The organism is Flavobacterium sp. GW821-FHT11G01 (assembly GCF_058808175.1).
The window spans coordinates 57672-115342 of the sequence record NZ_JBXARK010000009.1; the positions used below are offsets into that span (position 1 = coordinate 57672).

The following is a 57671-nucleotide window of genomic DNA, read 5'->3' on the forward strand; positions in this document are numbered from 1 at the left end:
TTTCACACCTACACGTACGTAGTCATGTGCGGCATCAAAACCATCATCACTCATCAAATCGATGATTTTCTTTTTGGCTGTATCAGAAACTTTTATCATTGTATATGGTATTTATTTTTTCTTTCATTTTTAATACAAATTCAAATAGTAATGAAATTATTACATTTTTAAAGTACTGTGTTTCAATGTTCAAATGAAATTGTCTGCAAAGATACGACTTAAAAACCTTTTTCCATAACGGTTCACATTATTATAACAAATGTTAAAATAGATAGAAGTTATTTTGTTTTAGAAAATTCTATTTTACGATAAACAAAATCCATTTTCCTTTGAGAATTTTAAAAGAAAAAGAAGTTTTTATTTTTCAAGTTGTCAATAATCTGTAATTTAAGTTAAAATACCGTATTTATACGTATTTTAAATAGTGAATTAGTGGTATTTTTGCACAAAATTAGGGGTAATTATGAAAAAACATTATAAAAATGGGTGGGTAAAAGCACTTTTTGCAGTATTATTTGTTTTTGGATTAGGTGCTACATTTTATATTTTTAGTAAAGAACCAAATCTTGAATTGTCTAAAAATATAACAGATAAAAAACAAAATACAATACTATTAGGCGGGCGAGAACTTGCCCAGAAAGATATATTAGATTCTTTAAATACTTTAAAACTGGCTTATGATGTTGTAATTTTAGAGAATACTTCATTATCGCAGCAATTAGAAATTGAGAAAAGGAATGTTGAAAATCTGATGGAAATCATCAAGGCATCAAAAGATCCTTCGGAACAACAAATTGTGCTATACCGTAAACAATTTTCTGATTTGAAAATTTCATTAAATTCTAATATACTGGAAGTTAAAAAGCTGAAATCTCAAAATAAGAATTTATTGACTGAAATTGAAAGCCAAAATGTAGTTATGTACAAACAAAAGGCTGAAAATGACACTTTAGTTTCTAAACAAAAAAAATTAGAATCGACTTTGAATGATGCCTCAAAATTAACTATGAGTAATTTTAAGGTAGTAGGACTTCGTGAGAAAAAATCCGGAAAAGAATTAGAAACAGATAAAGCTAAAAGTGCTCAAAAACTTAAAGTAAGTTTTACTATCAATGGAAATTCGATTGCAAAAACCGGAAAAAGAATTTTTTATGTTCAGGTTTTAGATCAAAAGAATAAAGTTTTAGGCGAAGATAAATTGATTGAATTCGGAAATGATAAAGCTTTGGTTTACAGTTTTATTGTAGCAGTTGATTTTCAGGGAAAGCCTGCAAATGTTTATGGAATTTTGAATTCTGATGAAAGTCATTTTCCAAAAGGAACTTATTTTGTCAATTTCTTCGACAAACAGGAAATTTTTGGAAACACTTCGATTACGCTGGAATAAGGCTGTAATTTTTTAAAATGAAGTTTTAAAATAGAAATTTCTAGCATAAGGAAATTGGATTTCCTAGCTTTGTTTTCCTATTAGAAATTTACTTTCATGAAACTTTACCCAATAGAATCCGGAAATTTTAAATTAGACGGAGGCGCTATGTTTGGCGTTGTTCCTAAAACAATTTGGAACAAAACCAATCCGGCAGACGACAATAATTTAATTGATATTGCGGCGCGTTGTTTGCTTATTGAAGATCAAAATCGCCTTATTTTGATCGATACCGGTATGGGAGATAAACAATCGGAGAAATTTTTTGGCTATTACTCACTTTGGGGATCACATTCGATTGATAAATCATTGGCAAAATATGGTTTTCACCGAGATGATATTACAGATGTTTTTATGACGCATTTGCACTTTGATCATTGTGGAGGAAGTGTGCAATGGAACGCTGATAAAACGGGATATGAACCGGCGTTTAAAAATGCTAAATATTGGACGAATGAAAATCATTGGGAATGGGCAACGAAACCAAATCCTCGTGAAAAAGCTTCTTTTTTATCTGAGAACATTTTGCCGATGCAGGAAAGTGGGCAACTGAATTTTATAAAACGTCCTGAGGCTGATTTTGGATTTTCTGAAGAAATGAATTTTGGAATTTACTACGTTGATGGTCATACTGAAAAACAAATGATTCCGTATATTCAATATAAGGATAAAACAATTGTTTTTTGTGCTGATTTATTAGCTACAGCGGGACATATTCCACTTCCGTATGTTATGGGTTACGATACCCGACCTTTATTGACCATGCCTGAAAAGTCAAAATTACTAAACGCTGCAGCCGATCAAAATTATTATTTATTTTTGGAGCATGATGCTCATAATCAAATTATAACGGTTGAACACACTGAAAAAGGAGTTCGATTAAAAGAAGTTTTTACCTGCGAAGAGATTCTTTAAAATACACTTTAAATCATAAAAAAATCCCGTTTTCAACTGAATGAAAACGGGATTTTTTTATTTAACTAATTGTGATTATTCAACAATTATCTTTTTAACAGAAGCTGCATCCTGATTAATTAAATATAAATAGTATACTCCTTTCGGTAATTCGGATAAATCTATTCTATTATTTGTATTACCTGAATCTACTCTAAATGATTTAACTAATTGTCCTATTGTATTGTAAACGGTTACTTTATCTAAAGAGATATTGTTGATGTTTACTTCTCCTTTTGTTGGATTTGGATATACAACCGCTTTGTTAAAAACAGAATCGTCGATACCTAAAGTACAAGTTGCAGAATAAACAGTAGTTTCTTCTTTAATTTTAGACCAATTGGCATTTGAATATGCCGGGTCATCAACTTTGATACAACCAAGTGTTTTATTACCTAAGAAGCTTGTATATATCGCAGTTTCTGATTTTTTACCCGTTTGTGATGGTAAAATAAAGTTTTTATTGTTACCATTTTGAACATTCAACGACGTTAGAGGATTGAATTCTAAGAAAACAAGTTCTAATAGTGGGTTGTGAGATAAATCGACATTTGTCAATTGATTCCACGATGCTTGTAACCTTTTCAGTTGAACATTTTTGCTAAGATCCAAAACAGTTAGTGCATTATTATTGCAATATAAATTTTCCAGTTTTGTATTTGTGGAAAGATTTAAGGAAGCAATATTATTTTGCCCGCAAACTAAATAAGTCAAATCTGGTGCATTTGAAACATTTAATTGTGTCAATTTATTTTGCCCACAATCAATCATAGTCAATGCTGTATTTGATGTTAAGTCAAAATTAGTTAATAAATTATCAGAAACATTGACAAAAAGAAGTGCTTTATTTTGAGAAATATCCAGATTAGTGATTTGGTTTTCTGCTACACTTAAATTTAAAAGCTTAGTATTCTTAGTGACATCCAAACTCGTTAAATGATTATTGTATAAATCTAGTTTCATAAGAGATGTATTTTTACTTACATCTATTGCTTTTAAGTTATTAGAAGAAAGATCTAAATAAGTTAAGGCAGTAAAATTTTCGATTCCTGATATATCCGAAATATTAGCACCCGAAAGATCCAGATATGTAATACTGCTAATATCGGCGGTGGTTATTTTTCCGTTAAGGCCATCTTTATCAATTCCCAAATCAATCAACTTTTGTTCAAAACTACTGTCATTAAGTATTGTATAGTTCGTACAATCTACATTGTAATTTGCTGTACTGTCTTTAAAACTTGTCCAGGTTTGGTTTGAGTAAACCTGATCATCAACCTGAATACAACTTAAATCTAAATTTTTAGTAAAGTTAGAATTGTTCTTAAAGTTTTTATTATTTCCGTTTTTCAGATTTAGTGATACTAACCTATTACTGCTACAATCAAGCACAGTTAAATTTTTGTTTTGTGAAATATCCAAATTTGATAATTGATTTCCGCTGCAGTTAACAGTTTGTAAACTTGTGAAACCTTTAATTCCTGTTAAGTCTTTAATATTGCTGGCTAATAGATTTAAAGAAGTTACACTTAAAATACTGCTATTCAAAATAGTTCCGTTTTTACCATCTTTATCGATTTGTAAATCAATTAATTTGTCTTCAAAAGCCGGATCTGGTATTGCGGTAATCTGAGCACAGTCTATAGTAGAATAAGATGCTATAGTATCTTTGAACCCAGACCATTTTTCATTAGAATAAATGGCATTGTCAACAACAATACACGTTAGCAAAGGGTTTTTCGAAAAGTTAATAACATATGATTCCAATTGCATTGAGCCATTGTTTCCATTTTTTAAATTTACGTTGGTGAGGAGTGGATTTTCGGAGCAAAGAATAGTAGACAAAGCAGTATTTTTAGAAACATCCAGGCTTGTTATTTGGTTTCTTTCACACCATAATAGTCGTAATAATTTATTATTTGAAACATCAATATCTGTTAGTTGATTGGATGAACAAGTAAAATATTGTAAACTAAGATTCTTTGAAACATCGATGGCTTTTAAACTATTATTAGAAATGACTAAGTTTTCAAGAGCCACATTTTTAGAAAGATTAATCTCTGTTAGATTATTATAATTGGCAAGAAGATCTTTTAAGGCCAAATTTTTGGAAACATCTAAGCGAGTCAATTTGTTTGACATTACGTTTAAAGAGTCTAATGCCTTGAAATTCTCTATTCCGGTTAAATCGCTAATATTAGCACCATAAAGATTTAGTGCTGTAACCGAACTAATATTTGAAGTCAAAACTTTTCCGTCAGCAGTTCCGGAATCAATTCCTAATGCGATTAATTTATTTTCAAAATTACTATCAGGGATTTGAGTATAATAAGGACAATTAGTGTTGTAACTTGCATTTTGGTCTTTTTTATTAGCCCATTTTGTATTAAAATAATCACTATCATCAACTTGAATACAGTTTAGATTTGGATTGTCTATAAGATTTAAATAGGCAAATTTAACATTGTTTGCATTCTTCAAATTTAGACTCGTTAATTGATTAGAATTAGAATATAAACCAACTAAGGCAGTATTTACGCTAACATCCAAAGTGGTTAGCTGATTTTTTGAACAATTTAAAAATTCTAAAGCTTTATTTTTGCTTATATCCAAATTTGTTAATTGATTAGATTGACAATATAGCTCTGTTAGAGTCGTGATTTTAGAAACATCCAATTGGGTTAATTTATTTTCGCGACAATCCAGCAGCTTTAAAGCTGTATTCTTACTTACATCTAAACTGGTCAATTGGCTAGTATTACAGCCCAAAAATGTTAACGCAGTATTTGAACTTACATCCAAAACAGTATATTTGTTTGAACCAGAATCTAATTTTGTTAACGCTGTATTCTTACTTACATCTAACGATGTTAATTGATTTGAATAACAGCTCAAATTAAGTAAAGCAATATTATTACTTACGTCTAAAGAGGTTATTTTATTGTTGTTACAGTCTAGAGTAGTCAGAGCGGTATTTTTACTTACATTTAGTGTTGTTAATGAATTTTGACCACAATACAAATCAGTTAATGATACAAAGTCTTGTATTCCTGTTAAATCTGAAATATTACTTTTGGTAAGGTCTAAAAACTTTACAGTGCTAATATTAGATGTAACAACTTTTCCATTTAATCCATCACTGTCAATTCCTAAATTAATTAGTTTTTGTTCAAAATTTGAATCTGGAATTAAAGTGTAATTAATATTATTTCCGGGTACATACAAGGCTGAAATTTCTTGCGGTGTTAATACGCGATTCCAAATGGCAATATCATCTATAGAACCTTCAAAATAATTGTTTGCATTGTTTTTTCCGATGTTACAAATACCTCCAAATCCTTTTGTAAACAAATTAACGGTTCCGGTTAGTTCAAGAACATTGTTTATATACAGTGAAAAAACGTTGGTGTCATCATCAAAAGTCATCGCAAAAAAGGTCCATTCATTATTAAAATAATTTTTTTGAGATGAAAAAGTCTGAGAATCAAAATTTACATCTAAATTTCCTTTGCGATAAAAGGTTATTTTAAAAGAATCTGCATCAGCTCCGTAACTTGCAAGACAAAAATCAAAAGCGCTTGAGCTCACAGGATCACTTGCTTTAAACCAACCAGTCATAGTTCGTGTGTTAGTAGCTTGTGGATTATTTGCCAAATAGATGCTCATACCACTATTTAGTCCGTTAAAAGAATAAGCAGCATTGCTATTCCCGAATCTGTCAGTAGTTAAAGTAAGATTTTGTGGATTTCCATTAACTCCGTTTCCACTTTGGTCATTTGCATTTCCATTAAAAGGATAATATACAATCAAACCATTTGTTGGTACTGGCTCATTTCCTGGAGGCACTGTAACTGTTATGTTGACTGAAGCTCTCATTATACTTTCGCACCCATTGATTGTTTGTGAAATATAATATGTACCCGTTTGTATTACAGTCGATAAATTTAAAGCAGTTCCGCCAACAGGCACACTAAACCATTTAAGGTTAAGTCCGACAGCTTTTAAGTCTGCAACTGTAGTAATATTATTGAATGTTTGTGAGCTGGCAGTTGGAGGTGGTGTATTATTTGCAGTAATAGTTGTAGTGTTCGTAACAATACATCCGTTAGCGTCTTTTGTGTTAATTGTGTAAGTTCCTGCCGATAAACCCGTAAACACATTTGAACTTTGGTAAGTAAAATTCGGGGTAATTGCATATTGGTATGGGAGCGTTCCTCCATTTGCTGTAGCGGTCAAACTTCCATTATTATTGTTACACGCATTTGTACTTGTTGTTATTAAGTTAAGAATTGTTGGCTGCGTAATAACAAAACTTTTTGTAATGGATAATGAAGAGGCATCTGTTACAGTACAAGTATAATTTCCGGCTAATAATCCCGTAATGGTTGCTGTAGTTGCACCATTAGACCAAAGATAAGTATATGGAGCGGTACCGCCTGAAACTGCTGTTACCGAAGCTGAACCATTTTTATCACCAAAACAGTTTATATTAACTTGAGACCCTTGTATTATAAGCGAAGATGGGCACACAACTGTTATTGGTACGTTATTATTAACATTTGTACCATCACCTAATTGCCCATCAGCATTATCTCCGAAAGTCCACATAACGCCATCAGAACTCACAGCAGCTGTGTAATACCAACCTGCGTGTACGTCTTGCCAATTTTTTGAAACTCCTATTTGTATTGGCACAAGGCTGTTTAAGGATGTGCCATTTCCTAATTCGTTATGATAATTATATCCCCAGCTCCATAAAGAGCCATCTGTTTTTATGGCAATTGTATGATCGCCCGCCGCTCCTAAACTTTTCCAATCTGTAGACGTTCCTATTTTTATCGGAACATAGCTATCCGTAGTTGTACCGTTTCCTAACTCTCCATATTTATTTTTCCCCCAGGCCCATAGTGACCCGTCTGTTTTTATAGCAAGTGTATGACTACCTCCTCCACATATACTTTTCCAGTCAGTTGCTGTTCCTATTTTTTTTGGAGAATAACTTTTCGAAATAGTACCATCTCCCAATTGTCCAGTATCATTTCCTCCCCACGTCCATAAAGTACCATCTGTTTTTAAGGCAATAGTATGATAATAACCTACTGTTATCGATTTCCAATCTGTAGCTGTTCCAATCTGCTTAGGAATGTTGCTACCTGAACTGGTACCGTTTCCTAATTCTCCAAAATAATTATCTCCCCAAGCCCATAAAGTTCCATCGTTCTTTAAGGCAACTGTGTATTGATTTCCTGCTGCCACTGTCTGCCAATTAGTATCGGTTCCTATTCGTATAGGAATGCTTTTATTTGTAGAAGTACCATCTCCCAATTGCCCTTCCTTGTTGCTTCCCCAAGCCCACAAAGAACCATCGTTTTTTAGAGCAACAGTATGATTAGTTCCGGTAACTACTATTTTCCAATCAGTAGCTGTTCCGATTTTTTTTGGCGTATTGTTACTTATAATAGTGCCATCTCCTAATTGTCCACTTTTGTTTTCTCCCCAGCTCCATAAACTATTATCTGTTTGTATGGCTACAGTATAACTATATCCAGCAGTCACCGTTTTCCAGCATTGGGCATTTATTTGTAAACAGGAAAATATTAAAAGTAAGAGTAAAGTTTTTTTCATATGCTAAGATTTGGATTGTTTGAATGTGTGGTTTTGATTGAAATTTATTTTTGTTTTACAGATTTTGTAAAAAGGTAAAATCGTTGTTTTCCTTAGGTTTAGGACTTTAAGTATCAGTTTGCTGTAATGTTGTTTGCTGAAATTTGCTAAAAGCAACTAATATTTCATATATTTAGTTATGATTCGGTCGCGCAATTGTATGAATTATAATTGTTATTTCTTTACGAGAAACCGTAAATCGGTATTTGTTTTTGAAAAAAGGGATAGTTATTTAAAAAAAACTCTAACTAAAAAATCCCGTTTTCATTCAGTTGAAAACGGGATTTTTTGTTTAACTAGTTGCAATATTATAGTTTTAATTAGTTTTAAACTTCCAAACCTGACCAATAGTTTCTCCTCCTTTATTATCTCTTACTACAACTCTCCAGAAATATTGTTTTGTAGGTTCAACTGCAACAGTAACAGAACGATCTGATTTGTTGTCCTGCACTTTTTCTGTAGGGGGATTAACCGTACCAAAATATACGTCGTAAGTAAGAGCATCAGAAAGGTCAACATCTGATGAAGTAAAATTTAAATTTGCTGTCGTAGTGCTTAAAACACTGTTTATAGCTGGTGAATTTAAAGAAGGTGCAAATGGCAAATGATTAACCACAGCAACACCGGCTGTATAAAATTTATAAGTTGCCGTGTAAGCACTTGCTAAACCTTTAGCATCTGTTGCTTTTACTCTCCAGTAATAAGCCGTGTTTTTATCTAAAGTAGCTGTATTTGTCAGGTTAGAGGTTCCATCAAGAGTTGATACAATTTGAGTAAACCCATTATCCTTTGCAACCTGAATCTGATAAACCACTGCATCTTTTTCGGGGTCATTAGATTGATTCCATTGAAAAACGACTGTATTGTCTAAACACAATTTATTATCCGCGGGACTCGATAATGCAGGTACACTGGGTGCAGTGTTTACAGGTACAGGTGTCGGGTCCGGTTCATCTCCGCCACCACTGCCGCATGCTGCAAATATTAAACCGATGATTGGTAGGTATATAAAATTTTTCATCTTTATTTTTTTATGATTTTAATATATTCTGGAGTTTCTAAATAGATCTTGGCTGCATAAATTCCTGAAGGTTGATTTCCAAGATTTAATTTTGCAGTTCCATTTTCGATAACATACGCTTTGCGAGAAACTAATTGACCACCAAAATTGTACAGTTCAATTGTAATTTCGTTTTTGTTGGTTGGAATTTCAATCTCAAAAATTCCAGTAGTTGGATTAGGATAAGCAGAAAGAACTGTTCCTAAAATCTCTGTTGTTTTGATTTTTTTAGCATAAATTCCTTCACAAGCTTTTGCAGTTGCAACTTCAAGTAATCCACCTTCACTAAGTTCTACAGAGAAATTAGAATCTGTTGTTTGGAACTGTTCGGTTCCGTCAACAAAAACAGTAAACGGTGCAGTTCCTTCCGTAATTTCTACATCTACTTTTTTAGAAGTTATACTAGATTTTCCAGTTATTGTTGCACCTTTTGCAATAGTCACAGTAAAGTTTTGTTCGAAAATCACATCAGGAATTGTAATCTTGATTTTGTAAATTCCAGGAGCTAACGCAGCCACTTTTAAACTGTTATTTGTAAAAGTATAAGACTTATCATTTACCATAGCATTATAGGCAAATGCTGTTTTTGCTACAATGCTTATTTCTCCGTTGTTTTCACCCAGACAAGATTCGCCTTTAGTTTCAATAGCAAAATTGTTGGCAGGTAAAGTTAATTCTCCAGTACATTCTGTATTATACGTTGCTATAGCGTCTTTTGAACTTGACCAGCTTGTGTTTGCATTAACAACATCATCAACCAGAATGCAAGTCAATTTAGGGTTTGATGTCAGTTTCAACGAATTACCTGATATTATCAAATTATTACCGTTTTTAAGATTTAGACTCGTTAATTGATTTGAACTTATATTTATTGAATATAAATTCGGATTCTGAGAAAAATCAAAAGAAGTTAATTTGTTACTAGATATATCTACAGTTTTTAAAGCTTTATTTGAGCTAAGATTTATTTCTGTTAAAGTTGTGTTGGTAATAATTAGATAAAGCAATGCTTTATTTTTTGAAAGATCAATGTTTGTAATAAGATTATTAGAAGCATAGAATGTTTCCAATTTTAAATTTTGAGAAACATTAATGTTCGTAAGCTTATTTTCATTTATTCCAACATAAGTAAGCATTAAATTTTTTGAAAGATCTATTTCACTCAAATTATTTGTACGACAGTGCAAATGATTTAAGGCTGTGTTTTTAGAAAGATCAAGAGTGGTTAATTTATTGTTTGAACAATCTAAAAGTGTCAATTTTGTATTTTGTGTCAGATCCAGTTTAGTAAGGTCATTGCTGTAGCAATTTAAGACTTGTAATTCAGCAAAATCCTGAATTCCGGTTAAGTCACTAATTTTAGGAGACGCTTCAGAAACACTAAGAGAAGTTAATTTGGAGATACTAGAAGTTAAAACTTTTCCGTTTTCACCATCTTTATCAATACCATTTTTGATCAAAAGTTTTTCAAAATTGATATCTGGAATTAAAGTATACTGTACGTTTGCAGGACATGCTGTTGTAGAGTATGTTGCTGAAGCATCTTTTGCAATCCAGTTTTGATCAGAGAAAGCAGCGTCATCTACCTCAATACAAAGTAAATTTGGATTTTTTGTGAAATTTCCAAAAATTACTCTTTGCATATTTACGTTATTTCCGTTCTTTAAATTCAAGTTGTAAAGATTGTTGCTGGCACAATCAAATTCTTTTAAGGCAACGTTTTTTGAAACATCCAAATTGGTAAGTTTATTAAAACTTGCACTCAAGATAGTTAACTGGGTGTTTTTAGAAAGATCTAAAGCAGTTAAGTTATTGAAACTGCAATTTAAATCGCTTAAAGTCAAAAGTGTAATAAGATTTAATTCACTCAATTGGTTTTCGCTGCAATTTAGTTTTGTAAGCAATCTGTTTTTATTAACAATAACTGTTTTTAATTGGTTTTTACTAAAATCTAACGTTGTTAATGAAGTAAAATCTTCAATTCCTGTTAAGTCTGAAATTGAACTATTTGATACATTTAGGGTGGTTAATCCAGAAATACTTGCAGTAAGAACTTTTCCATTTTTACCATCTTTATCAATGCCAAGATCCATTAATTTAGCTTCAAAATTTGGATCTGGAATTAATGTGTAAGGAACAATAACAGGACAAGCTACAGATGAAAAAGTTGCTGTTACATCTTTTTTTGATGCCCAATTCTGCTTAGAATACGCAACATCATCAACCTGAATACAGGTTAAGTTTGGATTATAGGTAAGTTGTACTCCTCCATTATTACTTATTAATTTTGTATTATTTCCGTTTTTAAGATTAACATTTAATAGTTTGTTAGTACTTGCCAGTAGCTCCGTTAAATTTATATTTTGCGAAACGTCTAAACTTGTTAATTGATTGCCTGCACAAAGTAATTTTGTTAGAGCTATGTTTTTAGTTACATCTAGAGACACTAATACATTATTGTTAAGATACAATAAGGTAAGTTTTGTGTTTTTAGACACATCTAAAGTTGTTAATCTGTTTCCTTGACCGATTAAATTAAGCAGTTCTGTGCTTTTTGAAACATCTAAACTAGTTATGTTATTAAAGTCAAAACCTACAGAGGTTAAAGCAATATTTTTAGATAGATCTAAAGTTGTTAATTGATTTGAACTAACATCTAAAGTTTTCAATAACAAATTTTTAGAAAGATCAATAGTTTTTAATTGATTATTACTGCAACTTAAGGTCGTTAAGTTTGTGTTTTTGGAAAGGTCTAGTGTAGTTAACTTATTATTATTTGTAGATAATTGTGCTAAAGCTTTAAAATCTTCTATCCCCGTTAGATCTAAAATAGAGCTTCCGTCCAGACCTAAACTAGTTCTTGTAGCAATACTTGAAGTTAAAACTTTTCCGTTTTCACCATCAGTATCAATTCCTAAAGCAATTAATCTTTTCTCAAAATTAAGATCAGGAATTATTGTAAAGGCTCTACAATCAACATTAAAACTTGTTGTTGCATCTTTAGTTACTGCCCAATTGTTAGTTGCAGCTACATCAGCAACTTTAATACAATTCAGGGTTGCATTATTTGAAGCGTTTAAAGTAGTTATATTAATATTTTTAGAAAGATCTAAACTACTTAATAGGTTACCTGAAACATTTAAATTTGTTAAAGAGGTAAAAGCTTCAATTCCGGTTAAATCCGTAATAGAACTTCCTGATACGTCTAATGAAGGTAATGTTTTGATATTTGAAGTGGTTACAAATCCATTTTTTCCATCAGTATCAATTCCTAATGCCACTAATTTTTCTTCAAATTTAGGATCTGCAATGGCAGTTGTCAAAGCACAATCTATTGTAGAAAAATAAGCAGTGCTGTTTTTTTCGGCAGACCAATTCGTATTTGCATAAGCAATGTCATCCACCTGAATACAATTAAGGGAAGGATTATTTCTAAATGAAATATGGTTACTTGTAAGCAAAGTATTTTTGCCATTTTTTAAATTTAAGCTAACTAAATTGTTTCCTTCAGCATAAAAATATGCTAATGCCACATTTTTAGATACATCTAATTTTGTCAGGTTATTTGTGGTGACAATTAATTGACTTAACAGTAAGTTTTTAGAGACATCAATGCTGGTTAGTTTGTTGCTTGAACAAAATAAATAATTTAATGCTGTATTTTTTGAAGTATCTAAAGTTGTTAATAAATTTCTTCCAAGTTCTAAACTTCTCAAGCTCACATTTTTTGATAAGTCAAGAGTTGTTAATTTATTATAAGAAACGTCCAAAACTTCCAAAGCTGTATTTTTTGAAAGATCAATCGATGTTAAATTGTTAGAAGTAAGGTAGATATATATTAAACTCGTATTTTGAGTTAAGTCGAAATCGCCTAATTTGTTGTTTATAAAACTTATTGAAGATAGGGCTGTATTCTTCGTTATGTCAATTGCTGTCAATTGATTAGAACCCAGATACAATTGTGTTAAAGCAATGTTTTTAGATGGATCGATTGAAGTTAATTTATTACTTCTTGCATCCAATGTAACCAAAAGTGTATTTTGAGATACATCTAAACTCGTTATTTGATTGTAAGAACAATTTAATTCTTTTAACATCAGGTTTTTTGAAACGTCTAGTTTGGTTAACTTTCCAGTTGAAACACCAAGAGGGGCAGAACCATTACAAGCTAGTGTTTTTAAACTTTTAAAATCCTGAATTCCTGTTAAATCTGTAATATCAAGATTGGAAACATCTAATGCTGTCACATTTTCAATGCTTTCAGTATTAACTTTTCCATTTTTTCCATCCTTATCAATATTAAGAGCAATTAATTTATCTTCAAATTTTGAATCTGGAATTAACGTATAAGAATTACAATCTAAATTAAAACTTGTTGTAGCATCTTTAGTAGTATTCCAAGTGGCAGCAACAGCTAGATCTGCTACCTGAATACAAGTTAATGTAGGATTGTTAGACGTGTTTAAAGTTGTCAATGCACTATTTTTAGAAAGATCTGCTTTTTTCAATAAATTGCCAGAAGCATTTAAAGTTTTTAAAGAAATAAATCCTTGAATACCACTTAAATTGACAATAGAACTATTTGAAAGATCTAATGAAGTTAATGCTGCGATACTGGAATTTAACACTAAACCATTTTTGGTATCAGTATCAATTCCCATGGCAATTAATTTGTCCTCAAAGGCAGGATCTGAAATTTGTGTAGCCAATGCGCAATCAAAAGTTGAGAAAAAAGTTTCAGGATCTTTTTGAATTGTCCAATTTGCATTTGAATAAGCAACATCATCAACTACGATACAAGAAAGTTTTGGATTTCCGGTAAGGATTATGTTGCCACTTTTCATTAAAGTGTTATTGCCATTTTTAAGATTCAAACTCACTAATTCATTTGAGGCGCATCCAAAATTTTTCAATTCCGTATGCTTAGACAGATCAAGAGTTGTTATTTTGTTTAAGTTACAAATAAAGTCAGTTAATTTGGTGTTTTTAGAAATGTCAATAGTCGTTAATTGATTTGAAAAAAAATACAAAGAACGTAAATTGGGACTATTTGAAACATCCAGAGAAGTTAATTGATTACTATAGCAGTTGAAATTATATAAATTAATGTTTTTAGAAACATCAATAGATTTTAATTGATTTGAACTACAATCTAATATAGATAATTTGATATTATTAGAAACATCAATAGATTTTAATTGATTCGAATAACAGCTTAAAGAAGATAAGTTAATGTTTTTTGAAACATCAAGAGTTGTCAATTTAAGAGAATTTACTTCTAAGTAGGTTAAAGCAGTATTTTTAGAAACATCAATTGCTGAAAAATTCAGATTGTTTGAACATCTTAAATAAGTTAAGGCTACGTTTTGAGATAAATCAACAGAAGGCACTGCCGTACTAGTAAATTCTAACTTCTGTAAGAGAATATTTTTTGTAACATCGATTGCTTTAATTTGATTGTAGTTAAAAATTAAAGTAGTTAAATTTACATTTTTAGAAAGGTCAATATCTTTCATGGTATTGACACTGAAATCTAAAGTAGCTAAGGAAATGTTTTTAGAAAGATCTAAACTGGTTAGTAAATTTGACGAACAATCCAGTGTTTTTAGATTTAAATTTTTAGAAACATCTAGTGATGTCAATTTTCCATTTCCACCTGAGTTTGAAACTGAGGTACCCTTACAAATAAGTGTTTCTAAGGCTTCAAAGTCTTGGATTCCTGTTAAATTAGAAACTAGCTGAGGGTTTATATTTAAGGATTTAACGGTTTTGATATTTAAAGTAGAAACTTTACCGTCAGTTGGTCCAGAATCAAGACCTAATGTAATTAAAGCTTTTTCAAACTCCACATCTGGAATTAGCGTATACTGTTCTGTTCCCTGAACATACACTTGAACATCATCAATTAAAACATCAAAAGCAGCACTATCAAAACTAAAAGTCGAAAATGATAAATCGTAAGATAGATCCTGATCTGCAGTAAAAACAGTTTCTTTTTGAGTCCATAAATTATTCGTAGCAAAAGCACTGCTTGATAAAGTATTTGCGCTGCCTGTTTTCGAAATATTTAATGAAATTGGGTGATCTCCACTAAAATTAGCACTAACATATTTATACTTATATTTCACAGTATAAGTTACACCAGCTTTCATTGGTACCTGAGCAATGATTTTTGGCGAAGCTGTCTTATACGATAATTTTGCGCTAAACTGTCCTGAAGCAAAATCACCGCTTGAGACAACAGAATTTGCAATAGTCCAATTTTGGGGTATGCCGGCAGTCCAGTTCTCAAATCCAGAATTCGGAACTAAGTTAATTTGCGCATAAATCGAAAAATTTGCCAGTAACATCAACAAGAGTAGTTTTGTTTTCATAGAATAAGTTTATGATTCGGTCGCGCAAGTGTACAAGTTTTAAACCAACTTTCCTTACGGGAACACGTAAAGAGGCTATTTTTTCTTAATAATTTAATCTACGACGTCTCAGAAACACTGTAGTCTTACATTAATAATTGTTTTCGTAGGAAATAATTTAATCTTTGCAGTAAAGAGCTTTTCTATATGTTTTACATTTTCTTAAATCATAACTAAAAAATCATAACACAGTGTTAACTGTTAGTTTTTTGTAACAAAAAATCATAATTTAGACCCATCTTTAACTTTTATTATAATTATATATATGAGTCATATAAAACCAAATAGTTTATCTGCTTTTGCATTACTTGTTTTAGCAGGTTGTAGTGTAACCTTACAAGCACAAGTTTCAACTCCTAAAACAGCGATTACTGCTCCTTTAGCTATTGTTAAAAAAGCTCCGGTTACAGAAAATGAATTAAAAAGATGGAGTCATCTTGATTTGGTAAAAGATACCATTGCAGGAATGAGTGTAGATAAGGCTTACGCCGAATTATTACAAGGAAAAACAGGCGTAAAAGTAATTGTTGGTATTGTTGATTCTGGTGTTGATATTGAGCACGAAGATCTGAAAGGAATGATCTGGACCAATTCTAAAGAAATTCCAGGAAACGGAATCGACGACGATAAAAATGGTTTTATTGATGACATTCACGGATGGAATTTCCTTGGCGATGCCGTACATGAAAATCTTGAAATGACGCGTGTTGTTAAAAAAGGCGACGATGGTTCTCCAGAATATAAAAATGCTTTAGCACAATATAACGAAAAATACGACAAAGCTTTAAAAGACAAACAACAAGTAGACTTTTTGTTGGACGTTCACAATACTATTAAAAAGGAATTAAACAAAACAACCTATAAAATTGAAGATTTAAGCACGATTACTTCTACAGATCAAAAAGTAGCAAGAAGCAAAATGATCATGACTCAAATTTTTACCAATGCAGGTCCAACGTTTGATCCTGAAGCAGAATTGGAAGATTATAAAAAACAAGTTTACGATCAGTTGAATTATAATTTAAATAAAGAATTTGACGGAAGAAAAATCGTAGGCGATAATCCTGAAGACATTAAAAATGATCATTACGGAAATAATGTTGTTTTTGGTCCGGATAAAGAAGAAGCACTTCACGGAACTCACGTAGCCGGAATTATTGCACAAGTTCGTGGTAATAATTTAGGTGGAGACGGTATTGCTAATAACGTTGAAATTTTGACAGTAAGAGCCGTGCCAGACGGAGATGAGTATGATAAAGATATTGCACTAGCCATTCGTTATGCCGTAGATAATGGTGCAAAAGTAATTAACGGAAGTTTCGGAAAAAGCTTTTCTCCACACAAACAATGGGTTTACGAGGCTTTAAAATATGCAAAGAAAAAAGATGTTTTAATTGTGCATGCAGCTGGTAATGATGGTTATAATATTGATGAAACAAAAAATATCAATTATCCAAATGATTCTGAAGACAATGTAAAAGAGTTTACAGATAATGTAATTACAATTGGTGCGATTAATAAAACGTATGGAGAAAATGTAGTAGCTCCATTTTCGAACTTCGGAAAAATCAATGTAGACGTTTTTGCTCCGGGTGAAGAAATTTATGCAACAGTTCCAAATAATAAATACAAATACTTGCAGGGAACATCAATGGCATCACCAAATGCTGCCGGAGTTGCTGCCTTAATTCGTTCTTATTACCCAAAATTGAAAGCAAATCAGGTAAAACAAATTTTGATGGATTCTGGAGTTGCGCTTCCGCCAAGTGTAGTTTTGGGCGAAAATCCAAATCCAGATGCAGAACCAGTAGCAGTTTCATCAGCAGAATCATCAAAAACAGCTAAAATGGTGAATGCTTATAATGCGCTATTAATGGCTGAAAAAATGTCGAAGAAATAAAAAATATAAAACACTAATCACGATGGAAGAGTGGCAACTCTTCCATTTTTATTAAAACAATGATGCGAAAAATTATACTATTATCCTTTTTGAGTTTTGGTTTAAACTCAGCATTTGCACAAAACGCTCCATATTGGCAACAACATGTTGATTACAAAATGGAGGTTTCTATGGATGTCAAAAATTATCAGTACAAGGGAAAACAAGAATTGGTGTACACCAATAATTCTCCTGATACTTTAAGAAAAGTATTTTACCATTTATACCCAAATGCTTTTCAGCCAGGAAGCGAAATGGACGCACGTTTGCATTCGATAAAAGATCCTGATGCAAGAATGGTAAACAAAATTAAAGATGCTGACGGTAAAGAAGTAAAACAAAGCCGAATCGAAACTTTAAAACCAAACGAAACTGGTTTTTTAAAAATTACCAATTTTAAACAAGATGGTGTAACTGCTCAAACAAGAACGTCGTCAACTATTTTAGAAGTGACTTTGGCTAAGCCAATTTTACCAAATTCTAAAACAACTTTTACCTTAGATTTTGAAGGACAAGTTCCGGTTCAAATTCGTCGTTCTGGAAGAAATAATAAAGAAGGTGTCGAATTATCGATGTCACAATGGTATCCAAAATTAGCCGAATTTGATTTTGAAGGATGGCATGCAGATCCATATATCGCGAGAGAATTTCATGGTGTTTGGGGAGATTTTGATGTGAAAATTACAATTGACAAAGAATACACAATTGGTGGTTCTGGATATTTACAGGATAAAAATACAATTGGTCATGGTTATGAAGATGCTGGTGTAACTGTGGTTTATCCAAAAAAAGCAAAAACCTTGACCTGGCATTTTATTGCGCCAAATGTGCATGATTTTACATGGGCGGCTGATAAAGAATATACACACGATATTGTAAAAGGACCAAATGATGTTGATTTGCATTTCTTCTACAAAAATGATCCAAAAACAACAGGAAACTGGAAACAATTGGAGCCTTTAATGGTGAAAGTAATGGATTATTACAACCACAAAGTAGGAGCTTATCCATACAAACAATATTCATTTATTCAGGGTGGAGACGGTGGAATGGAGTACGCAATGTGTACTTTGATGCTAGGAAGTGGTACACTTGAAGGAATTTTAGGAACTGCAACACACGAATTAGGACACTCTTGGTTCCAACATATTTTGGCTTCAAATGAGTCAAAACACCCATGGATGGATGAAGGTTTTACAACTTACATCGAAGATTCTGCTCTAAATGAAATTGCGGCTAAAAAAGAAGAAAATCCATTTAAAGGAAATTATGCAGCTTATTATAGTTTAGTAAATTCTGGCAAAGAGCAATCGCAATCTACGCATGGTGATCGTTATGACGAAAACAGACCATACAGTATTTCATCTTACGTAAAAGGAAGTATCTTTTTATCGCAATTGGAATATGTTATTGGAAAAGAAAATACGGATGCGACTTTAAAAAGATATTACAACGATTTTAAATTCAAACATCCTTCTCCAAATGATATCAAAAGAACGGCGGAAAGAGTTTCTGGAGCTGAATTGGATTGGTATTTAATTGACTGGACAGAAACGACAAATACTATCGATTACGGAATTAAAGACGTAGCTGATAATGCAGGAAAAACAACTGTAACATTAGAAAGAATCGGAAGAATGCCAATGCCAATCGACCTAAAAGTGGATTATACTGATGGAACTTCTGAGACTTTCTATATTCCATTGAGAATGATGAATTTCATCAAACCAAATCCAAATCCGAATGTAAAAAGAACTGTTTTGGAGGATTGGGCATGGGCAATGTCAAACTATAGTTTCACAATTGATAAAAACAAAACAGCAATCAAAAAAATCACAATTGATCCAAGCGGATTAATGGCCGATGTAAAAGCTGCAAATAATGTTTTTGAAGTGAAATAATCAAAAACATACTTATATAAAAAGCCCTTAAAAATAATTTTTAAGGGCTTTTTCTTTTTTTTTATTTATCTAATGAACGAAGATTATATCGTTTTAACTTCAGTAACAACCTCAGATTTTGTTTTCTTAAAAGGAAATAATTTCCAATAACTGGCAGATCTCCAAAGCCATTCAACTGGGCCATAATTGTATTTTGAAAGCCACCACTTACTAATGAATAATTGAAGAATAAAGACAAAAATGGCTAAGAAAAAATAAAACCAATAAGGTAAAGTATTATAGATTTTAAAGCCAATTCCAGAGAATAGAAAAACAGCAATAATGTTTTGCATCATATAATTGGTCAATGTCATTTTACCGCTAACCCTAAAATAGTTGAAAATTGTTTTCAACTTTCCATTAGTATACAATAAACAAATTCCAGAAGAAATACAGAACATTGTATTTATTATAATCCAAAAAACAGGATGGAAATAAGGGAAAGTTACTTTCTGCTTAATTGCAATTTCAAATAGAATACCGGAAATTATGGCCAGAATCAACGTTGTTAAAAAAGTTTTTTTTAATAGTTTTTTAAACTCAGGCAAACGATTAAAAAAGTTAATTTTTTGAGCATAGAAACCTAAAAGCATAAGTGTAAACATCACGACATGTACTGTAACAGCATAAACAAGATTAATCATTTCCTGATAATAAGTTCCCAGCAAATTAAATTGGAATACATCTAGCCAGTTATCAGAGTAAAATAATTTTAAGTATTTAGCAGTAGATTGTACATCTGGTAATGTTTGTTTTATCGAATTGATATAAGCAGTAAGAAACGGAATAGTTAAAAGAAGTATTCCGCATGTTATTAGAATTGTTTTGGATGAACTTTTGTAAAAGAATAAAAGTAATAAGCCTAAAAAAGCGTAGTCTTTTAAGATATCGCCTAACCAAAAGGCAGAATTTATAAAAGCAAAAATAAATAGGAGAAACATTCTCCAACAAAAAAAGTAAACAGGATTTTTTCCTTTTTCTGCTACATTATTAATAAGTACCGCAAATCCATATCCAAATAAAATACTTAATAAGGTCCAGGATTTGGCTGAAAAAAAATACACATTAAAATAGCTGATAATCTCAGAAAAAAGACCTTTTTTTAGAATAAAACGTTCTAATCCAATATATCTAAAATCAACATAATTTCCTATTGCCACTCCCAACAAAGCCCAGCCTCTTAAAATATCAACAATAGCTGTTCGCTTATCTTCCTGAATGGGCTGAAATGAATTTGTCATAGATTTGAATTGGTTTTGGGTTCAAAAGCAATTCAAATGTAAGAAAATAATAATAAAATAATAATGATTGTATGGGAATGAAATGACGAAAAAAAACTCGTTTAAAATTCATTTCTGAAAATTAAACGAGCCTTTACTTTTTTATTTTTTTAAGTCTATCCCAAATGCTCCAGCATATCTTTTGTCATTGTTTCAAGATCAAAAGTATGTTTCCAGTTCCAGTCTTCTCTGGCTTCAGTATCATCGATACTTGCCGGCCAGCTGTCTGCAATTTTTTGGCGGAAATCAGGATTGTAAGTAATCTCAAATTCCGGAATATGTTTCTTAATTTCATTAGCAATTTCAGTTGGCGTAAAACTCATTGCAGCCAAATTATATGAAGAATGTATTTTGATTTGCTCAACAGGTGCTTTCATAATATTGATAGTCGCATCGATCGCATCATCCATATACATCATTGGCATTTTGGTTTCCGACGATAAAAAGCACTCATATTTTTTGTCGGCAATAGCCTTATAGAAAATATCAACAGCATAATCTGTAGTTCCGCCACCCGGAGGCGTAGACCAACTGATTAAACCAGGATAACGTATGCTTCGAACATCGACACCATAAATATTATGGTAATATTCGCACCATCTTTCTCCGGCTTGTTTACTAATTCCGTAAACGGTCGAAGGTTCCATCACGGTATATTGTGGTGTATTTTCTTTTGGAGTTGTTGGTCCAAAAACCGCAATACTGGATGGCCAGAATATCTTTTTTATTTTTTTTGCTTTCGCTAAATTTAATACGTGGAATAATGAATTCATATTCAAATCCCAGGCAAATGCAGGATTTTTTTCGGCTGTGGCAGATAAAAGTGCCGCCATCAAATAAATATCAGTAATTTTATGTACCTCTACAAGATGTTCGATTTGGTTAAAATCTAAAGCATTGACCACTTCAAAAGGCCCGGAATTAACAACATCAGTATTTAATTTTCGAATGTCAGAAGCAATTACATTTTCTGTTCCGTATAACTTACGCAATTTCTGGGTTAATTCTGTCCCAATTTGACCGCAAGCGCCAATGATCAAGATTTTTGGATTCATTTGTGTTTTTTTAGAGACACAAATATAACGTTTTCGCAATTACGTATGTTTTTTTGAATCATAAATTATGTATTCAATAATGAAAAAGTTTGTTTGTTGGATAATTCTCTTTTTCAGAGGTGTGTCTTTGTGCCTGCATGTATGTGTCCTTGTGCCTTCTGAAAATTTGCTATAGATTGCTTTTTACAGCGTCAAAAAAAGAGATCTGACTTCGTTCAGCTTGATATCGAAAATTTAAGTCTGAAAAACTTAGAACCTTAGTACCTCAGCATCTCAGAACCTCAAAAAAAGCACTCGTAATTGTAAATTTACTTTGTAACTTTGTAGCTTAATGTTTTATCAAATGAAATATAAAATATCTCTTTTTTTGCTTGTACTTTTTGTGTTGAATTCATGTCAGAATGATAATGAAAAACGCCTTGCTGAAAACGCAAAAGAAGCAAAAAAGAACGAAAAAATCTTCAATAATATTAATAAAGCCTGGGTTTTTATCGATGAACCAATTAATGAAGCTTCAGAAAAAAATGCGAGTTCATGGAATGAATGGCGTGAGTTTTTAAAAGAACTTGGAGAAAAGCCAAGAAAAACAATTGGTGCATTTCAAAAAAAATCGACTGCAATTTCAAAAAAAGCGTTTGCACTGAACAATAATATTCCTGCAGAATTCAATCAGCCTCAAATAAAAAGCCGAATTTCTATTTTGATTACTAAAGTCAAAATGATGGATTTGTTTATTCATTTAAGCACAATTCCAGACGAAAAAGTAACTTTTCTAATAGGAGAAATCAACAAAGAACTGGTTTCCTTAGAAAGACAAATGGATAAAATTGTCGAGAAAAATAAAATTCCAAAAGAAGAAGGCGAAGAAGATTTCTTAAGAATGCTAGATACAACGCGCGCAATTCCGAACCAGGTTAAAGATCCAAATTTATCAATAAATTGAGTAAAAACGCCTTATATACCATTTATGACAATCTGCCGAAAACGGAGCAGATTGCCAAAAGTTTACTGGAAGGGAATCAGATAAAAATGAACCTTAGTGGTTTGCTTGGATCTGCCGTTTCATTTGTAATTCGTTCCGTTTTCAAGAAAACAGAACTTCCTTTTTTAGTTGTTTTAGACAATAAGGAAGAAGCGGCTTATTATTTGAATGATCTCGAACAAATGATTGGCGAGCAGGACGTACTTTTTTATCCGGCTTCTTTCCGTCGTCCTTATCAAGTTGATGAAACCGATAATGCGAATGTTTTGCTTCGCGCTGAGGTTTTAAACCGAATAAATTCCAGAAAAAAACCAGCGATAATTGTTACGTATCCGGAAGCGCTTTTTGAGAAAGTGGTGACGCGTCAGCAATTGGATAAAAACACTTTAAAAGTTGCTTTGAATGATAAAATTTCGATTGATTTTATCAACGAAGTTTTGTTTGAATACGAATTTAAAAGAGTTGATTTTATTACAGAACCCGGCGAATTTTCGGTTCGTGGAGGAATTGTCGATGTCTTTTCTTTTTCAAACGATCATCCGTACCGAATTGAATTCTTCGGAAATGAAGTCGACAGCATCAGAAGTTTTGATGTTGAAACCCAATTGTCTGTAGAAACGCACAAAAAAATCACGATTATCCCGAATGTCGAAAACAAGATTTTTCAGGAAAACCGCGAAAGTTTCTTAGATTATATTGCTGAGAAAACCGTTCTTTTTATTCAAAATACAGATGGGCTTTTTAGTCAGTTAGACAAACAATTTGCAAGAGCAGAAGAAGCTTTCCAGAAACTTTCAGGAGAAATAAAACACGCCACGCCGGAACAATTATTCTTAAATCAGAGTTCGTTTATCAAACGTGCTTTGGACTTTTCGATTATAGAATTGGCTTCAAACCCCATTTTTAAAACCACTAAAAAGTTTGAATTTCATATTCAGCCTCAACCGTCTTTCAACAAACAATTTGATTTATTGTTGAACAATCTGAGCGACAATCATTTTAACGGATATAAAAATTATTTATTCTGTTCGAATGAAACGCAGGCAAAACGTTTTCATGATATTTTTGAATCTTTAGATGAAGCGAATTCAGAGAATATCAGAAAGCAATATCATACCATTGTGTTGCCTTTGTACCAAGGTTTTATCGATGAAGAAAATCAAATAACAGCTTATACGGATCATCAGATTTTTGAGCGTTATCATAAATTCAACATCAAAAATGGTTATTCAAAAAAACAGAATATCACGCTTAAGGAATTAACCGCACTTTCCGTTGGCGATTATGTAACGCACATTGATCACGGAATTGGAAAGTTTGGTGGTTTGCAGAAAATTCAAGTTGAAGGTAAAACGCAGGAAGCCATAAAATTGGTTTATGCTGATAATGATATTGTGTACGTAAGTATTCACTCGCTTCATAAAATTTCCAAATACAACGGAAAAGACGGAACGCCTCCGAAAATCTACAAATTAGGATCGAACGCCTGGAAAATTTTAAAACAAAAAACCAAAGCGCGCGTCAAACACATTGCATTCAATTTAATTCAGTTGTATGCAAAACGTCGTTTAGAAAAAGGTTTCCAGTTTGCGCCGGACAGTTATTTACAAAACGAATTAGAAAGTTCGTTTATTTACGAAGATACGCCAGATCAAACCAAATCAACGGCAGAAGTAAAAGCCGACATGGAAAGTGATCGCCCAATGGATCGTTTGGTTTGTGGTGATGTTGGTTTCGGAAAAACTGAGGTTGCGATTCGTGCTGCTTTTAAGGCGGTTGATAATAGTAAACAAGTTGCGGTTTTAGTTCCGACAACTATTTTAGCGTACCAACATTATAGAACTTTTACAGAACGTTTGAAAGATATGCCTGTTTCGATTGGTTATCTAAACCGATTTAGAACGGCGAAACAGAAAACACAGACTTTAAAAGATTTAGCTGAAGGAAAGCTTGATATTGTTATTGGAACGCATCAATTAGTCAACAAAAATGTAGTTTTTAAAGACTTAGGTTTATTAATTGTTGATGAAGAACAAAAGTTTGGCGTTAACGTAAAAGATAAATTAAAAACCATTGCTGCAAATGTTGATACATTGACATTAACCGCAACGCCAATTCCGAGAACGCTTCAATTTTCGTTAATGGCGGCTCGAGATTTATCAGTAATTACGACGCCTCCGCCAAATCGTTATCCGATAGAAACGAATGTTGTTGGTTTTAATGAAGAAATTATTCGTGATGCAATTTCGTATGAAATTCAAAGAAACGGACAGGTTTTCTTCATCAATAACCGAATCGAAAATATAAAAGAAGTGGCCGGAATGATTCAGCGTTTGGTTCCAAATGCAAGAGTCGGAATTGGACACGGACAAATGGAAGGCGCCAAACTCGAAGAATTAATGCTAGGTTTCATGAACGGAGATTTTGATGTTTTGGTGGCAACCACAATCATTGAAAGCGGTTTGGACGTTCCAAATGCCAACACGATTTTCATCAACAATGCGAATAATTTTGGTTTATCAGATTTACATCAAATGCGTGGTCGAGTAGGACGAAGCAACAAAAAAGCATTTTGTTATTTCATCTGTCCGCCGTATTCTTCGATGACCGAAGATGCGAGAAAACGTATTCAGGCTTTGGAACAATTTAGCGAACTCGGAAGCGGTTTCAACATCGCCATGAAAGACCTTGAAATTCGCGGTGCCGGAGATTTATTAGGCGGAGAACAAAGTGGTTTCATTAATGAAATTGGTTTCGACACGTATCAAAAAATCATGAACGAAGCCATCGAAGAATTGAAGGAAAATGAATTCAAAGATTTATATCCGGAAGAGAACGATATTGAAACAAAAGAATACGTAAAAGATTTACAAATCGATACCGATTTTGAATTGCTATTCTCTGATGAATATATCAATAATGTCACCGAGCGTTTAAGTTTGTACAACGAATTAGGAAGCGTGAAAAACGAAGCAGAATTGGTTATTTTCCAAAATAAATTAATTGACCGTTTTGGTCCAATGCCGCCGCGTGCCAATGCTTTGATGAACAGCATTCGCATCAAATGGATCGCAACAGCTGTAGGAATTGAGAAACTGGTCATGAAAAAAGGCAAAATGATTGGTTATTTCGTTTCCGATCAACAGTCTGATTATTATCAATCCAAACGTTTTCACAAAATGATAAAATTTGTACAGACACACAGCAATCTTTGTACAATGAAAGAAAAACAAACACCAAACGGTTTGCGACTTTTATTGACTTTTGAGAATGTAAAATCTACGAAACGAGCTTTGGAATTGATGGAAATGTTGGGAGAGTAATTTTTTTATTTTTTAGAAGCAGAAAGATTGTTTTTCAAAAGACGTTCAGTCCCGCTATCCCTTTCAATCTTTTACGCCGAACCCCGGCGCAAAAGGATTTCCAGTCCTATCGGGGCTAGACAAGAATGTTTTGTAATTCTAAGATCTTAAAAAAAAAGACAATTAAGAAAATAGAATTTGTACCTAGCTTCACTACTGAAGTTAAAATGTTTCGAATAGAAGGAGTTTATCTATTTGTTTTTAATATGCTTTCTCTGTAATTAGTGAATGGCTTACAAGATGGATGATTATCTATCTCAAGTTTAGATTTAGCAATTAATTTTTTTGGAGCATCAATTTTATGAAGTAGAACTACAATACCTGTTATTGTTTGTTTATTTTCATAATTTGTTTTTCTATAACTAATTTTTAGGCCACTTTTCTTAATTACAGATAGCAAGGTTGGAATTAAATATTGGAAATCTTGAGGGGAAGAAAATGTTAGATCATCTACATATCTAGTGTAAGTGATATTATTTTCTGTACATAATTTTATAAGTTCATTATCTGTTTTAAGAAAGAAAATATTTGAAAGATGAGTACTCGTGGGTGTTCCTTGAGGAACTTCACCTTTCCAAGTAGTTAATCTTGTAAGTTGTAAAGCAAATTGTTTATTGTAACCTAATTCAATAAATAGATCATGAATTTTTTTTGATTTTATTGAAGGGAAGAAATCTTTTAAATCAGTTACAAAAATATATTTATTGCCTTGATGTGGTTTAGCATTAGTAATGTTACTTTTTTTCTTAACGCCACCATGAACATTATGAGGTAATTCAATTTTAGAAAGAATCCTATCTTTAATTCTGGATTGAATTAGGTTTAATTTTTTTCTTGATGGGCGAATTACTCTTTCTTTTATAGATCCATCTAAGTATGTTTTAGGTTTTCCTGTTTTAGGATCTATTTTTACTTCAACTCTCTCAGTATATTGACTGTCTATATCTTTGATTATATTATTAATGTTTTCGTTTGTTTCTCCAATTATTGAAGGTAAAAACAATTTATGTTTTGATACGGAAGAATTCATTGATCAAAGATTTAACAGATGGATTTATAATTTCAAAAGCTTCTCTTTTTTCGGGAGAAATATCTTCTTCATTTAAAGACATATAAAATAATATTGGCAAAGGAATATTTAGATTTGCACTTATTTTTTTTAAAGTAGCCAAATTAGGTTCTTTGGAATTATTTTCAATTTGAGAAAGGTAGGTTTGAGTAATTTCACAAGATGTAGCAAACTCTTTTTGAGTTTGCCCTTGTTGTTTTCTGGTGTCTTTTATGACTTTACCTATGTTCATAATATGTAGATTAAAAAAATAAAGAGTGTCGGGGAATAAGCGATGAAATCTTTTGGAAGAAACATAATAGACTAAATTAAAAATTTAATAAGGAGGGCAACAATATCTGATACTTCAGATTTATAATGTTTGTCCGTCAATCCCTTTTTTATTTTTAATCTATTCAATTTAGCGGTTGCTTCATGTAATAAATTAGCATCTATCTCCGATAGAGAGCACTGGTTCGTTGCGAAGGTTATAGCGTTTAGTAAACCATCGATGTTTTGGAGTCTTTTTAATCTAGACATATAATTTGTTTTTTAGTAATAGCTGAATTGCTATCTGCTTGTTTAACAATAGCTAATTACTAAATGTGTAGACAATGCTCTCTGCGCACCACTTTAAAATTCTGCTTCCTAAAAGAAACATTGATAATACAACTTTAATTCAATTCTAATCTGATTTAAACTATCTTGATAAAATGGATTTTAACTTAAATTTCATCAAATGATTTTGAGATATAACTTTTAGCGATATCCTAGGCGTTCAACAGGTTTAGAGGGGAATTGTGTACTAAATCCCAATAAAGGGTTGTTCAAAAAAAATGAACAAAAATTTAACTTCTCCACTTAGTAATTAACTTCCAAAACATATTTCAAAGAACTATGATGCAAATATAGTAAAATATTACTGATAGTTAATAAAAAACAGAAAAATATTTCAATTTTTTTTTATAGCCGTATTTAGTTTTTTTTTATTTCATTGTAAGTAAGGTGGTTATGTGTTTTTTAAATTAAAAATAGTGATAAACAAAAAATGGCGCACGAAAATTTCATGCGCCATTTTATTTTAAACTAAATCGAATTTATTTTATAATTAATTTTTTAGTCACTTTGAATTCTTTTGAAGCAATATTTACAATATAAACTCCTGATGATAAATGATGATTGATTTGTCCTGAAGCCGAAAGTCTTTCGGTTAAAACTGTTCTTCCGTTCATGTCTGAAACTGTAATTGCTGCTGCATCTCCATTTTCTAATTCCGGCATTAAAACATGAAATTCACTATCAGTCGCTGGATTCGGATAGATTCCAATTACCTGTTCAGCTTCTGAAACATCATCAATTTTTAAAGCCGATTTTCCTGTTCCAACTGTCGTTGGCTCTAATTGCCATTGTGCGCTAAACCAGCCATCTTGAGAATTTCCGTATTGAGCAGAACCTGTTTGGTTTTCAATATGAATAATGTTTCCTGATTGCCATCTGTTTCTTAATCTTGTCCATGTTCCATCGATATAATCGCTTGACCATTGCGCACTCCAGAAAGTAGTATCTGTTATATTACATTGAACCGTTCCAGTTTGGCTTTCGATATTAATTAATTCACCTGTTGCCACATTTTTAAGAACAAAATAAGTCGCATCTATAGCAATTTTTTGCCATTTATAACTGTTGCCAGAAATCGTTGTTCCGTAACCAACATTTGCTCCGGCATCAGATAAATAAGCTCCGGTCCATCTGTTTTTGATAGTGTAATAATTTCCTCCTGTAGAAGTTGAAACTGTTATTGCACAAGTAGCTGTTTTACTTCCGTCAACAGTTGTTACCGTAATTGTTGCAGATCCGTTTGCTACGGCAGTCACCAAACCTGAATTGTTTACAGTTGCTACAGCAGTATTGCTTGAACTATAGTTTACAGCTTTGTTGGTCGCATTTGCAGGAGTAACAGTTGGAGTTAATTGTTGCGTTCCGCCAACATTTAATGATGCCGAAGTAGGACTCAAACTAACACTTGTTACCGCAACATTTGTTGCGTTCACCGTTACTGCACAAGTCGCCGTTTTTGCTCCGTCCTGAGTTGTTACGGTTACTGTTGATGTTCCCGCAGCTACGGCAGTTATTAATCCAGAAGAATTTACCGTTGCTACAGCTGTATTGCTAGAACTATAAGTTACTGCTTTATTTGTCGCTGTTGAAGGATTAACCGTTGGAGTTAATTGCTGTGTTGCACCAACTAATAATGTTGAAGTTGTTGGTGATAAAGTTACACCTGTTACAGCCACAACTGTTCCCGGATTCGAATCGTACCAAGTATTGTTCATGTACCAACCTGTTTTGTTTCTGCTTAAATCGGCAGTTTGATTGGTTCCGTCATTGAAAATTAAATTGGTTGAAGTTACGTTGGTAAAAGTATAGCTGTACCAGCCATTTCCAGCATCGGTCATATTAACTCCCGGCCAGGTTGCATTTGCCAAAACTCCAGCAGGTAAAGCACTCCAATAATAAATTTTAATTCCGGTTCCCCAGTTTGATGGTTTATAAAAATAAACGGTAAAATTGGTATTCGGATTTACTGTGATTGCAGCAACTGCAGTTTTGTTTCCGTCTTGAGTTGTTGTTGTAATATTGGCTGTTCCCGCCGCAATTGCTGTTACAAGTCCACTTGAATTTACTGTTGCAATGGCTGTATTACTTGAACTCCAGGTTATATTTTTGTTCGTTGCATTTGCAGGCGAAATTGTCGCTGCAAGTTGTTGCGTATTTCCTGCATATAAACTTGCAGTTGTTGGCGAAACCGCTACTGAAGCAACTGGAATTGCTGCAACCGTTATGGCTGAAGTAGCTGTTTTGTTCCCATCTGCTGTAGTAACCGTAATTGTTGTCGTTCCCGCAGTAACCGCTGTTACCAATCCAGAGACATTTACTGTTGCAACTGCTGTATTACTCGATGTCCAAGTCACATTTTGGTTTGTAGCGTTTAAAGGCGCAATAGTTGCGTTAAGCTGTTGCGTAGATCCTAAACCAACAGTTGCTGAGGTTGGGCTAACTGAAACTCCTGTAACGGCTACAACCGGAGCGTTTGTATTGGTTAAAACCAAATATTCGTAAGCGGCGAATGTTCTTGTAGCGCCTGTCGTTAAAGTAACAGAAGCGTTATTATTGTACGGATTCACATAAGTTCCTGCTAACGCTGCCGGAATTACATACGACTTAGAAGCATTTCTTAAATTCGACATTACGATTACTTTTTCAGTACCTAATGTTTTGGTAAAAATACTGATATCATCATTCGCATACGTAGTCAAATCTCCACGTCTGACAGCAGCACTTGAAGTTCTGAAATTTAAGATTTTGGCGAAATCTGCAGCTGCAGTTGGATTTTGTGACCAGTTGAATTTGAAGTTTGTCCAAGGCCAGTCTGTTTTTGGCTCGTAGTCGATTTCTTGTCCGCTCATTAAGAAAGGAACCCCTTTCATATAAGCTGAGACTAAGAAATTAGCAACAATTCCGTTGTGACTTTTGAATACGATAATTGGTCTTCTTACGCCATCATCATTCGTATAAGTATCATGGTTACCAGTATATCTAACTATTTGCTGATTACCGGTTGCTTTCGCATATTCATAAGTAGTCTGATCCTGGATTCTTTGAGAAACCGGTCCTCCACTGGCAATATCATATAAACCGGCATGAAACCATCTGTCTCCATAATTCATATCAAAACCAACCTGAAAGTTTTCTTGTCTGTCTCCTTCGGCTAGCATTAATAATTTATGAGATGAAATTCCTCTAAGGTTAGTATTAACTTCAGACCAAAAATCTAAAGGAGGATTATTGGCATAATCGCAACGATATCCGTCAACGTTTGCTGCGTAAATCCAGTAGCGCATGGCATCTTTGATAGCATTTCGAGTAGCCGAACTATTAAGATCAAGAGCGGCAATATCGGAGAAGTTTCCTAATTGCTGAATGGTTGTACCACTTCTCATATAATATTCCGGATGCGAAACGGTCCAGACATTATCCCAGGAAGTCCCGTTGATGGCGATGTCTAAAATAACAGCCATTCCACGGCTGTGAGCACCATCAACTAAAGTTCTTAAATCTGAAAGAGATCCATATTCTGATCCAACGGCTTTAAAATCTTTAATACAATAAGGCGAAGGCGAACTTCTGGAATCGGTACCGTGTGGGTAAATGGGCATTAAATAAATAACGTTCGTACCGAGTGCTTTTATATTATCTAAACGGGCGGTTACTCCGGCTAAATCTCCGTTAGCACTAAACGGGCGAATATGTACCTGATACATGTTTACATCTCTGGTATCCGGGACACCAGCGAATGGCGTGCCGTATTGAGGCGGATCTTGTGCATAAACGGAACTTGCAAATAATAATAGAAAACAGATAAGCGTTTTCGTGAAATGAAATAATCTAGTGGTAATTTTGATTTTCATAATTTCGGTTTTTTTGCATGCTTGTCAGCATCTTTAACTAAAATTCATTCTCACTCGCATTGTTTTAAATTTGACAAACATTTTGTGGTTAATAGTTTTCAAGTAGTAAAATTTTTAATCTAATTATAATCGTTGAGTATAGTGCATAACGATTTTATCTAACACATAGAAACATAGATATTATGGCGTAAAAAGAGTTCAAAAAAAGAAACAAATTTCTTCACACATAGATGGCTATGTGTGTTTTAAATAAATGAAATGCCTTTTTTTGGAGTTTACGAAATCTATGTTTCTATGTGTTAAAATAATTATGCTCAACGAAGAATTATAACTTTTTCAATCCCTTTAATTCTGATGCATTTGCTTCTTTGATACTGATTGCAACACCACCACCCGGAGCTAAATACTGTTTTAAAATTGTTTTTGAGGTTACAACAACTTTTGTTACAGTATATTTTTGTGGATTTTGGTTCCAATTGGCTTCTTTAGCATCGGCATAAATAGTGGCGATGAATTTTTTTCCGGCAGGTAAATAATCAAATTTGATGTTTGCGGTTCTTGAGTTTTCATCTGTAATTCCTCCAATAAACCAAGCGTCTTTTCCTTTAGCTTTACGTGCAATGGTAATATAATCTCCTGGTTCAGCTTCTAAAACATAGCTGTTATCCCAATCTACAGCAACATCTTTTATGAACTGAAAAGCATCTGGAAAACGTTCGTAATTCCCCGGAATATCAGCCGCCATTTGCAACGGACTGTACATCGTAACATAATAAGCCAATTGTTTTACCAAAGTCGTATTAACACGTTGTGTACTTCCAGTACCGTAATACGAAAGATCGGTTTGAAAAATTCCTGGGGTATAATCCATTGGACCTCCCATTAATCTTGTAAAAGGCAAAATGGTAGTATGATCCGGTGCTAATCCTCCCATCGATTCAAACTCCGTTCCTCGAGCAGATTCTTGTGCAATCCAGTTTGGGAAAGTTCGGTTTAAACCTGTTGGTCGAACGGCTTCGTGGCTGTCAATCATAATTTTATAATCGGCTGCACGTTTGGCTACGTTAATGTAATGATTCACCATCCATTGTCCGTCGTGGTGTTCGCCACGTGGAATAATTTTTCCAACATAACCTGTTTTTACTGCATCGTAACCGTTGTCATTCATAAATTGAAAAGCACGATCTAAACGACGCTCATAATTGGTTGCAGATCCTGAAGTTTCGTGGTGCATGATAATTTTTACTCCTTTCGAAGCTGCATATTCATGAACCGCTTTTACATCAAAATCCGGATAAGGTGTTACGTAATCAAAAACTTCCTCTTTCCAGTTGTTGATCCAGTCTTCCCAGCCAATGTTCCATCCTTCGATAAGTATCGCATCGAAACCATTTTTAGAAGCAAAATCAATATATTCTTTTGCTCTTTCAGTTGTAGCTCCGTGTTTTCCATTCGGCGTAAGCTTTGTAAAATCATCAGTTAACTTCACATTGTTCTCTTTTCCAAAAGCCCAAGTACTTCTTCCGGCTACGAAATATTCCCACCAAATTCCGATGAATTTTACCGGTTTTATCCAGGAAACATCTTTGTAACTTGTAGGTTCATTAAGATTCAGAATTAATTTTGAAGCCAAAATATCTGTTGCTTTATCACTTACCACAATAGTTCTCCAAGGCGATTGTGCATCAGTTTGCATATAACCTTTTGCACCAACAGCGTCTGGAGCTAAATGACTGCGCATTTTGTTGTTTACAGCATCAACTTCAAGATACATTGCCGGATAATTGATTAATCCTGCTTCGTGAATATTGATGTATAAACCGTCATCAGATTTCATCATGGATGGCGTTTGCACAGCAAGTTCTTTTATTGGCCATTGTGAATTGATATCGATCGTTGCTTTTTTCATCAACGAAGGAATTTCAGAAATTTTCGAAGTCGTGTAAGCATATTCATTGGTATCATAATCTCCCGGAATCCAGAAAATTTTATGATTTCCAGCCAGATTAAATTCAGAACGCTCTTCTTTAATTACAAAATAACTCAGGTCATTTTGTTTTGGAAATTCATATCTAAAACCTAATCCGTCGTTGAATAAACGGAAACGAATGCGAATGTATCTGTTGTTTTGTTTCGCTTGCGCTAAAGTAACAACCAATTCGTTATAATGATTACGAATGGTTTTTTCTTCTCCTAAAACCGGATTCCAATTTTCATCAACAGAAGATTGTGCTGTATTTGTAACGGTAAAACCATCCAAAAACGAAGGCAAATTTTGTAGTTCTAAACCCAAAGAACTTGGTTTTATAACTGCTTTTTGTTTATATGATAATTGGTAAGACGGAATTCCGCCTTCTTTCAATTCAAATTTTAAGGAAAGATTTTTGTCTGGCGAAGTTATTTCCTGTGCCTGAATCCATACGGAGTTGACGCACATAAAAAGTAAAAGCGCTAGTTTTTTGCTCAAACGAATTTGAAGCATTTTTTGGGATTGAAAATTCATGTTATTTAGTTTTTTGCAAATCTAATTTATAAAGTTGCTTTGGTATTAGTTTTTCAACACTAAATATTGAAAAGGTTGTAACATTAATTCGGCACCAACAGTAACCGAAGTTCCCGTGAAAGCATCTTTCCATGTCCCTTTTAATGAAGGAGCAACCAGATATTTAACCGCTGAACTTGTTAAATTAGAAAGAACCAAAACTTTTTCTGCATCGTTTACCATTGTAAAAGCGCTTACTTCAGTACTGCTATATCCTGTGTAAGTTCCTTTTTTTATGGCATTGCTTGAATTTCTAAAAGCAATTATTTTTTTGTATTCTGCCAAAACAGATGCATCAGCAGTTGACCAGTCGATTGGTGTTTTTGCAAAATAATTGATTCTTTTATTGTATCCCACTTCTTGTCCGTTGTAAATCATTGGAACAGATTTCATATAAGAAGCGACAACAAATGCAGCGATAGAACCTTGTTTACCTCCAAAAAGTTCATAAGGTGTTCCTTCTGCAAGATTTACGTCATGATTACTGGTATATCTTACAATTCTGTTTTCAGGGTTGTAATTGTTTGCATATTCGGCAGCGTTTGCTTCCTGAATAGTAGTGGCAGGTTTATTTTCTTTGAATAGTTTTTCTAAAGTTGAGAAAAAGTTAAATCCAAATGTATAATCAAAACCAGAAGCAAAATGATTCACTTTTGTACCTTCAGCAAGCATTAAGATATTTTGATTTTTTTTGATGCTTCTTAATTTAGTAATTGCATCGGACCAAAAATTTTGCGGAACTAAATCAGCATAATCACATCTAAAACCATCAATGTTTGCATTGTAAACCCAGTAAGACATAGCATCTATCATAGCGTCTTTCATTTCAGTATTATTGAAATCTAATTGCGCAACATCATTGTAATTTGTTCCTGGAGGAATGATGATTTCTCCTTTATCATTTTTTTGATACCAATTTGGATGTTGTGTAATCCATGCATTATCCCATGCAGTATGATTGGCAACCCAGTCAAGAATTACTGCCATATTTTTTTTGTGCGCTTCTTCAACCAAAACCTGAAGATCTGCCAAAGTACCAAAATCAGGATTTACTGCTTTATAATCTTTTACTGCATAAGGAGAACCCAATTCTCCAGAAGCTTTTACTTTTCCAACCGGATAAACGGGCATTAAATAAACGACATTTGCACCCAATTCCTGAATTTGCGTAAGTCTGTCCTGAACACCTTTTAGTGTTCCGGCCTGACTAAAAGCACGAATGTTTACCTGATAAATTATGGCGTCTTCCTTCTTTGGCATTTTTTCGAAAGAAGCACCATATTGTTGGTATGGAGAACTTGGAGCCGGATTGTTGTCATCAGAAGAGCTACACGAAATAAATGCTAATGCAAGTAATACCGTATAAACGATGTTTATATTTGATTTCATATTTTTTTAATTTTATTAAATAAGTATAAAGTTTAAGATAGCCTGCCTTTCGCTCAAAAAAGGCAGGTATCACTCAAACTAATCTAGCTTATTTTAATGATAGATTATTTTTTAACTATAGTACAAGTTGCCGTTTTTGGGTAACCAGTACTTACAGGGTCTGTTTCATTAATTTTGAAAGTAACTTCGTAAAGGCCTGCTTCAGGAATATCATAAGCGCCTCCATTATCTAAATTAATAGTGTTTGTTGAAGGATCTGCTGGTCCGTAGTTAATAGTCCAACTATTATTTAGTCTGAATTTTAAAGCTCCTGGAACTAAGTTGGCAGTCACTTTCCATGTTTTGGTTTGATGATCGTAGCTCATAGGAGTACTATTATCCCAACCACCCGCTTGAGAAGTTCCAACAATTCCCCATGCATATGGAGTAGAGCTCCATTTTAAAGTATTTAAGTTTACTTTTATTTGATATGATCCCGCTCCCGGAAGAGTAAAATCAGTGTCACTCATGTTCTTTAAATCAGAGTTTGTGGCACCTGCCCCGAAGAATTGAGCCCAGTTTCTTCCTTTATTTAATTTAAATCCAGGACCTGCACCCTCAGGTAAAGTCATATAACCCTGATAAATTCCTAATTGGATTTCTGTTAAAGCAGCTGCTGTTTCTACTGCCCATCCCTGATAACTTCCCGGCATATAGATTTCGCCTATAACAACGGTTTTCAGGTAAGGTGTAACTTTTATGGTAACAGGGCCTGAATAAATTTTATGATCCATAGAAGATTCTACACGAATTACTAATTCTCCTGCAACGTTAGGCTTTAACCCTAAGTCTGTAGCGATTTTATTCAATTCGAAACCAGTAAATGATTTGCTTAAAACATCTTCTCCAACTTCAACTCGTTTAGCTTTTGCCCAGGCTTCGCTTCCTGTGATATCCGTAGGTAAATCAAATTGTATCGCATAAGTTACCGGTGCAGCAATAGGATAGGTTACTTTTGGCCAGGAAACAAGTAAAGCAGATTGATCTGAAGTATCTTCTTTAAGCACGATTGTACTAGATGAAACTTCAATCGCAGAAGGAAAAGTTACTGTTGCTAAGGTTGTTAGTTGTCCTTCGCTTTCGCAGGAAGTAGCTAAAAAAAGCAAACTGCCTAATACGAATAATTTATTTATATATTTTTTCATAATAGTTTTTGTTTTTAGTAACCTGGGTTTTGTTTAAGTCCACGGTTTGCATCTAAAGCAGATGTTGGGATCGGGAACAATTTTCTGTAAGCAGGAGAAGCTGGTCTGAATTCGTTTGCTAATAAAAATTTATCAAAACGAATCATGTCTTGTCTTCTGTGACCTTCCCAGTTTAATTCGAATCCTCTTTCGTTATAGATATCATCAAGAGTTGGGTTTGCAGCCAAAGGATCCAAGCCGGCACGTTGTCTGATTTGATCAACAAAAGGTTTTGCAGCAGCAGCATTTCCTAAACGAGCGTTACATTCTGCCATCATTAAAATTACGTCAGCATATCTGTAAATTGGAAAGTCGTTCGAAGCTCCGCCGCCACTTTTTACTCCGGCAGGATAAAATTTAACATCACGAACGCCCGCTTGAGGAGGTGCTCCAGGATTGTCTAAAGAACCCACTTCAAGCGTGTAGTTGAATCCGCCTGGTTGTTCTCCAAATAAGAATTGTTTTCTTCGGATATCATTTGTAGCATATTTCAGGAAGAAATCGGTAGGCACGATAGTTCCGTTCCAGCCAGAAAGTCCAAACATATTTGTACCCTGTGGACCATAAACACTTCGAACGGCATAAATATTACGAGAAACTAAATCAAGCGTTGCATAAATAGGTAAAATTGTTTCATCATCAGGAAGTACATCTCCAAATAATTCGTAATATTTATTGCCTAATGGGCTACCAGCGTTCTCTGCACCAGAATGTAGCGTAAAACCACCTTCGCTAACTTTGTTACAAGCAGCTAAACATTCGGCCCATTTTGCTTCTCCCGTATATACCTGAGCATTCAGATATACTTTTGCTAAAAGCGTATAACCAGCCCATTTGTTGAATCTTCCATAATAGTTTCCTCCTCTTGTAACTGAAAGTAATTCTACATTCGCGGTTAATTCTTTTACAATAAATGCAAAAACATCTTTGCGGCTTGACTGAGGAATTTTATCAACAGTAGTATTATTATCAGTATAAAAAGGCACATCTCCAAAATCATCAATCAATAAATAATAATAGAAAGCACGTAATACTTTTGCTTCAGCAATTTTTGAAGGATCTGCTTTTGCTTTTTCTAATAACTCAACCGCTAAATTGGCTTTGAAAATACCATTGTATAACCAGTTCCAGGTATTGTTAATAATGAATTCAGTTGGCAGCCACACATGTTTATGTAATCGGGCAAAATCCTGTTGCCAGTTACCATCATTTCTATGCGGAATTACCTGCTCATCTGATGACATACAGTTCATGTCATACCAGCCGTTATCTGCTCCGGCATAACCTACCCCAGGAACATTTTTACGTTCAAAATCGCCAGGAATTTCTGCGTATACAGATGCAAGAGCAATATCGGCTCCTTCTGGAGTACCATAAAAGCTGTCAGGTTGATATTTATCGTATACATTTTCGTTGATATCTGTACAGCTAAAAAGGGTTAGGAAACATGCGCTTCCTGCTAATACTATATTTTTAATTTTCATTTCTTTTTACTATTTAAATTTTACAGTCAAACCAAATGCAACACTTCTGGTACGCGGATAAATACCTTTATCACCACCAAAATTATCAGCAGGATCACCACTTGCGCTTACGTTTAATTCTGGATCAAGACCTGTGTAATCTGTAATCAGTAGTAAATTATTTCCGGTAAGAGAAAGTCTAATATTGTCTACATATTTATCTGTAAAACGGAATGTATATCCTGCGGTAAGATTGTCTAAACGTATGAATGAACCATCTTCTAACCATAAGTCAGAAGCATAAGGAGAAGAAAAAATTCCTTTATCAACAGCACTTTGCAAAACATTTGAACTACCTGTATTCTCCAACATGCTTAATCTTTGATTAAGTGTATTGTAGATTTTATTTCCTCCAGAACCTCTCCATAACATAGAAACGTCAAAATTTTTGTATCTGTAGGTTGGATTAAAAGCAAATGTGTAAGTTGGTAAAGCTGAACCTGCATAATAACGATCTGCACTTCTGGCACCCTGATCAATTGGTTCACCACTTCCGTCACGATCTAAAACTGTTTCAACATTCTGGCTGTTTTTTCCGGTACTTTCTAAGATATAAAATGCACCGATTGGTTTTCCTTGAATTAAAAAAGAGTTAGGCGCTCCCCATCCTACGTAGTCTGTGTCTAAAGGAAGACCATTTATGCTTCCACTTAAACTTAGTATTTCATTTTTCATAAACGATACGTTGCCGGCTAATGTCAATGTACTATTATCCGTCCTGATTACATCGTAAGCAAGTGCAATCTCAAGTCCTTTATTTGAAATACTTCCTAAATTTGCTCTGACAACATTATAGGGATAAGGTGGCTGAGGTACAGTATAGTTAAATAATAAATCATCAGTTCTGGAATCGTAAACATCTACACTACCTCTTAATCTATTATCCAAAAGAGCAAAATCAAGACCTATATTAGTTTGTTTTTTGGTTTCCCATTTCAAATCAGCATTGGCATTTTGAGAAAAACCAAAATTGGTAATGAGTGACCCTGCAAAATAAATAGCTCCGGCACTATCTATTAATGGTAATGAAAATTGTGGGCCAAGACCTTGCTGGTTACCCGTTTCACCATATCCAACACGTAATTTCAATTCATTAAACAAATTTTGATTTGTCATGAATGATTCTTTGTTAATTTGCCACGCCACAGATGCTGAAGGGAAATTTCCCCATTTGTTATTGGCACCAAATACAGATGAACCATCTCGTCTGATACTTGCAGTCAATAAATAACGATCAAGTAAAGAGTAATTTAGTCTTCCTAAATAGGAAACTAAAGATCGATCATTTTTATACGTTCTGATATCACCCGATCTTACTTTAGACAAATCACCAAACTGTAATGCGTTGTAACTAGCTTCATCACTAATAAAACCTCTTGCCTGAGTAAAACTACCCTGATACGTTTGGTTTTGCCATTCGTATAAAGCCAAAGCATTAAAACTATGGATTCCAAAAGTCTTTTTGTAGGTAAGACTAAGGTTCGTTAGTTTTTCGTTTTGTCTGTCATTTTTAATATTACCAAAACCTTTTTGCTCCATTGCATAAGCATCTGTTGATGCTGCTGGCATGTAATATCCTTCGTTTCTATTTGTCTTTCTCCAGCTTCCAAACCAGTTTGCTGTAAAACCTTTACCTAAGTCTAAGTCTGCTTTTAAGCTTCCAAATAAGTTGTCATTTTGAGTTTCACTAGTTACCTCTTGTGCTGCTGCATAAGGATTTAAATAATGAAATACAGTGGCATCAGTAAAATAGCTTCCGTCAGTATTAAAAACAGGATCTGTTGGTCTGGCCAATAACGCATTTGTAATAAGGTTTGACATGTAAGCAGCCGTTCCGATATTACCAATACTGCTGGTTACATTATTTACTCCGGTATTTAAATTAAAAGTCAATTTTAATTTGTCATTAAGAGCTAATTGTGTTGCCTGAAGACGACCAATATATTTTTGATTACTAGAATTAATTACAACTCCATCTTGCATAATAGCAGTTATAGAAGCTCTGTAATTAAATTTGTCTGTACCACCTCCAAATGAAAGTGTGTGTGTTTGTGTAATTCCGGTTTGAGTCAGTAAACCATACCAATTTGTATCTGAACCATGATTGGCAGAAGCTGGCGTACCATACTTTTGAGCGGTTTCCCACCACTGGTTTGCATCAAGCATGTCCAATTTTTTTGGAATAAAATCGATAGAACTATAACCAACATATTCCATCGTAGTTTTTCCGGCTTTATTCTTTTTAGTAGTTACAATGATAACTCCAGGCGCTCCTCTTGAACCATAGACTGCGGTAGCAGAAGCATCTTTCAGAACATCTATCGCTTCAATTTCGCTTGGTGGAACCTGATTTAATAAATCCATATTTCCCTGAATTCCATCAACAACAACTAATGGATCATTTCCTCCGATTAAGGAAGAAATACCTCTAATACGAACACTTGGTCCTGAACCTGGCTCACTACCTATTTGCGTAATATTTACACCAGCAGCTTTTCCTGAAATTAATGACAGCGGATTAACGATTGCTCCCTGATTCATGTCTTTTGCAGCAACTGAAGAAACAGCTCCTGTAACATCTTTTCGAGTTGTAGAACCGTAACCTACAACTACAATTTCCTGTAAGTTGGTGGCATCAGGAAGAAGTTGAATATTAATAACAGCTTGATTAGCAACTACCTTTTTTTCTTTGTATCCAACAAAACTCACTATAATCACAGCAGAACTGCTTTCAACAGTAATTTTGTATTTACCGTCAAAATCAGTAACCATTCCGTTTTTAGTTCCTTCCTCAAGAACAGAAGCTCCTGGTAAAGGCAAACCATTTTCATCAGTAATAATTCCGGAAACCGTTTGTTTTTGATATATAACGGCCTGAGTTTTAAGTTCTGGTTTTTTTAGTATAATTTGAGTATCTCTAACCTTAAATTCTGTGGGAGTTCCTTTGAAAAGTTTATCCAAAACAATATTAATCGGTTGATCTTTTACAGAAATTGAAATCGTTCGATCTAAATCGATGTCACTCAGTTTATAAATAAACCTGAAATCTGTTTTTTGTTCTATGGTCTCAATAACCTTTTCGATAGTTGAATTGTTTAATTCAAGGGTTACTTTTGTCTTTTGTGCATAAGTATTCCCTCTAATATTAAACATGGCGACCAAAATAAGTAGTGTAGTTAGTTTCAATTTTAGGTCATTTTGGAACACTCGGTATAAAAACCCAGTATTCTTTGATTTTTTTTTCATAATTTTGTTAATTGATTGTAGTTAATTCGTTATATTCAATCACTTAGTTAATCGGAAATTGTTCGCAGCTCTTTCCGATTTTTTTATTCTAGTACCTTCTCATCCTGTTTTTTCATTGGTTTTAGTGGTTATTTAATTAGTATTTGATTGTTTTTTATCGTGTAATTAATGCCGTGAATGTCATTAAAATAACTCATTACTTTTTCTATTGATTCATCGCTGAAACTAGCATTGAATTTTTCGTTCGCCAGTTTTTCGTTTTTATTGATAATGGTTACGTTATAGCGTCTTTCGAGTTTTGTAATGATGTTTTTGAAAGTCATATTTCTAAAAGTCAGTCCGCCATTAATCCAGGAAGTATAAATATCAGTGATAACAGGCTTGGTTAAAATCTGGCTATTCCCTTTATCAAAGCTTCCTTTGTAGCCTGGTTTCAGAACCGTATTTTTATTAGCATCAAATTCTTCGTTTACAGTGTACATTCCAACTGAACCTTCTACCAAAACAACATCTGTTGCCGTATCTTCCGGATAATTAGAAACATTAAAGTGTGTTCCCAAAACACGTACATTCAAATTGTCAGCATTTACAATGAAAGGATGTTTTTTATCTTTGGTAACATCAAAAAAAGCTTCTCCATCTAAAAATACTTGTCTGTTTTCGCCGGCAATAAATTTTACAGGATATTTTAAAGTAGTTCCGGAGTTTAAATGAACAGTAGTTCCGTCAGATAATTGCAATTGAAATCTTTTCCCGTACGGAATTTTGATCGTGTTATAAGCGACTTTCTCTAAATCAGAATTATTGTCGTAAACAATTTTACTTCCGTCTTGATTTGCTACTACATTTCCGTCAGTATCTCTTACTTCAACTTTATTATTTTCAGATATAATCTGAATATTTCCATTTTCTAGTTGTAGCACAATATCAGTACTTTTAAAATCGAATTTTGGTTCGGTTTTAGTCTGGAAGGTTCCTTTTTGATAAGCAATTCCAATTCCTAATAAAACAACTACCGAAGCAGCAATCGAAATGTATTTTCTGAAATTTGATTTTTTGGGAGCAATAGAAATTGTTGTTTCTTCTTCTTTAGAGGCACCCAGGATGTTTAAGAAAATATCATCAGCAGTTTTCTGATTCATTTTTGGCATTTCACCCAAAAGATTTTGAATGTCTTCTACAGTCGGAAAATCGTCTGTAAGTTGATTTTTTTTGTAATAAGCAATTACTTCATTTGTTTCCTCAGGTGTACATTGGTTTAAAACAAATTTTTGTAAAAGACTTTTTATTTCTGAATTTGAATTCATTACGAATTGTTTTTAGGTCCGGTTCTTATATAATACAGTTGAAAGGAAGTTGAGTACTACTCAAACGTTATAAATTTTTAAATTTTAACATATTGATGTTGAATAAATCTTTGTTAAGTGTTGATTTTGTTGAGTTCTGTCATGAATAATAATTTTTAATTTTTTTGCAAGAAATCATGCTTTTGTCATTCGAACTGTTGATTTAACCGAAAAGAACGCGAGGATCTACGCAAAGAACGCAATGAATAAAACTTTGCGAACCTTCCGTAGATCCTCGCGTTCTTGCGGTTAAGTAAAAAAAAAATCACTCCGAAAGAAGTGATTTTAATGGTCAAATTGGTTTTTTGGTTTAGATAATTTCATCATGAACGTGAAAAAAGACTCGCATCGATTCTAATGCTTTACTCATTTGGTTCCTGACAGTATTTATAGAGATGCCGAGTTCCTGACTAATTTCTTCATAACTCATGCCTTTCTTTCGTGACATTTTAAATATTTGTTTTCGTTTTGGAGGAAGCTGTTTCATGGCCTGTTTCCGAAGTTTTTTACAATCTGCTTCCCGAATGGAATAATCTCCATATTCATGAGATTTTTGACTTTCGTAAAAAACAGCTTCTTTAAGGGCCAGATCGTTTGCAACTTTATTTAGGGTATTAAAAGCCTGATTTCGTGCAATGGTGAAAATATAAGCTTTAAAAGATTGATCCGGATTTAAGTTTTCGCGATGCAACCAGACTTTCATAAAAACGTCCTGTACATTTTCTTCGGCTGCTTCTTTAGATTTTAAAAGACTGATACTGTAACCATAGATATCCTGATAGTATAAATCAAAAAGTTGGCGAAATGCTTTTTCGTTGCCATTTTTGAGTTCACTTAGCAATAATTTTTCGCTATGGTTGTTTGTTTCTAACAATTTAATTAGTCTTTATTTAATTCTAATTATAGTTTACGATCAAACGGAAGGTCGTGTGTTTGACTTGGTAGCAAATATATAAAAATATTATTCGCAACAAATTATATATAAAAAAACTTAATTCTGATTTTTATAACGTTTTTCAAACGAATGATACAAAAACAGTCCGCAAGTGGCTTTTTGTCAAGTAAGTGTATTTTTGACGCTTTAGTAAAATGCTATTTAATTTAGAATTTATCTTTTGAGAATATTCTTATTTGCTAAAATGAAAATTTATAGGAAATAACAAAAAGCAATGCAAAAAAAATCCTTTTGTCTTTCCAATAGAAGACAAAAGGATTGTATAATAAAAACCCAAAGTGGGTGAGTTATCGAATGTAAATTTAGTTTTTCAGATCTTTAATTACTTTAAAAGCAACATCAACCTGATCTTCTCCCACTAAAATGGTAAATTCATTTGAAGTCGAAATCACCTCGTTTATAATAATTCCTTCCCAAGCCAAACGTTGGAAAATAAAATAATAAATACCAGGAACTACGATATTTTCTTTTGGCAATTTCACTGTAATTGAAGCCAAATTATCTAATTTCTGAATCAATTTTTCGCGCATAAAGTGTTTCTCAACTAAATGATTTACACTGCTGCTCACGACTATATTGGTTTCATTCACACCACGAGATGAGGTATAAAAGATATCAGATAAAGCATTAATATCAGAAATTAAATCAGCTTGTTTGTTTAAAACAGTTTCTGACGCAGCAAAAGTGTAATCTGTCAACTCAGATCGAACTGTAATTTCACCAATATTCTTGATTACTTTATTGATTTTATGGTTTAATTTAAAATCTAATTCTTCGGTAAGTCTTTTAAGTGACATTACAACAGCGCCTTGTTTTACTTCTTTACCAAACTCACTTTCTAATTCGGTCATAATGTTCCGAGACAGAGAAGTTAAATTAATAATTCCGAGAGATAACGCATTTAATAAAAACGGCTTTGTTTTGATGTAATTTTCGACGATTGAAGAAACGGTTTTCATAATTTTTTTTCTTTTTTTTTTGTAACTTAATTGTGTTGGTTTAGTTTAATAGTGATGTTAAAAATCTTTGCAAATATAAATAAAAAAACAATTTGTTACAATTATAACAATAAAAATTTATGTTAAAAATGATAAAATGCATCGGTAAGATGTTCAATTGCAAATGTTTCGCCGTCTTTATGGATCGCAATGATGTCAAAACGAATTTCAATTGTGTCTTCAAAATCCATTTCCCTATCGTTTATGTAGGCATTTACTGCTTTTATGAGTAATTGAATTTTTTTTGGTTTCACAAAATCCTGCGGATCTCCAAAATCTAAACTCGATCTTGTCTTAACTTCGACGATGGCCAAATAGTTGTCTTTTTGTGCAATAATATCAATTTCAGCTTTCTGAAAAGTCCAGTTTCGATCTAATATTTCATACCCATCTTCCTCAAGATATTTCACTGCAAGTTCTTCTCCCTTTTTTCCGAGTTCATTGTGTTCAGCCATGTTTTTACTAGTTATGAATTATTAGTTATGAGTTTTTACCTAATGGAAATATTTATAACTTATTTTATTGAATTGAAAATTGCACGCAAAGACGCAAAGTCGCAAAGGATTAAATTAAAACTTTGCGACTTTGCGTCTTTGCCTGATTTTTATGTGTGGTATTTAAAGCTTAGGCGAAATGTTCCCGGCTTTACATAATGTTACTTTTTAAAAGTAAGTGTACTGCCAGACGCATTAACGTCAATTGTAGCCGTATTTCCCATGATTAAAGCTCTATTATCTCTGATATGTCCTGCCGGAAAATTAAAAATTACCGGAATATTGTATTTTTTGGTTACATCATCAATAATTTCCAAAGCATTTTTTCCCCACGGAACTTCATTATCTTTCATGCTGGTCATGGCTCCAATGACAATTCCTTTTAGATTTTCAATACAGCCATTGCGTTTCAGGTTCATCATCATTCGATCAATATGATAAAGATATTCATCTAAATCTTCTATAAACAGAATCTTATCCTTGCAATCTATAGCTGATTGTGAACCTAACAAACTGTATAAAATAGATAAATTTCCTCCTACTAATTCGCCAGTTGCCTTTCCAAAACGATTCATCGGATCTGGGCCAACAGTATATGATAATGGCTCACCAAATAAACTCGCTTTTAAAGAACTGATGGCTTCTGGAGTATTACGGGCAACACTTACCGGCATAGTACCGTGAATTGATTTATAGCCCATTGTATTTAAGTGATTGTGTAAAACAGTCACATCACTAAAGCCAATTACCCATTTTGGATGCTTTTTAAACTTGGTAAAATCTAGTAAATCGACCATTCTAACAGTTCCGTAGCCACCACGTACACACCAAATCGCCTTAATATTCGGATTGTCCATTTGTTTCTGAAAATCAGCAGCACGCTGTTCATCTGTTCCGGCTAACTGGTTAACATCAAGTCCAATTGTACTTCCAATAACAGCTTCTAATCCCCAACTGTGTAATAAATCAATAGTTGGTTTAAGATTATCATCGATATTTTTTCGGGCAGTTGATAAAATGGCTATAGTATCTCCTTTTTGTAAATAAGGTGGTGTGATCATGTTTTGTTGTGATTGACAGGTGAATGATTGAAAAGCAAAAATAAGAAATATGAGTTTACAGCTGGTGAAGTGTTTTTTTAAGTAACGGATGTTGTTTGTGTTCATATTTTTTTGTTTGCTTAAAATTATAAATTATTTTTTAAATCGGTTTTGAGTTTTATCAACCTCCATATTTGTTTTGCAATTCTTCTAATAACAGCATTAATCCTTTGTCTGCTTCCTCAGCCTGAACGTTTGCAAAAATTATAAATGCCTTGTTGATATTTTTACAAAGATACACTTTGGTCAAAAAAGTTCCGGGATTTCCATTGTGAAAAGAATATCTCAATTTACTTTTTTCGTTAATTTCTGAATTCCATCCAAAAGAAAATTCAGGAAAACCATAATGCATTATATTAAATTCTTTTGCAGTTAATATTTTAGATTTTCCATTTAAACCTTGAAGTTGCATTTGGATGAACTTACAATAATCTGGCAAACTAACATTTATATTTCCTGCAGACGAAAGCCAATTTAGTTTGTAATTTAGAGATGGTTCTTCGGGTTTTAAATTTTCATCATGACCCCAAGGCTGCTGAATGTCTTTTAAATTCGGCTGACCAAAATCAAAATCTATATGTAAGCTTTTGCCTAAATCTTTCACTAAATTTTCATAAGTCTTTCCGGTTGCTTTTTCAAGCATAAGTCCCGCGGCAACATAACTTGGATTAGACCAATAAACATCTTGTTTTTCGGTGGAAGGATTTTGTTGTAAAAACCAGGCAATAAATTCATAACGCTGTTGCTGATTATTTCCTTTAATTTCATTTTGTGTTGGTGTGTCATTGCCGTATGACCAGGTATTAATTTTAGCTCTAAAAGTGATAAAATCCTGTAAAGTAAAATCATAAGTGGCGGGATTACTTTTTGCTTTCAATTCGGGATACAAATCAAAAAAATTAGTATCCCACTTAATTTTTCCTTCTTTAACCAAAACAGTAGCTAAATAACTTGTAATGGTTTTTGTTATCGATCCCAAACGAAATTTATCAGATAAATTGGCTTTAAAATTGGTGTTAATTCGCTGATATCCTAAAGACTGAATTTCTAAAATAGAATCAGATGAAACTACAGCATAAGCCAATTCCGGAATGTTATATTTTACTCTAATGCTATCAGCAAACGAACTATTTTTTTGCGAATGAGAAATTTGGAAAAATAAAGAGAATACAAGTGCAAAAAGCAATTTTTTCATTTTTGAAAACAGTAAATTAAGTAAGCAAGTTACAAGAGATTTTAGGATATACAAATAAATAAGAAAAATATTTTATTTGATTTTTCTTACAAATTAATTATTTTTTATAATATTGAATTCTAAAAAATATTAATTTATGCAGAATATTAAATTCCGATTATATCTGATCATTCTATTGTCATTTTCGCTTCAGGCGCAATCCAAAAAATATATTATTCACACCATCGCATTTTATAATTTTGAAAATTTATTTGATACCAATAATGATATAAATACTAATGATGACGAATGGACGCCAACAGGAGCACAGCATTGGACAGAAGAAAAGTACCATCAAAAATTAAAAAATCTTGCCAGAGTAATATCAGAAATTGGCACTCCTGAAAACCCAAATGCACCAACAATTATTGGTGGTTCTGAAGTTGAGAATCGCACTGTTTTAGAAGATTTAATTAAAGAACCTAAGCTTGTTGCTTTTGATTATGGAATCATTCACTTTGATTCACCAGACAAACGCGGAATTGATGTGGCTTTATTGTATCAGAAGAAATATTTCAAACCAACCTCATTTTTTAATATTCCATTATTAATTTATAAAAATAAGGACATAATAAAGGAAGAAAAGAAGAGGGAACATGATGATGAACTCGAAGATAAAGTAGAAACAACAAAAGATAATAATCGTGTTTTTACCAGAGATCAGCTTTTAATAACCGGATTTTTAGAAGGTGAGGAAATAAGTATTATTGTGAATCACTGGCCGTCAAGATCGGGCGGAGAAAAAGCTTCGAGTCAGTTTCGTGAAGCAGCAGGAACATTAAATCGTAAAATTGTCGATTCATTGCAGCGTATTAACCCAAATGCTAAAGTTTTTACAATGGGAGATTTAAATGATAGTCCATTTAATAAAAGTGTAAAAATAGCCTTAGGAGCAAAATCAAAAAAGGCGGAAGTTCCTGAATTTGGTATTTTTAATCCGTTTGAGGAAATGGCAAACCACGGAATGGGAACAATTGCTTTTCGCGATTCATGGGATATTTTCGACCAAATTATGATGACGGAGTCCGTTATAAAATCTGATTATTCCACTTTTACATTTTGGAAAGCGGGTATTTTTAATAGACCTTTTTTGGTTCAGACTTCGGGTCAATATAAAGGATATCCGCTTCGTCATAGTCAAACCGAAGTTGGTTTTAGCGATCACTTTCCAGTTTATATTTATTTGATAAAAGAAAAGAATTGAGTTACAGTTTTGACCTGAAAACTGCGACTGCGACTGAAAACTTTTCACTAACTTAGCTAAATATAAATTCAGTACTTCAAAAAAATGGCAATAGCAAAACCTTTCAATCTTACAAAATGGATCGACGAAAATCGTCATTTATTAAAACCACCAGTTGGAAATAAAAATCTCTACGTTGATTCCGGTGATTATATTGTAATGATTGTGGCGGGTCCAAATGCCCGTAAAGATTATCATTATAACGAAACCGAAGAGCTTTTTTATCAGCTTGAAGGAAGCATAAAAGTTGTAATTCAGGAAGATGGTGAACGCAAAGAAATGGAATTAAATGCGGGTGATATGTACCTGCATCCTGCTAAAATTCCACATTCTCCGGTTCGTTCTGCTGGTTCAATTGGATTAGTAATCGAACGCAAACGCGCAGGAAAAGGATATACTGACGGCTTGCTTTGGCATTGTGATAATTGCAACCATAAATTATATGAAGTGTATTTTGAATTGCACAATATCGAAAAAGATTTCTTGCCTCATTTCGAACACTTCTATAATTCTGAAGATTTAAGAACCTGTGACAATTGCGGAACTGTAATGGAATCTGATCCGAGGTTTGTGGCGAAGAAGTAATTATAAAAGTTTAATAATAATAATTTTAAGGAGCTATTTCCTGCTGTCCTTCCAAATCTTTTGTGCGGAACCCCCGCACAAAAGGATTTTCCTCCCCATCAGGGCTAGGGCAATTATTTTCAAAAGAAAAATCTTTTTAATCTAAATAATCTATGGCAAAAAGATTTACAATTCAAATCTTTTCCCTTGCTCAGGGTAAATAATTTGCACTCCTAAATCATTCTGATTTTTAAGCTGCTCTTTTAGCTTTATAATGTTTTTAGTTGGTGGTTTTAAATGTGTAACAATAATTTTAAAACCTTTTAAAGTTCCTTTTCCGGCTGCGTCTTCTAAAACATGAAGTTCTTTCATTAAATAATTTGGAGTCAAATGCCCAAATAAAAATTGGTCTGGCTGTTCGTTTGGGAATGATACCTCAATAAAAATTCCTTTTAATTGTTTGTTTTTTATAAGCGGTGCAATTGCTGCCCATAGCTCTTTCAAATCGTTACTTTTTTCAACAGCATCAGGTCCGGTATCTCCTAAATATAAAACGCAGGAATCTCCATTTTTAATTAAAAAAGCAGTACTCTCAAAAGGATTGACATGGCTTAACGGAAAAGCTTTAACTGTCATTGTAGTATTAGTCACAGGAGTTTCTTCATTAATATTTAAAGTTTGAAAATGATATTTTTTCAATGGATTACCAGGCCCTTTATCTCCAAAATTGGCCCAGGTTTGGTCATTAAAATAATGGTTTTCCATCATTTCCATACATTTATTTGTGGCATACACAGTCTTAGATGAATCGGCTGGAGAGTTAATAATCAAGCCAGATACATGATCCAAATGGGCATGCGAAATGAAATAACCTTTTATATATTTTCTCAAAACTTCACTCGTTGAAACTTTAAAGACTTTATTTACAATGGCTTTTTCAATTCCGGCATTTATAGTTCCTGCATCTAAACTAATGAAATCATTCGTATTGATTGGGGCTACTAAATAAGCTGATAGATTTTTTTCATCAATACCGCCTTTAACTCCCAAAGGAACAACCTGAAAGGAAGCTTTTTGTTCTTTTTGAGAAAAAACAGTCGCTGTAATTAGAAGAAAACAAATTAAGAATCGGTTGAAAATGGACATGTTTGTATAATTTTGTTATTGCAAATTTCATGAATTAAACCGAATAAATTAGTCGGCATTTCAGAAATACACATTTATTAATCCTAAATTTACTTTGATTTTAACGATACAATTTCATTGAAATTCGTCTCGAAATAATATCTTTACTAAAAAATATAACAATTTTAACTAAAAAAGTTACAATGACAACAATAGCATCACAATTTGGAATGAATGAAGCTCTGGATAAATTGGGCATCAAATTGATAAATGACGGAACATCAACAGGTATACAAAGTTTTTCATCAGGAGAAATTTTAGATAGTTTTTCACCAGTTGACGGAAAATTGATTGCTTCAGTAAAAATGTCAACACAAGAAGATTATGAAAAAGTAATGCGTTCAGCAACGGAAGCATTTAAAACCTTTCGTTTGATTCCTGCTCCACAACGTGGTGAAATTGTACGTCAGTTTGGAGAAAAATTACGTCAGAATAAAGATGCTCTGGGTAAATTGGTTTCTTATGAAATGGGTAAATCATTACAGGAAGGTTATGGAGAGGTTCAGGAAATGATCGATATCTGCGATTTTGCTGTTGGATTATCACGCCAGTTACATGGATTAACAATGCATTCTGAAAGACCCGGACACCGTATGTATGAACAATATCATTCATTGGGAGTTGTCGGAATTATTTCGGCATTCAATTTTCCAGTAGCAGTTTGGTCCTGGAATACGGCTTTAGCATGGATTTCCGGTGATGTTTGCGTTTGGAAACCTTCTGAAAAAACACCTTTATGCGGAATTGCATGTCAAAATATTATTGCTCAGGTTATCAAAGAAAACAATCTTCCGGAAGGAATTTCATGTTTGATTAATGGGGATTACAAAATAGGCGAATTAATGACTAAGGATACTCGTATACCATTAATTTCTGCAACAGGTTCAACCCGAATGGGAAAAATTGTTGCACAAGCCGTAGCAGGACGTTTGGGAAAATCATTATTAGAATTGGGAGGAAATAATGCGATTATCGTAACTCCGGATGCTGATATTAAAATGACCGTTATTGGAGCTGTTTTTGGGGCTGTTGGAACTGCAGGACAGCGTTGTACATCAACACGCCGATTGATTATTCACGAAAGTATTTACGATAAAGTTAAAGATGCTTTAGTGGCTGCTTATAAACAATTGCGAATTGGAAATCCGCTTGACGAAAACAACCATGTCGGACCACTAATTGATACGCACGCAGTTGAAATGTATGCGATCGCTTTAAACAAAGTTGTTGCTGAAGGCGGAAAAATTTTAGTTGAAGGGGGAGTACTTTCAGGTGAAGGTTACGAAAGTGGTTGTTATGTAAAACCTGCTATTGCTGAAGCTGAAAATTCATTTGCTATTGTACAACACGAAACATTTGCTCCGGTTTTATATTTGATTAAATATACTGGTGAAGTTGAGAATGCAATCGAAGTTCAAAATGGAGTTGCACAAGGATTATCATCAGCAATTATGACCAATAATTTACGAGAAGCAGAAAGATTTTTGTCTGTGGTTGGTTCTGATTGTGGAATTGCAAATGTAAATATCGGAACTTCCGGAGCTGAAATTGGCGGTGCTTTTGGTGGAGAAAAAGAAACCGGAGGCGGTAGAGAATCAGGTTCTGATGCCTGGAAAATTTACATGCGTCGTCAAACGAATACGATCAATTATACTACAAGTTTACCTTTGGCACAAGGAATTAAATTTGATTTGTAAAACAAAATTTATACTAATAAAAACCGCTTTTTAATTTATTTTGAAAAGCGGTTTTTTATGCTTGATTTTGGTGTATTTTATTTAAGTTTGGTTAAAATTCCCAATAAATGAAATGTAAAATATTTTTGTTGTTAGCTGCAATTTCTATCATAAGTTGTAATAAAAAGTCAGATGTAAAAGCTGCAGTAGTTTCAAATAAAGACACTTTGAATCAGAAAATTTTTGACGAAGAATACGAAAGTGAACCTGAAATAATAGCTTTAAAAGAACTAAAATTCCCAACAACGGGAAAAAATGCAGAAGATTTTGTTCTGGAATCTTGCAAGATAACAATGCGTGCAGAGGGTTTTTTAAATGACGACGATCTTAAAGATATTGTAATTGTTTTGCAGAATGAAAACAATAATACCGATTCCCGTGCAACATTGGTTCTTTTACAACAAGCAACAGGAGGTTATAAGTTAGAGGAACTTTCATGGGAAGCAGTAAGTCCGGAATATTTAGAAGATGGGACCCCGTTTTATGATACGGGAGAAATTTCTATAGATGAGGATAAAGCATTACATATTATGCTTAATGGAATGGGACCTGTTGGATCGAGAGAAGCGGTATATAAATATGTAAATGATAAATTAGTTTTGGTTAGAATAGAAACTTTTCATTCAGGAGCCGGCTCTCATGTGACGAGTGCTTATGATCTTGTTTCTGGTGAAGTTGATCATGAAGTTACGAATACATTGCATGATAATTGGCCAAGTGAACATCAAATTAAAAAGTTTAAATTGGAACAGGAAATTCTATTTGAAAATGCTAATCCAGATGCAATTTTAGAAAAACTTCCACACGCAGAATGGTAATTAATGTACTCTTAAACATTAAAAAAGGCTTCCAAATTTGGAAGCCTTTTATTTTTTTAAAATTGTCTTAAAATTATTTTTTAAGTATAGTTTGATTGAATGAACCATCATTTGTGTAAACTTTTACCAAATAAGTTCCTGCAATCAGATTGCTTAAATCTATACTTTCAGCATCTTTTCCAGCACTACTAACTAATGTTCCAGACATATTATAAATCAAAACTTTTTCTACTGTTTGAGTTGATTTTGATAGATATAAAACATCAGCAACTGGATTTGGGTATAAAATTATTTTTGAAGCTTCAGGTTCTGGAGCTACTTCAGTTGGTTGTGCCATACGTGCTGTACCGCCTGTATAATGCGTGCCGATGTAGAACAAGTTTGCAACAGATCCTTTAGTTATAGTATTTGAGCCTGCAGGAATTGAAGCGGTAACGATTCCGGCAGATGCCGTATAAGAAACGTTGTTAACTTTAATTGTTCCTGTAAAATTAGAATCAAAAACTAAAGTTAATGTCGATGCACTTGTAGAGGTATAAGTAATTGAAGTACTCGATTCAATTTTTAAGCGTGCTGTCAATGTTAATCCTGCATAAGTTACAGATCCTGGAGTTGAATTCATATTTCCTGTAATAGTATAAAATGAACTGGTTTTTCCTGAAGTTGTAAAGTTATGATTTTGATCACCACCTGGTGTTCCGGTTGTCATTGTAATCGTTCCAGACCCTGTTGCAGGTGTTCCTGTTCCTGTAGTCGCAATTGAGTATGACAAAGTTGCTGTTGGAGTTCCGGTAATCGTAATTGTTTTAGCCGTAGTATTTTTTATAAAACTAATTCCTGAAGCTGGTAATCCGGTAACAGTTGCGTCTGTTGCGGTTCCTCCCCAAGTGAAAACAATTGTACCTATTGCAGTACCGCTGGTAACTGTTTGGTTATTGTTACCAGTTGATGTTAAAGTTTGAGTTCCTGCAGGATTAACCGTAATTATTCCAGATCCTGTCGCGGGAGTTCCTGTGCCAGTTGTAGCAATAGAATAAGATAATGTAGCAGTTGGAGTTCCCGTAATTGTGATGGTTTTAGCCGTAGTATTTTTTACAAAACTAATTCCTGAAGCCGGTAACCCTGTTACAGTTGCATCTGTTGCACTTCCTCCCCAGGTAAATACAATTGTTGCAATGGCTGTTCCGCTTGTTACGGTTTGATTATTATTACTTGTAGAAGTTAAGGTTTGAGAACTTGCCGGAGGATTTCCTTCTCCCTGTACAGCCACTAAAGTTCCGGTATAATTGGTTAATGCAGACTTAAGTGCTGTAATTACAAGTGAAGACGTGTCATCTACACTATTGTCAAAAGTCCATTTTAAATCTCCACCGGAAACACGACCGGCATATTGGGTAGTTTTTGTTTTAGCCGTAGCTGGTTGGTCTACAACTAAGTTTTTAACGTATAATGCAGCATCAGTATCGAAATTATTATAGGTATTTGCTCCAGATTTTGACTTAACTGCGCTACTTACAGTTTCACCTCTTGTTGTGGCAACATAAGCATCAAAGTCAGTTGTTGAGCTAATTTTTCCCGAGATGTTGTAAAGAGGATTTGGGTCATTGTAAGCAACAAAACGCATATTGTTTGTTCCGTTTGATGCATCAAAAGTATTATTGAACGCTTTGATTGATCCTCCGGCTTCTCCTGAGAAAGTTCCCATAGTTCCCGCATTATTTACCTGATTCGTTTCGTCCCAAATGTCAGTTCCTTGTAAAGAAGTTAACATTGGATGTTTACTATTTCTAAAATAATTCCCTTCAACAAATAAAGAAGAACCTAATGTTGAACCTGAACCATATTTAGAAACACCATCAAAATAGTTGTTATAGATGTGTGCAGAATAATAACGCACACGTGGATGACGCGAATCAGAGTGATCGAACCAGTTATGGTGATACGTTATATATAAACCGCTGGTGGTTCCTTCACTTAATCCTAAAAGACTTGCTTTTCCGTTATCCCAAAAGTGATTGTAAGATAATGTAATATATGTCGATGTTTTGTTATCTAAAGCACCATCACCTTTTATTTGATCCGCATCACTTCCTGCATTTCCATAAAATAAATCACAGTTATGAACCCAGATGTGGTCGTTATCTTGCTGCATTCCAACATTGTCTCCAGCTGTACTGTTACAGTTCATAAATCCAAGATTACTAACTTCAATGTTAGAAGCCGATTTAAGGCGAACACCCCAGCCATTAGCAACAGCATCAGTTCCAACTCCTTCGATAGTTAGGTAACTCGAAGCATTATTTGAATTTTCAATTACAACATCTCCGCCTTCCATAACAGTCATATCAGTAATATTTCCAATTAAACGGATGATAAACGGACGAGTATCTTGTCCTTTTTTAATAGCATACAAAATGTTTTGTAAACCAATGCATGGGTTTGAACTTGCACCAGTGATGTTCATCGAAATGGTGTTTTTGGTGTTTTGAGTAATGTAGAGTATTACCGCGTTGTCTTTTGGAGTTCCGTCAATTTTGTATCCTCCGGGAACGCGACCGCCTGCAAAAGCAAAGCCATTACGATCCTGAGCTGAGACAGTCAAATTACTTGTTGTTGTTCCGGTTCCTTCAACACCAGAAATTACAGGTTTTACTTTTATAGTGTATGTTCCGGCTTGTAGTCCCGGAATATCAGCTCGAAAATAACTTCCATAACTACGGATAAGCTGATCGTCTATTTTTTTGTCTGTCACACCTTGCCCCGTGTAGTAGACATTGTAAGTTTGGGCACCGCTCACGGGCTGCCATTTTACAAAAGCTGATTCGAGCCAGCCAGAAGCTTCGTTAATTTGTTGTGCCCAAATTTGGACAGTTATAAAAAAGACGGCTAAAAAAAGTAGGTTTTTTTTCATAATGGTTTGGTTTAAGTGGTTAATAGTTAATAAAGTGGTTTTTATTTATCAAATAGCAATATTTAATTGTAATCGATTACACAAAAATAAAAGTTTTTTATTAATTCGTATTTATTTTAGAGTAAAAAAACATATTATTTAAAAAATACACTTATAGAATAATAATTATGTAATTAATTGCATTAATTGTAACTTATTACATACAAAAATAAAACCTTGTGAAGTATTAATTTTACTGAATTTTTTAAAAGTATTATGTAAGAAATTTTACTTTTAGAGAAGTGTTTTTGGCTTAAAACAAGGGAATTATCTTAAAATAATTTTTGAAAGAAAAAAATTACTTTTCGTAATTTAGAGCTGAGAAATTTTATGTAAGAAATGATTTTTTTAAAATTTAAGACATAAAAAAAGCCTTTTTGAAACTCAAAAAGGCTTTTTAAATATGTTGAAGTAATTTTAGTCTTTACTTGATAATTTAGATAATAATCTTAAAAATTCGATATATAACCAAACTAAGGTAATTATTAACCCCATAGCGCCATACCATTCCATGAATTTTGGCATTTTTTGTTCAACTCCTTTTTCAATTTGATCGAAATCTAAAAAAAGATTCAAAGCCGCAATGATGATTACAAAAACACTAATTCCGATACTCATCATTCCGTTTCCATAGTGAACCGGAGTCCAACTTGTGAATAAGGAAACGCCCCAGGAAATTAAGTAATAAGTTGCGATAGCCAAAGTTGCTGCAATAACAACAGACTTGAATTGTTCTGTAACTTTCACAATTTTAAATTTATACAAGCCTAAGCATACCAAGAAGGTTACTAAGGTTGCACTAACAGCGTTGACAACAATTCCGGGATATCTAATTTCAAAAATTGCAGAGATTCCTCCAATAAATAAACCTTCGAACAAGGCATAACCAGGAGCTAAATAAGGAGAAGCCTGAGGTTTGAAAGAAGATATTACAACTAGAATTAAACCAATGATTGCACCTCCAAAAGCAGGTAAAATTGGATTCATTCCGTTAAATGCCATCCACCATGTTACCATAGCTGCAGCCGTTAAGATTAAAAACAAAATAGCTGTTTTATTGATAGTACCTGACAAAGTCATTTCCTGATTGTAATCAATAATCTTTGCTTCGTGTACTTCTTCAGCTTTTGAAACAGCATTGGATGAAAAACGCTTGTCGCTTAAAAATGGATTTTTTGAATTGAAGTTCATAGTTCTAATACATTTAATTGTACTCAAATATATGGAGTTTTTTTGAAGTGCAATTATTTCTGTAAAATTTTTAACATGAAATTTTCTTTGATTTAAAAAGGCATTAAAATAAAAAATCCATCAAAAAAACTCTTGATGGACTTATCTTTATTTTGATGAAATTTCTAGTTCAATAAATCTAAAACTAAAGATGGAAACAAACCTAAAACAATATTTAATACGATTGAAACGATTGCAACAGCATAAATAAGAAATGGTTTTCCAGTACGTTCCTGATTAGGTTCTTTAGAGTACATTGCTAAAATTAGTTTGAAATAATAGCCAACACTAATAATTGAGTTG

The 57671-nt window shown here is 33.3% G+C and carries 34 protein-coding genes (2 of these 34 cut by a window edge); 10 read left to right on the forward strand and 24 right to left on the reverse strand.

The genetic code is table 11. From position 1 onward, the window contains the following. On the reverse strand, positions 1–99 hold the beginning of the coding sequence (locus AC1RRN_RS16315; protein ID WP_035686721.1) for a HesB/IscA family protein. It extends 231 nt beyond the left edge of the window; only the first 99 of its 330 coding nucleotides appear in the window; the start codon lies at positions 97–99; its stop codon lies beyond the left edge, outside the window. A gap of 364 nt (positions 100–463) precedes the next feature. On the opposite strand from AC1RRN_RS16315, the gene AC1RRN_RS16320 reads away from it, so the two are divergent. Continuing rightward, entirely contained in the window at positions 464–1387 is a 924-nt protein-coding gene (locus AC1RRN_RS16320; RefSeq protein ID WP_492968316.1) for a DUF8428 domain-containing protein, read from the forward strand. 96 nt (positions 1388–1483) lie between these two features. Continuing rightward, positions 1484–2341, forward strand: a complete 858-nt coding sequence (locus AC1RRN_RS16325; protein WP_492968317.1) for an MBL fold metallo-hydrolase — start codon at positions 1484–1486, stop codon at positions 2339–2341. A 75-nt stretch (positions 2342–2416) separates the two neighbouring features. Here AC1RRN_RS16325 and AC1RRN_RS16330 read toward each other — a convergent pair whose 3' ends face one another. The 3 genes from AC1RRN_RS16330 to AC1RRN_RS16340 all read right to left on the reverse strand — a co-directional run bounded on the left by AC1RRN_RS16330 (position 2417) and on the right by AC1RRN_RS16340 (position 15478). Then, entirely contained in the window at positions 2417–8005 is a 5589-nt protein-coding gene (locus AC1RRN_RS16330; protein ID WP_492968318.1) for an RCC1 domain-containing protein, read from the reverse strand. A 355-nt stretch (positions 8006–8360) separates the two neighbouring features. Next, on the reverse strand, positions 8361–9065 hold the full coding sequence (locus AC1RRN_RS16335) for a glycoside hydrolase family 78 protein (protein WP_492968319.1): 705 nt from the start codon (positions 9063–9065) through the stop codon (positions 8361–8363). A 2-nt stretch (positions 9066–9067) separates the two neighbouring features. After that, complete coding sequence (locus AC1RRN_RS16340) at positions 9068–15478, reverse strand: T9SS type A sorting domain-containing protein (RefSeq protein WP_492968320.1); 6411 nt, start codon at positions 15476–15478, stop codon at positions 9068–9070. A 304-nt stretch (positions 15479–15782) separates the two neighbouring features. Here AC1RRN_RS16340 and AC1RRN_RS16345 point away from each other — a divergent pair, with 304 nt between their 5' ends. Both AC1RRN_RS16345 and AC1RRN_RS16350 read left to right on the forward strand, forming a co-directional pair. Continuing rightward, entirely contained in the window at positions 15783–17417 is a 1635-nt protein-coding gene (locus AC1RRN_RS16345; RefSeq protein ID WP_492968321.1) for a S8 family peptidase, read from the forward strand. A gap of 62 nt (positions 17418–17479) precedes the next feature. Continuing rightward, the gene (locus AC1RRN_RS16350; protein ID WP_492968467.1) at positions 17480–19357 is read left to right on the forward strand and encodes a M1 family metallopeptidase; all 1878 of its coding nucleotides are present in this window, start codon (positions 17480–17482) and stop codon (positions 19355–19357) included. Between the two features lie 83 nt (positions 19358–19440). Here AC1RRN_RS16350 and AC1RRN_RS16355 read toward each other — a convergent pair whose 3' ends face one another. Together AC1RRN_RS16355 and AC1RRN_RS16360 are read right to left on the reverse strand one after the other, a co-directional pair. Further along, positions 19441–20637, reverse strand: coding sequence for a DUF418 domain-containing protein (locus AC1RRN_RS16355; RefSeq protein WP_492968322.1), 1197 nt, complete (start codon positions 20635–20637; stop codon positions 19441–19443). Between the two features lie 155 nt (positions 20638–20792). Further along, positions 20793–21731 carry an L-threonine 3-dehydrogenase gene (locus AC1RRN_RS16360; RefSeq protein ID WP_492968323.1) on the reverse strand — a complete coding sequence of 313 codons (939 nt, stop codon included), beginning with the start codon at positions 21729–21731 and terminating at the stop codon, positions 20793–20795. Positions 21732–22074: 343 nt separating this feature from the next. On the opposite strand from AC1RRN_RS16360, the gene AC1RRN_RS16365 reads away from it, so the two are divergent. Beyond that, entirely contained in the window at positions 22075–22674 is a 600-nt protein-coding gene (locus tag AC1RRN_RS16365; RefSeq protein ID WP_492968324.1) for a hypothetical protein, read from the forward strand. Then, positions 22671–26036, forward strand: coding sequence for a transcription-repair coupling factor (mfd, locus tag AC1RRN_RS16370; protein ID WP_492968325.1), 3366 nt, complete (start codon positions 22671–22673; stop codon positions 26034–26036). The genes AC1RRN_RS16365 and mfd overlap by 4 nt, the downstream gene beginning before the upstream one ends. Before the next feature lie 226 nt (positions 26037–26262). Here mfd and AC1RRN_RS16375 read toward each other — a convergent pair whose 3' ends face one another. The 14 genes from AC1RRN_RS16375 to AC1RRN_RS16440 form a co-directional block, all read right to left on the reverse strand. Beyond that, complete coding sequence (locus AC1RRN_RS16375; RefSeq protein WP_492968326.1) at positions 26263–27105, reverse strand: reverse transcriptase family protein; 843 nt, start codon at positions 27103–27105, stop codon at positions 26263–26265. Next, positions 27080–27376 carry a helix-turn-helix domain-containing protein gene (locus tag AC1RRN_RS16380; protein WP_492968327.1) on the reverse strand — a complete coding sequence of 99 codons (297 nt, stop codon included), beginning with the start codon at positions 27374–27376 and terminating at the stop codon, positions 27080–27082. The genes AC1RRN_RS16375 and AC1RRN_RS16380 overlap by 26 nt, the downstream gene beginning before the upstream one ends. An 844-nt stretch (positions 27377–28220) precedes the next feature. Next, positions 28221–31592, reverse strand: a complete 3372-nt coding sequence (locus tag AC1RRN_RS16385) for an Ig-like domain-containing protein (RefSeq protein WP_492968328.1) — start codon at positions 31590–31592, stop codon at positions 28221–28223. 325 nt (positions 31593–31917) lie between these two features. Then, positions 31918–34095, reverse strand: coding sequence for a glycoside hydrolase family 97 protein (locus AC1RRN_RS16390; protein WP_492968329.1), 2178 nt, complete (start codon positions 34093–34095; stop codon positions 31918–31920). A 45-nt stretch (positions 34096–34140) separates the two neighbouring features. Then, positions 34141–35523, reverse strand: a complete 1383-nt coding sequence (locus AC1RRN_RS16395; protein WP_492968330.1) for an alpha-amylase family glycosyl hydrolase — start codon at positions 35521–35523, stop codon at positions 34141–34143. Positions 35524–35627: 104 nt separating this feature from the next. Beyond that, a complete protein-coding gene (locus AC1RRN_RS16400) occupies positions 35628–36707 on the reverse strand; it encodes a SusE domain-containing protein (RefSeq protein WP_492968331.1) in 1080 nt (359 codons plus the stop codon). A gap of 14 nt (positions 36708–36721) precedes the next feature. Next, positions 36722–38230 carry a RagB/SusD family nutrient uptake outer membrane protein gene (locus AC1RRN_RS16405; RefSeq protein WP_492968332.1) on the reverse strand — a complete coding sequence of 503 codons (1509 nt, stop codon included), beginning with the start codon at positions 38228–38230 and terminating at the stop codon, positions 36722–36724. A 9-nt stretch (positions 38231–38239) separates the two neighbouring features. After that, positions 38240–41455 carry a TonB-dependent receptor gene (locus AC1RRN_RS16410; protein WP_492968333.1) on the reverse strand — a complete coding sequence of 1072 codons (3216 nt, stop codon included), beginning with the start codon at positions 41453–41455 and terminating at the stop codon, positions 38240–38242. A 188-nt stretch (positions 41456–41643) separates the two neighbouring features. After that, positions 41644–42822 (reverse strand): FecR family protein, encoded by a 1179-nt coding sequence (locus tag AC1RRN_RS16415; protein ID WP_492968334.1) that lies wholly within the window; start codon positions 42820–42822, stop codon positions 41644–41646. A gap of 349 nt (positions 42823–43171) precedes the next feature. After that, positions 43172–43735 (reverse strand): RNA polymerase sigma factor, encoded by a 564-nt coding sequence (locus AC1RRN_RS16420; RefSeq protein WP_492968335.1) that lies wholly within the window; start codon positions 43733–43735, stop codon positions 43172–43174. A gap of 383 nt (positions 43736–44118) precedes the next feature. Continuing rightward, a complete protein-coding gene (locus AC1RRN_RS16425) occupies positions 44119–44775 on the reverse strand; it encodes a hypothetical protein (protein ID WP_008466087.1) in 657 nt (218 codons plus the stop codon). A gap of 122 nt (positions 44776–44897) precedes the next feature. After that, a complete protein-coding gene (locus AC1RRN_RS16430; protein ID WP_492968336.1) occupies positions 44898–45269 on the reverse strand; it encodes a YraN family protein in 372 nt (123 codons plus the stop codon). Between the two features lie 200 nt (positions 45270–45469). Then, positions 45470–46369 carry a S66 peptidase family protein gene (locus AC1RRN_RS16435; RefSeq protein WP_492968337.1) on the reverse strand — a complete coding sequence of 300 codons (900 nt, stop codon included), beginning with the start codon at positions 46367–46369 and terminating at the stop codon, positions 45470–45472. 160 nt (positions 46370–46529) lie between these two features. Continuing rightward, positions 46530–47603 carry a serine hydrolase domain-containing protein gene (locus tag AC1RRN_RS16440; RefSeq protein WP_492968338.1) on the reverse strand — a complete coding sequence of 358 codons (1074 nt, stop codon included), beginning with the start codon at positions 47601–47603 and terminating at the stop codon, positions 46530–46532. Positions 47604–47739: 136 nt separating this feature from the next. On the opposite strand from AC1RRN_RS16440, the gene AC1RRN_RS16445 reads away from it, so the two are divergent. Together AC1RRN_RS16445 and AC1RRN_RS16450 are read left to right on the forward strand one after the other, a co-directional pair. Further along, entirely contained in the window at positions 47740–48846 is a 1107-nt protein-coding gene (locus AC1RRN_RS16445) for an endonuclease/exonuclease/phosphatase family protein (RefSeq protein ID WP_492968339.1), read from the forward strand. A gap of 84 nt (positions 48847–48930) precedes the next feature. Further along, positions 48931–49470, forward strand: coding sequence for a 3-hydroxyanthranilate 3,4-dioxygenase (locus tag AC1RRN_RS16450; protein ID WP_492968340.1), 540 nt, complete (start codon positions 48931–48933; stop codon positions 49468–49470). A 165-nt stretch (positions 49471–49635) separates the two neighbouring features. On the opposite strand, the gene AC1RRN_RS16455 is transcribed toward AC1RRN_RS16450, so the two are convergent. Next, complete coding sequence (locus AC1RRN_RS16455; protein WP_492968341.1) at positions 49636–50595, reverse strand: MBL fold metallo-hydrolase; 960 nt, start codon at positions 50593–50595, stop codon at positions 49636–49638. A 182-nt stretch (positions 50596–50777) separates the two neighbouring features. Between AC1RRN_RS16455 and amaB the strand changes: the two genes are divergently transcribed. Both amaB and AC1RRN_RS16465 read left to right on the forward strand, forming a co-directional pair. Beyond that, on the forward strand, positions 50778–52331 hold the full coding sequence (amaB, locus tag AC1RRN_RS16460; RefSeq protein WP_492968342.1) for an L-piperidine-6-carboxylate dehydrogenase: 1554 nt from the start codon (positions 50778–50780) through the stop codon (positions 52329–52331). A gap of 107 nt (positions 52332–52438) precedes the next feature. Beyond that, complete coding sequence (locus tag AC1RRN_RS16465) at positions 52439–53188, forward strand: hypothetical protein (RefSeq protein ID WP_492968343.1); 750 nt, start codon at positions 52439–52441, stop codon at positions 53186–53188. Between the two features lie 73 nt (positions 53189–53261). Here the strand turns inward: AC1RRN_RS16465 and AC1RRN_RS16470 are convergent, their stop codons facing one another. From AC1RRN_RS16470 to AC1RRN_RS16480, 3 genes are all read right to left on the reverse strand, one after another. After that, positions 53262–56099, reverse strand: coding sequence for a pectate lyase family protein (locus tag AC1RRN_RS16470; protein WP_492968344.1), 2838 nt, complete (start codon positions 56097–56099; stop codon positions 53262–53264). Positions 56100–56555: 456 nt separating this feature from the next. Further along, positions 56556–57329, reverse strand: coding sequence for a Bax inhibitor-1/YccA family protein (locus AC1RRN_RS16475; protein WP_492968345.1), 774 nt, complete (start codon positions 57327–57329; stop codon positions 56556–56558). A gap of 164 nt (positions 57330–57493) precedes the next feature. Further along, positions 57494–57671, reverse strand: partial view of an NADH-quinone oxidoreductase subunit N gene (locus AC1RRN_RS16480; protein ID WP_492968346.1) — the 3' portion only. Its footprint extends 1214 nt past the window's final position; the window shows 178 of its 1392 coding nt (coding positions 1215–1392); its start codon lies off the right edge, out of view; its stop codon occupies positions 57494–57496.

What these genes read in the sequence shown, in the direction of transcription:
- AC1RRN_RS16320 (WP_492968316.1), top strand. Translation starts at nt 464, where the DNA reads ATGAAAAAACATTATAAAAATGGGTGGGTAAAAGCACTTTTTGCAGTA.
- AC1RRN_RS16325 (WP_492968317.1), top strand. Translation starts at nt 1,484, where the DNA reads ATGAAACTTTACCCAATAGAATCCGGAAATTTTAAATTAGACGGAGGC.
- AC1RRN_RS16330 (WP_492968318.1), bottom strand. Translation starts at nt 8,005, where the DNA reads ATGAAAAAAACTTTACTCTTACTTTTAATATTTTCCTGTTTACAAATA.
- AC1RRN_RS16335 (WP_492968319.1), bottom strand. Translation starts at nt 9,065, where the DNA reads ATGAAAAATTTTATATACCTACCAATCATCGGTTTAATATTTGCAGCA.
- AC1RRN_RS16340 (WP_492968320.1), bottom strand. Translation starts at nt 15,478, where the DNA reads ATGAAAACAAAACTACTCTTGTTGATGTTACTGGCAAATTTTTCGATT.
- AC1RRN_RS16345 (WP_492968321.1), top strand. Translation starts at nt 15,783, where the DNA reads ATGAGTCATATAAAACCAAATAGTTTATCTGCTTTTGCATTACTTGTT.
- AC1RRN_RS16350 (WP_492968467.1), top strand. Translation starts at nt 17,480, where the DNA reads ATGCGAAAAATTATACTATTATCCTTTTTGAGTTTTGGTTTAAACTCA.
- AC1RRN_RS16355 (WP_492968322.1), bottom strand. Translation starts at nt 20,637, where the DNA reads ATGACAAATTCATTTCAGCCCATTCAGGAAGATAAGCGAACAGCTATT.
- AC1RRN_RS16360 (WP_492968323.1), bottom strand. Translation starts at nt 21,731, where the DNA reads ATGAATCCAAAAATCTTGATCATTGGCGCTTGCGGTCAAATTGGGACA.
- AC1RRN_RS16365 (WP_492968324.1), top strand. Translation starts at nt 22,075, where the DNA reads ATGAAATATAAAATATCTCTTTTTTTGCTTGTACTTTTTGTGTTGAAT.
- AC1RRN_RS16375 (WP_492968326.1), bottom strand. Translation starts at nt 27,105, where the DNA reads ATGAATTCTTCCGTATCAAAACATAAATTGTTTTTACCTTCAATAATT.
- AC1RRN_RS16380 (WP_492968327.1), bottom strand. Translation starts at nt 27,376, where the DNA reads ATGAACATAGGTAAAGTCATAAAAGACACCAGAAAACAACAAGGGCAA.
- AC1RRN_RS16385 (WP_492968328.1), bottom strand. Translation starts at nt 31,592, where the DNA reads ATGAAAATCAAAATTACCACTAGATTATTTCATTTCACGAAAACGCTT.
- AC1RRN_RS16390 (WP_492968329.1), bottom strand. Translation starts at nt 34,095, where the DNA reads ATGAATTTTCAATCCCAAAAAATGCTTCAAATTCGTTTGAGCAAAAAA.
- AC1RRN_RS16395 (WP_492968330.1), bottom strand. Translation starts at nt 35,523, where the DNA reads ATGAAATCAAATATAAACATCGTTTATACGGTATTACTTGCATTAGCA.
- AC1RRN_RS16400 (WP_492968331.1), bottom strand. Translation starts at nt 36,707, where the DNA reads ATGAAAAAATATATAAATAAATTATTCGTATTAGGCAGTTTGCTTTTT.
- AC1RRN_RS16405 (WP_492968332.1), bottom strand. Translation starts at nt 38,230, where the DNA reads ATGAAAATTAAAAATATAGTATTAGCAGGAAGCGCATGTTTCCTAACC.
- AC1RRN_RS16415 (WP_492968334.1), bottom strand. Translation starts at nt 42,822, where the DNA reads ATGAATTCAAATTCAGAAATAAAAAGTCTTTTACAAAAATTTGTTTTA.
- AC1RRN_RS16425 (WP_008466087.1), bottom strand. Translation starts at nt 44,775, where the DNA reads ATGAAAACCGTTTCTTCAATCGTCGAAAATTACATCAAAACAAAGCCG.
- AC1RRN_RS16430 (WP_492968336.1), bottom strand. Translation starts at nt 45,269, where the DNA reads ATGGCTGAACACAATGAACTCGGAAAAAAGGGAGAAGAACTTGCAGTG.
- AC1RRN_RS16435 (WP_492968337.1), bottom strand. Translation starts at nt 46,369, where the DNA reads ATGATCACACCACCTTATTTACAAAAAGGAGATACTATAGCCATTTTA.
- AC1RRN_RS16440 (WP_492968338.1), bottom strand. Translation starts at nt 47,603, where the DNA reads ATGAAAAAATTGCTTTTTGCACTTGTATTCTCTTTATTTTTCCAAATT.
- AC1RRN_RS16445 (WP_492968339.1), top strand. Translation starts at nt 47,740, where the DNA reads ATGCAGAATATTAAATTCCGATTATATCTGATCATTCTATTGTCATTT.
- AC1RRN_RS16450 (WP_492968340.1), top strand. Translation starts at nt 48,931, where the DNA reads ATGGCAATAGCAAAACCTTTCAATCTTACAAAATGGATCGACGAAAAT.
- AC1RRN_RS16455 (WP_492968341.1), bottom strand. Translation starts at nt 50,595, where the DNA reads ATGTCCATTTTCAACCGATTCTTAATTTGTTTTCTTCTAATTACAGCG.
- amaB (WP_492968342.1), top strand. Translation starts at nt 50,778, where the DNA reads ATGACAACAATAGCATCACAATTTGGAATGAATGAAGCTCTGGATAAA.
- AC1RRN_RS16465 (WP_492968343.1), top strand. Translation starts at nt 52,439, where the DNA reads ATGAAATGTAAAATATTTTTGTTGTTAGCTGCAATTTCTATCATAAGT.
- AC1RRN_RS16470 (WP_492968344.1), bottom strand. Translation starts at nt 56,099, where the DNA reads ATGAAAAAAAACCTACTTTTTTTAGCCGTCTTTTTTATAACTGTCCAA.
- AC1RRN_RS16475 (WP_492968345.1), bottom strand. Translation starts at nt 57,329, where the DNA reads ATGAACTTCAATTCAAAAAATCCATTTTTAAGCGACAAGCGTTTTTCA.